52 protein-coding genes (2 of these 52 cut by a window edge) are annotated in these 56,529 nt (G+C 67.3%); 23 read left to right on the forward strand and 29 right to left on the reverse strand.

Features of this window, described 5'->3' with window-relative positions; all coding sequences use genetic code 11:
* The 7 genes from R9J51_RS14080 to R9J51_RS14110 all read left to right on the forward strand — a co-directional run.
* Positions 1–253 carry the final stretch of a CheR family methyltransferase gene (locus R9J51_RS14080; protein WP_248290314.1) on the forward strand. 617 nt of this gene lie to the left of the window's left edge, so 253 of the gene's 870 nt are visible here — the last part of the coding sequence; the start codon falls outside the window, past its left edge; it ends in the stop codon at positions 251–253.
* 4 nt (positions 254–257) lie between these two features.
* Positions 258–1,364, forward strand: a complete 1,107-nt coding sequence (locus tag R9J51_RS14085) for a protein-glutamate methylesterase/protein-glutamine glutaminase (protein WP_179504798.1) — start codon at positions 258–260, stop codon at positions 1,362–1,364.
* Positions 1,365–1,375: 11 nt separating this feature from the next.
* Complete coding sequence (locus R9J51_RS14090) at positions 1,376–3,175, forward strand: hypothetical protein (RefSeq protein WP_179504799.1); 1,800 nt, start codon at positions 1,376–1,378, stop codon at positions 3,173–3,175.
* A 50-nt stretch (positions 3,176–3,225) separates the two neighbouring features.
* Complete coding sequence (locus R9J51_RS14095; RefSeq protein WP_179504800.1) at positions 3,226–3,858, forward strand: TetR/AcrR family transcriptional regulator; 633 nt, start codon at positions 3,226–3,228, stop codon at positions 3,856–3,858.
* Positions 3,859–4,310: 452 nt separating this feature from the next.
* Positions 4,311–4,985 (forward strand): response regulator transcription factor, encoded by a 675-nt coding sequence (locus R9J51_RS14100; protein ID WP_168555018.1) that lies wholly within the window; start codon positions 4,311–4,313, stop codon positions 4,983–4,985.
* Positions 4,975–5,403 (forward strand): BLUF domain-containing protein, encoded by a 429-nt coding sequence (locus R9J51_RS14105; protein WP_168555019.1) that lies wholly within the window; start codon positions 4,975–4,977, stop codon positions 5,401–5,403. Before R9J51_RS14100 ends, R9J51_RS14105 begins: the two co-directional genes overlap by 11 nt.
* 112 nt (positions 5,404–5,515) lie before the next feature.
* Positions 5,516–6,652 carry a diguanylate cyclase domain-containing protein gene (locus R9J51_RS14110; RefSeq protein WP_432787492.1) on the forward strand — a complete coding sequence of 379 codons (1,137 nt, stop codon included), beginning with the start codon at positions 5,516–5,518 and terminating at the stop codon, positions 6,650–6,652.
* Positions 6,653–6,663: 11 nt separating this feature from the next.
* On the opposite strand, the gene R9J51_RS14115 is transcribed toward R9J51_RS14110, so the two are convergent.
* Both R9J51_RS14115 and R9J51_RS14120 read right to left on the reverse strand, forming a co-directional pair.
* A complete protein-coding gene (locus R9J51_RS14115) occupies positions 6,664–9,399 on the reverse strand; it encodes a TonB-dependent receptor (RefSeq protein ID WP_432787493.1) in 2,736 nt (911 codons plus the stop codon).
* 43 nt (positions 9,400–9,442) lie between these two features.
* Complete coding sequence (locus R9J51_RS14120; RefSeq protein ID WP_169474513.1) at positions 9,443–10,249, reverse strand: EF-hand domain-containing protein; 807 nt, start codon at positions 10,247–10,249, stop codon at positions 9,443–9,445.
* 176 nt (positions 10,250–10,425) lie between these two features.
* On the opposite strand from R9J51_RS14120, the gene R9J51_RS14125 reads away from it, so the two are divergent.
* A complete protein-coding gene (locus tag R9J51_RS14125) occupies positions 10,426–11,151 on the forward strand; it encodes a response regulator transcription factor (RefSeq protein ID WP_179504802.1) in 726 nt (241 codons plus the stop codon).
* Complete coding sequence (locus R9J51_RS14130; protein WP_179504803.1) at positions 11,148–12,455, forward strand: sensor histidine kinase; 1,308 nt, start codon at positions 11,148–11,150, stop codon at positions 12,453–12,455. The genes R9J51_RS14125 and R9J51_RS14130 overlap by 4 nt, the downstream gene beginning before the upstream one ends.
* Here the strand turns inward: R9J51_RS14130 and R9J51_RS14135 are convergent, their stop codons facing one another.
* Positions 12,456–13,217, reverse strand: coding sequence for a GntR family transcriptional regulator (locus R9J51_RS14135; protein WP_168555024.1), 762 nt, complete (start codon positions 13,215–13,217; stop codon positions 12,456–12,458).
* Positions 13,218–13,802: 585 nt separating this feature from the next.
* Between R9J51_RS14135 and R9J51_RS14140 the strand changes: the two genes are divergently transcribed.
* Both R9J51_RS14140 and R9J51_RS14145 read left to right on the forward strand, forming a co-directional pair.
* Positions 13,803–14,222, forward strand: a complete 420-nt coding sequence (locus tag R9J51_RS14140) for an HU family DNA-binding protein (protein WP_432787998.1) — start codon at positions 13,803–13,805, stop codon at positions 14,220–14,222.
* Between the two features lie 36 nt (positions 14,223–14,258).
* A complete protein-coding gene (locus R9J51_RS14145) occupies positions 14,259–14,546 on the forward strand; it encodes a hypothetical protein (RefSeq protein WP_179504804.1) in 288 nt (95 codons plus the stop codon).
* Here R9J51_RS14145 and R9J51_RS14150 read toward each other — a convergent pair.
* Together R9J51_RS14150 and R9J51_RS14155 are read right to left on the reverse strand one after the other, a co-directional pair.
* Positions 14,537–15,007, reverse strand: a complete 471-nt coding sequence (locus R9J51_RS14150; protein ID WP_179504805.1) for a GreA/GreB family elongation factor — start codon at positions 15,005–15,007, stop codon at positions 14,537–14,539. The two genes, R9J51_RS14145 and R9J51_RS14150, sit on opposite strands and share 10 nt — an antisense overlap.
* Entirely contained in the window at positions 15,004–16,326 is a 1,323-nt protein-coding gene (locus R9J51_RS14155) for an Hsp70 family protein (RefSeq protein ID WP_179504806.1), read from the reverse strand. The genes R9J51_RS14150 and R9J51_RS14155 overlap by 4 nt, the downstream gene beginning before the upstream one ends.
* 250 nt (positions 16,327–16,576) lie before the next feature.
* Between R9J51_RS14155 and R9J51_RS14160 the strand changes: the two genes are divergently transcribed.
* The 4 genes from R9J51_RS14160 (at position 16,577) to R9J51_RS14175 (ending at position 19,968) form a co-directional block, all read left to right on the forward strand.
* Positions 16,577–17,134: a DUF159 family protein gene (locus R9J51_RS14160; protein WP_179504807.1), complete on the forward strand. Its 558-nt coding sequence runs from the start codon at positions 16,577–16,579 to the stop codon at positions 17,132–17,134.
* A gap of 181 nt (positions 17,135–17,315) precedes the next feature.
* Positions 17,316–18,320 carry a diacylglycerol/lipid kinase family protein gene (locus R9J51_RS14165; RefSeq protein WP_168555030.1) on the forward strand — a complete coding sequence of 335 codons (1,005 nt, stop codon included), beginning with the start codon at positions 17,316–17,318 and terminating at the stop codon, positions 18,318–18,320.
* Positions 18,317–19,210, forward strand: coding sequence for a hypothetical protein (locus tag R9J51_RS14170; RefSeq protein WP_179504808.1), 894 nt, complete (start codon positions 18,317–18,319; stop codon positions 19,208–19,210). Before R9J51_RS14165 ends, R9J51_RS14170 begins: the two co-directional genes overlap by 4 nt.
* Positions 19,207–19,968, forward strand: a complete 762-nt coding sequence (locus R9J51_RS14175; RefSeq protein ID WP_179504809.1) for a nucleotidyltransferase family protein — start codon at positions 19,207–19,209, stop codon at positions 19,966–19,968. Before R9J51_RS14170 ends, R9J51_RS14175 begins: the two co-directional genes overlap by 4 nt.
* 10 nt (positions 19,969–19,978) lie before the next feature.
* Here the strand turns inward: R9J51_RS14175 and R9J51_RS14180 are convergent, their stop codons facing one another.
* On the reverse strand, positions 19,979–21,292 hold the full coding sequence (locus R9J51_RS14180; protein ID WP_179504810.1) for an oligosaccharide flippase family protein: 1,314 nt from the start codon (positions 21,290–21,292) through the stop codon (positions 19,979–19,981).
* Complete coding sequence (locus R9J51_RS14185; RefSeq protein WP_179504811.1) at positions 21,289–22,491, reverse strand: hypothetical protein; 1,203 nt, start codon at positions 22,489–22,491, stop codon at positions 21,289–21,291. Before R9J51_RS14185 ends, R9J51_RS14180 begins: the two co-directional genes overlap by 4 nt.
* A 104-nt stretch (positions 22,492–22,595) precedes the next feature.
* On the opposite strand from R9J51_RS14185, the gene R9J51_RS14190 reads away from it, so the two are divergent.
* Positions 22,596–23,138, forward strand: a complete 543-nt coding sequence (locus R9J51_RS14190; protein ID WP_179504812.1) for a DUF2141 domain-containing protein — start codon at positions 22,596–22,598, stop codon at positions 23,136–23,138.
* Here R9J51_RS14190 and R9J51_RS14195 read toward each other — a convergent pair.
* The 10 genes from R9J51_RS14195 to R9J51_RS14240 form a co-directional block, all read right to left on the reverse strand.
* Complete coding sequence (locus tag R9J51_RS14195) at positions 23,128–23,730, reverse strand: TetR/AcrR family transcriptional regulator (protein ID WP_218847411.1); 603 nt, start codon at positions 23,728–23,730, stop codon at positions 23,128–23,130. The genes R9J51_RS14190 and R9J51_RS14195 overlap by 11 nt on opposite strands.
* A gap of 82 nt (positions 23,731–23,812) precedes the next feature.
* Positions 23,813–25,555 carry a GGDEF domain-containing protein gene (locus tag R9J51_RS14200; protein WP_179504814.1) on the reverse strand — a complete coding sequence of 581 codons (1,743 nt, stop codon included), beginning with the start codon at positions 25,553–25,555 and terminating at the stop codon, positions 23,813–23,815.
* 223 nt (positions 25,556–25,778) lie between these two features.
* Positions 25,779–28,241 (reverse strand): TonB-dependent receptor domain-containing protein, encoded by a 2,463-nt coding sequence (locus R9J51_RS14205; protein WP_179504815.1) that lies wholly within the window; start codon positions 28,239–28,241, stop codon positions 25,779–25,781.
* A 69-nt stretch (positions 28,242–28,310) separates the two neighbouring features.
* Positions 28,311–28,988, reverse strand: a complete 678-nt coding sequence (locus R9J51_RS14210) for a response regulator transcription factor (protein WP_168555039.1) — start codon at positions 28,986–28,988, stop codon at positions 28,311–28,313.
* Positions 28,985–30,280, reverse strand: a complete 1,296-nt coding sequence (locus tag R9J51_RS14215; RefSeq protein WP_179504816.1) for a sensor histidine kinase — start codon at positions 30,278–30,280, stop codon at positions 28,985–28,987. The genes R9J51_RS14210 and R9J51_RS14215 overlap by 4 nt, the downstream gene beginning before the upstream one ends.
* A gap of 57 nt (positions 30,281–30,337) precedes the next feature.
* Complete coding sequence (locus tag R9J51_RS14220) at positions 30,338–31,789, reverse strand: efflux transporter outer membrane subunit (RefSeq protein WP_179504817.1); 1,452 nt, start codon at positions 31,787–31,789, stop codon at positions 30,338–30,340.
* Positions 31,782–32,963 carry an efflux RND transporter periplasmic adaptor subunit gene (locus R9J51_RS14225; protein ID WP_179504818.1) on the reverse strand — a complete coding sequence of 394 codons (1,182 nt, stop codon included), beginning with the start codon at positions 32,961–32,963 and terminating at the stop codon, positions 31,782–31,784. Before R9J51_RS14225 ends, R9J51_RS14220 begins: the two co-directional genes overlap by 8 nt.
* Complete coding sequence (locus tag R9J51_RS14230; RefSeq protein WP_179504819.1) at positions 32,953–36,219, reverse strand: efflux RND transporter permease subunit; 3,267 nt, start codon at positions 36,217–36,219, stop codon at positions 32,953–32,955. Before R9J51_RS14230 ends, R9J51_RS14225 begins: the two co-directional genes overlap by 11 nt.
* A 154-nt stretch (positions 36,220–36,373) precedes the next feature.
* Entirely contained in the window at positions 36,374–37,765 is a 1,392-nt protein-coding gene (locus R9J51_RS14235; RefSeq protein WP_179504820.1) for a sensor histidine kinase, read from the reverse strand.
* The gene (locus R9J51_RS14240) at positions 37,755–38,435 is read right to left on the reverse strand and encodes a response regulator transcription factor (RefSeq protein WP_179504821.1); all 681 of its coding nucleotides are present in this window, start codon (positions 38,433–38,435) and stop codon (positions 37,755–37,757) included. Before R9J51_RS14240 ends, R9J51_RS14235 begins: the two co-directional genes overlap by 11 nt.
* A gap of 66 nt (positions 38,436–38,501) precedes the next feature.
* Between R9J51_RS14240 and R9J51_RS14245 the strand changes: the two genes are divergently transcribed.
* Positions 38,502–38,936, forward strand: coding sequence for a group II truncated hemoglobin (locus R9J51_RS14245; RefSeq protein WP_179504822.1), 435 nt, complete (start codon positions 38,502–38,504; stop codon positions 38,934–38,936).
* Between the two features lie 270 nt (positions 38,937–39,206).
* On the opposite strand, the gene R9J51_RS14250 is transcribed toward R9J51_RS14245, so the two are convergent.
* The gene (locus R9J51_RS14250) at positions 39,207–40,649 is read right to left on the reverse strand and encodes a PLP-dependent aminotransferase family protein (protein WP_179504823.1); all 1,443 of its coding nucleotides are present in this window, start codon (positions 40,647–40,649) and stop codon (positions 39,207–39,209) included.
* Between the two features lie 100 nt (positions 40,650–40,749).
* Between R9J51_RS14250 and R9J51_RS14255 the strand changes: the two genes are divergently transcribed.
* Positions 40,750–41,412 carry a pyridoxamine 5'-phosphate oxidase family protein gene (locus tag R9J51_RS14255; RefSeq protein ID WP_179504824.1) on the forward strand — a complete coding sequence of 221 codons (663 nt, stop codon included), beginning with the start codon at positions 40,750–40,752 and terminating at the stop codon, positions 41,410–41,412.
* Positions 41,413–41,419: 7 nt separating this feature from the next.
* Here R9J51_RS14255 and R9J51_RS14260 read toward each other — a convergent pair whose 3' ends face one another.
* The 9 genes from R9J51_RS14260 to R9J51_RS14300 all read right to left on the reverse strand — a co-directional run bounded on the left by R9J51_RS14260 (position 41,420) and on the right by R9J51_RS14300 (position 51,376).
* Positions 41,420–42,583: a pyridoxal phosphate-dependent aminotransferase gene (locus R9J51_RS14260; protein WP_179504825.1), complete on the reverse strand. Its 1,164-nt coding sequence runs from the start codon at positions 42,581–42,583 to the stop codon at positions 41,420–41,422.
* 56 nt (positions 42,584–42,639) lie between these two features.
* Positions 42,640–43,110: an Lrp/AsnC family transcriptional regulator gene (locus R9J51_RS14265; protein ID WP_179504826.1), complete on the reverse strand. Its 471-nt coding sequence runs from the start codon at positions 43,108–43,110 to the stop codon at positions 42,640–42,642.
* A gap of 63 nt (positions 43,111–43,173) precedes the next feature.
* Positions 43,174–43,863: a response regulator transcription factor gene (locus R9J51_RS14270; RefSeq protein ID WP_179504827.1), complete on the reverse strand. Its 690-nt coding sequence runs from the start codon at positions 43,861–43,863 to the stop codon at positions 43,174–43,176.
* Positions 43,860–46,505, reverse strand: coding sequence for a sensor histidine kinase (locus R9J51_RS14275; RefSeq protein ID WP_179504828.1), 2,646 nt, complete (start codon positions 46,503–46,505; stop codon positions 43,860–43,862). The genes R9J51_RS14270 and R9J51_RS14275 overlap by 4 nt, the downstream gene beginning before the upstream one ends.
* Entirely contained in the window at positions 46,505–47,101 is a 597-nt protein-coding gene (kdpC, locus tag R9J51_RS14280; protein ID WP_179504829.1) for a potassium-transporting ATPase subunit KdpC, read from the reverse strand. Before kdpC ends, R9J51_RS14275 begins: the two co-directional genes overlap by 1 nt.
* 13 nt (positions 47,102–47,114) lie before the next feature.
* The gene (gene kdpB / locus R9J51_RS14285) at positions 47,115–49,112 is read right to left on the reverse strand and encodes a potassium-transporting ATPase subunit KdpB (protein ID WP_179506480.1); all 1,998 of its coding nucleotides are present in this window, start codon (positions 49,110–49,112) and stop codon (positions 47,115–47,117) included.
* Positions 49,113–49,141: 29 nt separating this feature from the next.
* Complete coding sequence (kdpA, locus tag R9J51_RS14290) at positions 49,142–50,857, reverse strand: potassium-transporting ATPase subunit KdpA (protein ID WP_179504830.1); 1,716 nt, start codon at positions 50,855–50,857, stop codon at positions 49,142–49,144.
* Between the two features lie 13 nt (positions 50,858–50,870).
* Complete coding sequence (gene kdpF / locus R9J51_RS14295) at positions 50,871–50,960, reverse strand: K(+)-transporting ATPase subunit F (RefSeq protein ID WP_168555055.1); 90 nt, start codon at positions 50,958–50,960, stop codon at positions 50,871–50,873.
* Between the two features lie 104 nt (positions 50,961–51,064).
* The gene (locus R9J51_RS14300) at positions 51,065–51,376 is read right to left on the reverse strand and encodes a hypothetical protein (RefSeq protein WP_179504831.1); all 312 of its coding nucleotides are present in this window, start codon (positions 51,374–51,376) and stop codon (positions 51,065–51,067) included.
* A gap of 168 nt (positions 51,377–51,544) precedes the next feature.
* Here R9J51_RS14300 and R9J51_RS14305 point away from each other — a divergent pair, with 168 nt between their 5' ends.
* Complete coding sequence (locus R9J51_RS14305) at positions 51,545–52,168, forward strand: DUF1826 domain-containing protein (RefSeq protein WP_179504832.1); 624 nt, start codon at positions 51,545–51,547, stop codon at positions 52,166–52,168.
* On the opposite strand, the gene R9J51_RS14310 is transcribed toward R9J51_RS14305, so the two are convergent.
* The gene (locus R9J51_RS14310) at positions 52,144–53,112 is read right to left on the reverse strand and encodes a bile acid:sodium symporter family protein (RefSeq protein WP_179504833.1); all 969 of its coding nucleotides are present in this window, start codon (positions 53,110–53,112) and stop codon (positions 52,144–52,146) included. The two genes, R9J51_RS14305 and R9J51_RS14310, sit on opposite strands and share 25 nt — an antisense overlap.
* 128 nt (positions 53,113–53,240) lie before the next feature.
* On the opposite strand from R9J51_RS14310, the gene R9J51_RS14315 reads away from it, so the two are divergent.
* Positions 53,241–54,086, forward strand: a complete 846-nt coding sequence (locus R9J51_RS14315) for a LysR substrate-binding domain-containing protein (RefSeq protein WP_168555059.1) — start codon at positions 53,241–53,243, stop codon at positions 54,084–54,086.
* On the opposite strand, the gene R9J51_RS14320 is transcribed toward R9J51_RS14315, so the two are convergent.
* Positions 54,065–54,997, reverse strand: a complete 933-nt coding sequence (locus R9J51_RS14320) for a LysR family transcriptional regulator (RefSeq protein ID WP_179504834.1) — start codon at positions 54,995–54,997, stop codon at positions 54,065–54,067. The two genes, R9J51_RS14315 and R9J51_RS14320, sit on opposite strands and share 22 nt — an antisense overlap.
* 119 nt (positions 54,998–55,116) lie before the next feature.
* Here R9J51_RS14320 and R9J51_RS14325 point away from each other — a divergent pair, with 119 nt between their 5' ends.
* The 3 genes from R9J51_RS14325 to R9J51_RS14335 all read left to right on the forward strand — a co-directional run.
* Complete coding sequence (locus tag R9J51_RS14325; RefSeq protein WP_179504835.1) at positions 55,117–55,815, forward strand: pirin family protein; 699 nt, start codon at positions 55,117–55,119, stop codon at positions 55,813–55,815.
* Positions 55,816–55,892: 77 nt separating this feature from the next.
* Positions 55,893–56,330, forward strand: a complete 438-nt coding sequence (locus tag R9J51_RS14330; protein ID WP_179504836.1) for an OsmC family protein — start codon at positions 55,893–55,895, stop codon at positions 56,328–56,330.
* Positions 56,331–56,365: 35 nt separating this feature from the next.
* A protein-coding gene (locus R9J51_RS14335; protein ID WP_246865920.1) for a hypothetical protein crosses the window boundary here: on the forward strand, positions 56,366–56,529 show its 5' portion. Its footprint extends 157 nt past the window's final position; the window shows 164 of its 321 coding nt (coding positions 1–164); the start codon lies at positions 56,366–56,368; its stop codon lies off the right edge, out of view.

Below are 56,529 nucleotides of genomic sequence, written 5' to 3' on the forward strand. Positions count from 1 at the left end.
GCTGCGGGCCAAGGTCGGTTTCGCCCAGCTCAACCTGATGGAGCAGGCCTATGCCATCGGCCATCCGGTTGACCTGATCTTTTGCCGCAACGTGCTGATCTATTTCGACAAGCCCACGCAGAAGCAAGTGGTGACACGGCTGATCGATTGCCTTGCGCCGGGTGGCTACCTGTTCGTGGGCCATTCGGAATCGATCGCCGGGTTCGATCTGCCGCTGACCTCTGTCGGCAATACGATATTCCAAAGGAGATAGACCGATGCCGGCTCGAAGAATCCGCGTCCTGGTCATCGACGACAGCGCCAGCGTGCGCCAGACCATGAAGGCGATCCTCGAAGAAGATCCCGAACTGGAAGTGGTGGCCACCGCGGCCGATCCCTTTGCCGCGGCGCGCCATATCCAGGAGCAGGTGCCCGACGTGATCACGCTGGACGTGGAAATGCCGCGCATGGATGGCATCACGTTCCTGCGCAAGCTGATGCAGCAATGCCCGGTGCCCGTGGTCATGTGCTCCTCGTTGACCGAGGAAGGCTCGGAAACCTTGCTCGAAGCAATGCATGCCGGCGCGGTGGACGTCATCCTCAAGCCGCGCATGGGCGTGGCCGATCATCTTTCCGAAAGCCGGCTGATGATCCGCGACACGGTCAAGGCTGCGGCGCGCGCCAAGGTGCGGCCGGGCGGGCGTGGCGGTGCAAGGGCAGCGCCGGCGCTGGGCACCCAGCCCAAATTGACGGCAGATGCCGTTCTGCCGCCCCCGCCCAGCCGTGCACCGGGCAGCAAGGCGATGAGCCGCACCACCGAGATGGTCGTATGCGTCGGCGCTTCTACCGGCGGGACCGAGGCCTTGCGCGAAGTGCTGGAAGCCTTGCCGGCCAATGCACCGGGCATCGTCATCGTCCAGCACATGCCCGAGCACTTCACCCGTGCCTTTGCCCGCCGGCTCGATGGGCTGTGCGCGGTGACGGTGAAGGAAGCCGAAGATGGCGACACGGTGATGCGCGGCCACGTGCTGATCGCGCCGGGCGGCAAGCACATGCTGCTTGAACGCCAGGGCGCGCGCTATCTCGTATCGGTGCGCGATGGGCCGTTGGTCAGCCGCCACCGGCCCTCGGTAGACGTGCTGTTCCGCTCTGCCGCGCGTTGCGCCGGATCGAATGCGGTGGGCATCATCATGACCGGGATGGGTGATGACGGCGCACGCGGCCTGCTGGAAATGAAGCAGGCCGGCGCGCGCACGATGGCCCAGGACGAAGCGACGTCGGTGGTGTTCGGGATGCCCAAGGAAGCGATCGCGCGCGACGCGGCCGACAAGATCGTGCCACTGGGGGCCATCGCCCAGGAACTGTTGCAGGCCACGGCCCGGTAAGGAGAGCCGCGATGCAGGCAGAACCCGTGATGCACCCCATGACAGAAAGCCAGCCACCGCCGGCCGATGGCGCGCTGACTGCGCCGCTGCGCCTGCGCCTGGCAGACATCCTCCATGGGCTGGATGATCACTTCACCCGCATCGGCACTACGCTGGAACGCACGGTGGAGGCGATCTCTGCCGTGGTGGGCACGCTGGGGCAGATCAGCGCGGCGCTGGGTGCCAGCGACGGCACCGGGGCGGTCGGCAACCTGACGCGCGCCGCCAAGCGCCTCTATCGCGTGGCAGAGCAGGCCAACCGGCGCGCCGAACAGGTGGGCCATATCCGCGCCGTTTCGGCCCGGCTGACGGCGCAGATCCACGATCTGCAGCGCACGCTCGAAGCGCTCAAGATCTATGGCATGAACGTCAAGATCGCGGCCGGGGGCGCGCGCGATTTCGTCGATTTCGCCGATCTGATGGCGCAAAAGCTGGATATGGGCAAAGCCGATGCCGCTGGTTTCGACGGCCGCCTGGCCGAACTGGAACGGGGCGTTGCCAGCATGCTGCGTTCGGATTCCCGCCTGGTCAGCGAATGCGCGCGCGTGGTGCCGCAAGTCCCCGACCGGTTGATCCGCGATGCCGAGGCGCTGCAGACCCACCAGGACAGCCTGGCCGCCATGGCGCGCACCACTGGCGAGATCGCCGCGACGATCCAGACCAAAGTGGCGGCCGTGCTGGGGGCGATCCAGATCGGCGACATTGCGCGCCAGCGGTTGGAGCACGTGCTGGCCGGATGCGAAATGCTCGACGCACACCTGGGCGGCCGCGCGCCGGCCAATCCGGCAGAGGAAGCGGCCTGTCACCACCTGCTCGCCCTGCTGCATGCGCAGTTGGAAGAGACGGCGATCGATTTCCGCCGCGAAACGCTGGTGCTGGTCGATTCGCTCCACGATCTGGAGCCGGAGGCCAACCGCCTGCTGGCGCTCCAGGCCCCGCACGAGCAACCCGCGCAGGCTGAAGGCGCCGAAGAGGATGGCCGCACCGCACGCGAGGCCGCGTTCCTGCGCGAGTTGGAAGGTGGCATTGCCGAAGCGACCGCGATGATTGGCCAGTTGCAGGAAGCCGATGCCCAGGCCGAACAGACCCTGGAACTGATCATCACCACGGTGGAAGACCTGATGGCCCGCGCCGCCATGATCCGCCACTTGCGCGTGGACGTGCAGTTGATGGCAATCAACATCGGTCTTTCGTGCCGCCGCGTCGAGGCGATCGGCCGGCCGATGACGGTCATCGCCAACGAAATCCGCAGCCATGCCGAAACGCTTGATGGGGCCGTCACGCATATCAACGCGGCTGCGAGCGACCTGAGCAATTGTTCCGCCGCGATGCGCGGCACCGACCGTTCCGGCGAAACCCGCACCGGCGACGAACTGGCGCAGTCGCTGGCGATGATCCGGCAGGGCGCCCAGCGGACCGAACAGGCGATCGCCGTGGCGGGGAAGCAGAGCGACACGATCGCCACGATGCTGCGCAAGACGCGCGACGAACTGGAAGTGAGCCTGGATCTGGCCAAGACGATCGAGGTGATCGCGGTGCGCACGGCCGATCTGGCCGGCACTGGCGGCCGCCAGGACGCCGGCGCGCATGCCGCCATCGCGGGCCTGATGGGCGCGCTTGGGCAGATTTACACCATGGCCAGCGAGCGCGTGGTGCACGATCGCTTCCTGCTGGAAGGCATGGCCCCCTTGACCAGCAGCGAACCCGCGCAAGGCTTTGGTCCATCGGGCGGTGATGATGACGATGCCCTGTTCGACGATGCGTTGTTCTGATTGCCGCGCTCGCTGGACCTGAGGCAAGGCCTGTCTATAGTCCTGCAGTGATGAGCCTGACCGAGACACCCATCCAGCGCGTCGATGCCGGCAATCCAGGCCGGGGCCGGCCGCGCCAGTTCGATCCCGATGCTGCGCTGCTTGCCGCACTGCGTGTGTTCTGGACCCGGGGCTATGACGGCGCCTCGCTTTCGGAACTGACCGAAGCCATGGGCATCACCCGGCCCAGCCTCTATGCCTGTTTCGGCAACAAGGAAGCGTTGTTTCGCAAGGCCTTGGACCTTTACGAGCGGGACAAGCTGGCGTTCGTGAGAGAAGCGCTGGGCGCACCGACCGCGCGCGGCGTGATGGAAGCGCTGCTGGGCGATGCACTGACGATGCTGGCCGGCCGCGATTCCGGCCGCGCCTGTTTCGGCGTGATGAATGCCGTGGCATCGACGACCTATGACGAATCGATGCGGCGCGAAGTCATTGCGCGACGCTCTGCCTACGAACAGGCCATTCTCGATCGCTTCGTTCGCGCCGAGGTCGAGGGCGATTTCCCTGGCTACAGCGCGCCGTCGCTGGCCGCGCATTGCCTTTGCATCTTGAGCGGCATGAGCGTTCAAGCCAGCGCCGGCGCCGATGCCGCGCGGCTGCACGCGATTGCGGAAACGGCCCTGTCGCTCTGGCCGGGACGATGACTGCCCCACATACGTTTGCAATACCGCTCGGTATATAAAGCGGTTGACGGCGCTCCGTGCGCTTTCTATACCAATTGGTATTGAAAGCCTTGGGCCCAGCCGGCACCCCCCCCTTAAGCCGGCCCCCCCCCTCCCCGCGGCCCACCAAGGGCTTTCATGGTGCGACGCGTCCCCTGCGCGTCGGTCAAGGACTGCTGCTGCGTGTCTTGTCCCAAGGCCGCCGGCAGGGCCTGGCCCCGGTTTCGTCGATGCGCGTTCGTGCCCGCCTACGCGCCTCGACGGAACCGGTTCGGCACCACTGCTTCCCAGAACTGTTTGCAATCGTTTTGCATATTGTTGCAAATATCGCGTCCAGCGGTGCCACACCGTAGCCCTACGGTATTGGCCGCCGTGACCCCGAACTAAAGCTGAATTCGGTTATAACAGAGGAGGTTCGGCCATGCCGGACCGGGATGGGCGAAATCATCGTGCCGCAACGCACTGTGCACATCGTGGATAGCGATACCCTGCATCGCCGGGATGTGACCCTGATGGTGCGTAAGCAAGGATTGGACTGCCACCCCTTTTCGCAAACCGCCGATCTGGAAGAAGCGCTCGGCTACATCCAGGCCGGCTGCGTGCTCATGGCCTGGCGCGGGGCATCGCCCGAAGCCGATGCCAGCACGGATGATGATGAAGGCCCTGGCGCCATGGTGCGCAGCGTGCTTGCGTTGCGGCCGGAAATGGCGGTCATCGTCATGGCCCAGGCGCCAACCATCCGCGACGTGGTCGAAGCGTTGCGCGCGGGCGCGGTCGATTTCCTGGAGATCCCGATCCGTGTCGAAACGCTGCGCCCCGTGCTCGACCATGGCTTTTCCATACTGCCCGCACGCGTGGCAAAGCAGCAGCGCGTGGGCCAGGCCACCGCGCTCACCACGCAATTGACGCCTCGCGAACAGGAAGTGCTGCGCGGCGTGGTCGCCGGGCTTACCAACCGCGCCATTGCCGAACGGCTGCACATCGGGGTACGCACGGTGGAAATGCACCGCGGCAATATCATGCAGAAGCTGCAGATGGACAATCTGGCGGCGCTGATCCGCTTCGCCATCCTGACCGGCATCCTGGACCAAGGCCTCGATGCGGCCTGAAGCGACGGTGCCGCTCGGCCATTGGCTTTATGTCAGCCGCTGCATGGTGGCGCCCGCCTGGGCCGCCAACACGGTGGATGCGCTCGTGGCGCAGGCGGTTGCCCGCAATGCGCAGCTGGCGTTGACCGGCGCGCTGCTGTTCACCGGATCACACTTCGTCCAGGCGCTGGAAGGCCCCGAGCCCGCGCTGGCGATGATGCGCGCCACGATCTGCCGCGATCCTCGCCATGCCGGCATCCGGACGCTTGACGAAGGCACGCTCGCGCAGCGGCGGTTTGCGGATTGGTCGCTGGCCTATGCCGGCGGCTCCGCCTACCTTGCCGCCCAGGTGCAGCAGGCAATCAATCTGGCCGATCGGGTGCCCACGCTGGTTCGCCTGCTGCAGGCCTTTGCCTTTCCTGCACCGCGCCCGGCCTGAGCCAATGCGATGAGCAACAAATATTAACTCTGTGACGTGATGTTACGCATAATGAAGGACTGCGTTCGCATTTGGCGGCGCGGTGCGGAGTACGGCCCCAGTGCGCAGGACAATGTTCGAAACGAACGCCGGCACCCATCCCGATACCGCCATCGGTGGGGCCGCCTTGGCCGATCGGGTCTATGCCGAGCTGGTGCGCGGGCTCTATGCTTCGGTGCTGCAGGCCATCTACATGGCCGTGATCTTTGCCACCTATCTGGCGCTGGTTCTGCATGCCACGCTCGACATGCCGATCATGGTGCTGGGCGGCCTGGCCACGCTGGCATGGGCCACGCGGATCACGCTGACCATGCGCTTGCGCCACCACGCGTTGACCGCCCTGCTCGATCGCGCGGCCGCGCGGCGGCTCGAACTGTATTTCGCCCTGCCCTATGGCGTGTTTTCAGCGCTGCTTGGCCTGATCGGAGGCCGGGTGTTCTGGCTGGGCCACGCTGATGCGCGCACCCTGACGATCTGTGTCCTGGTCGGCTTTTGTGCGGGCATCGCCACGGGCGTGGGATCGCGGCCGCGCCTGGCCACGGCGTTCATGGCCCTGGCGATGGCGCCCACGCTGTTCGTGGCACTGCTCGAAGCCCACCCGCTGTCGATCGGCATGGCGTTCATCGCCACCGCCTATGTCACCGGGGGGCGGCAATCGCTAAAGATGCGCCACGACATGGTCATGGCCGAAATCGGTCACCGCCTGGTCTCGCTATCGCTGGCCCGGCGCGACAACCTGACCGCCTTGCCCAATCGCCTGGCCCTGCGCGAGCATTTCGAGGCCAATGCCCAGTTGATGTCCACCCACGGCCTGATCGCGGTGCACTACCTCGATCTCGACGGGTTCAAGCCGGTCAACGATGCCTATGGCCATGCCACCGGCGACCGGCTGCTGGAGCAAGTGGCCAACCGGCTGCGCGGCGCGATCCGCAACGGGGATATCGTGGCGCGTCTGGGCGGTGACGAATTCGCCGTGGTCCAGTTCGGCCTGTCCCGCGCCGAGGAAGCCGCGCTCCTGGCCGAGCGTTTGCGCACCACCATTGCCGATCCGTTCGAACTGGATAGCCACACCATTCGCATTTCCACTTGCGTGGGGACGGTGGTGAGCGACAACCGCGCCGATCCGCTCGACAGCCTGCTTCATGCCGCCGACGCCCGGCTCTACCAGGCCAAGCGCGCACGCGGCGCCCATCCGCGCCGCGTGGCCTGAGCCCAAGCCGATCAGAACACTCGACGCAGGCTGAGCAGCACGGTCCGCCCCAATGGGTCGATGGTGGCCGGCTGATAGGCGGCCGGTGTTGCCCCGCTGGCATCGGTTACGCGCTGGCGCCGGTTGAAAAGATTGTCGACGCTCAACGACACGCGCGTGCCCCTGGCCCAGGCCTGCCGGGGGAAGCGATTGGCCAGATTGGCAAACAGCCGCAGGTCCAACGTGGCCAACGGAGCAAAGCGCAAGTTGCCCGCGCTGGTGCCGCTGTCCATGTGCGCTGCACTTTTCCAGCTGCCTTCCAGCCGCGCGCCCAGGCCATTGTCGGTCACGCCAAGGTTCGCATCCACCGAATGCCGCGCCTCGGCCGATCCGGCGAGCGTGCCCCCTTGGAGCAGATCGACCGCAGCCGTCCCCTGCTGCAGCACCGCGCGGTCGCTGAAAATCCAGCTATGATAGACCGAAAGCTGCAGCCTGGCGCCGTTGTCGCCGCCGCCAAAGCCCCCTGGCCCGCGCGGACCAAACCCGCCGGGGCCGCCAAAGCCGCCGGGCGGCGGCCCCATCCCCGGCGGTGGGCCCATGCCGTCAGGCGGTGGTCCCATGCCATCCGGCGGGGGAGGCATGCCATCGGGCGGCCCGTCAAAACCGCGCGGGGCGCTGGGATCTTGCGGGCGATTGCCATCCACCACGATGGCGCCGTCTTCGCCACTGCCGGGCGGGGGCGGCATGGGCATGTCATTGTCCGCCGCAGCGGGAGATCCATCGCCGGTCGACGGCGCGGCGTCTTGCTTGCCGGCAAGCCCGGCGCGCGAGTCCAGCCAGGGCGGACGCATGCCCGGCGGTGGCATGCCTGGCGGCAGCGGGGGCCGCTTGGCGGCGCGCAGCACCTGGGTGAAATTGAAGCCCCAGCGCAACTTGTGGGTTTCCTGCGAGGCGATGTTGAGCGCGCGGCTGTCGATCGACACCAGCGTGCCTTGCGCATCGCGCACATAGCGATCTGGAAAGGCATCCATCAAGGCCACCGTCGCCCCGCCGGGGCTGACGATGGCGTTACGGTTGCGCACTTCGATATAGTTGGCCGTCAGCGTCAGGTTCAGCTTGCTCCAGGGCTTGACCGTGGCCGCCAGCTTGAACACGTGCCGGTTGTCGGCCGCGAGCGCCGCATTGCCGCCCGTGATCTGCGTCACCAACGCGGTCTGCCCCGTGGCCTGGTCATAGACCCTCACGTTCTGCGTCGATACCAGCGGCCCGCTGCGCTGCGCCAATGTGGGGGCAGATCGGTCTTCGTCCACCGCGGCGATCAGGCTGATCCCGTCGCGCGGCACCCACGTGAGGCCATAGCCCAGCGTGCCCAACGCGCCGTAATCGGATACCTGCGTTACTGATGCGTTGAGATTGGCGGTCACTTTGCCCAGCGCGCCCAGCACGCCCTTGCTCCGGCTGGCGATGGGCAGGTCCAGGCTCAATTGCCCGCTGGTATTGCTGCGGCTGGCGGTCGATTGGCTGGCCCCGCTTTGTGTCATCGCGCGCGAGCGCAGGCTGGAGAGATCGCCCCCGACGCGCAGCGAAATCGCTGCGTCGCCGGCCGGCAGGTGCACCGCCTTGCCATGGACCAGCACGCTCGCGCTGCCGCTGTCGCTGATCGCCGTGCTGCTGTCACGCAGCATGGCGCCCAACTGGCTGGCCGAAAAGGTACCATAGGGATCGACCGTCGCATCGCCTGCTGCCAGCGCGGTCTGCAACGCCGTGGTATCGTATCCACGATCGCTGCCGGTGCGCGTGTCACCATGGCTGTAGCTGCCGATCAGCGAGAGATGCCAGCGCGTGGAAAGATCGGCGTTGAGCGTCATCCCCGCCCCCGCCGTGGCCGTGCGCGTGGTCTGCTTGAGCGGATCGGACGAGAGAATGCGATCGACGCTGGTGGCCGTGCCATCGGCAAAGGGGCTGTTGGCGGGAATGTCGAGCGTGGCCGTGGCCAGGCCATTGCGCGCATTGCTGGCGGTATAGCTGCCCTGGGCATTGATGCTAAGGTTCACCTTGTCGGCAAGTTGCCGCGCCAGGGTGGCGTTGGCCCCCACAGTCTGCGTGGCTGGTTGCAGGGTGCGATTGCCCGCCTGGTTGCCCAGTGTGCCGGTGGGATCGGTCGCACCGCTGGTGTCGGTGGTGACACCACGATCGCTTTCCAGCAGGGAATTCTGCCCGCTGGCACGCAAGGCCACGTTGGTGCGGTCGTTGTCGCGAATGCGGGTCCAGGTCACGTCGGCCGTGCCGTTTTGTCCCTCACCCTGGGTTGCCAGCCCCGCCGATAGGTTCGCCACCCGCGCGCGAAAGCGGCGGCGCAGGATCACGTTGACCACCTTGGCCTGGGCATCATAGCCATATCGCAACGCGACCTCTTCCGGCAGGATATCCACGCGCAGCACGGACTCGGTTGGCAAGTCCTTGACTTCGTTGATGCCCGAAACACGCTTGCCGTTGACCAGCACCACCGGGCCGTCGTTGCTGCGCCCCTGGTCGCTTTGCGTCTGCGCGGCGATCTGGTCGAGCAACTCGCTCACCGTGCCAACGCCATAGGCGGCGATATCGGCGGGGTTGAGCGAGTTTTCCGGCGGGATATCGCCGATCACCGCGCCTGGCACGGCCTTGCCAGACACGACGATGGCGTCGTTGTCGCCGGCTTGGGCTGGGGCTTGCGCTTGCGCCGGCTTGGCCGCTTGGGCCAGTGCGGGCGTTGCTACAAGCCAGGGCAACAGGGCCGCCCCAGCCAGCAATGGACCACGGCCGCGTGCCACGTTACTGCCCATCTTGCGGCGGAGGCCCGTTGCGACCGCCCGGCGGCGGGCCAGCAAACCCACCCGGTCCGCCAGGGCCACCTGGCCCTCCCGGACCGCCGCGGCCCTTGGTCAACTTGCGCATCATTTCCTGCACTTCATCGGCCGAAAGCGTGCCATCGTGATCGAAATCGGCGGCATCGAAACGCTTGCGTTCGAACGTCAGCAGTTCATCCAGCGAAACGCCGGCATCGTAATTGGTGTTGGCGTCCACGATCGTCATGGCGCTGAGCGGCTCGATCAGCAGGGCCAGGACGCGATCCTGCATCTTGGTGCCCAGATCCGGCGCGATGGTTTCGGGCACCGGCCCGCCACGATCGGCCACGGTGCGGTCTTCGCCCGCCGCCACCGAACCCAGGCCCTTCTGCCAGGCCATGAATTCCTCGATGGTGACGTGGCCATCGTGATCGGTATCGATCCGTTCGAACCGCGCGCGGATGATCGCCTCGCGCCTGGCCGCGATCACCGCTTCGAGCTCAGCCAGAGTCACGATGCCATCATGGTTGCCATCGGCCGCGCGGAACATGCGCTCCACCGGCTCATCCAGCGCCTTGCGCTTGATCGGGGCCAGGGGCTTGGGCTGGGCGTCACCGGGCGGAGGACCGCCGCGGCCGCCGCCTGGGCCACCACCGCCCGGCCCGCCCATGCCGCCTCCCATTCCGCCTCCCATGCCACCGCCCATTCCGCCATCCATGCCACCCATCTGGGCCAGGGCAGGCGTTGCCAGCAGCAGGACGGCACAACCAACCAGCGACAATGTCTTGCGCATCAGCCAACCTTTCGATGCGCGGCCAGGGAAAGGAAAAGGAGGGAAGCCGCGCGACAGGCCTGCGATATGGCGCAGGCGCGCAAGGCTGTGGGTCAAGACTTGCGCACCCTTGCGTAAAGTTTTCGAAAAGGCAGGGTGACACAGCGCAACACATCGCCGATGCGCCAAGGTTGCCGATGACTCACCACCTGCCCCGCATTCTGCTTGTCGACGACGATGCCGATCTCAGCGCGCTGTTGCGCGAGTATCTGGAGCGCGAAGGCTTTGCCGTGGAGACCGTGTTCAACGGCGTCGATGGCGTCACCCAAGCGCTGGGTGGCGGATTCGACGCCGTGATCCTCGATGTCATGCTCCCGCGGCTCAACGGTATCGAGGCCCTGCGCCAGATCCGCGCCACCAGCATGGTGCCGGTGCTGATGCTCACAGCCAAGGGCGACCAGGTCGATCGTGTCGTCGGCCTGGAACTGGGCGCCGACGATTATGTGGCCAAGCCCTATTACCCACGCGAGCTGGTGGCCCGGCTGCGCGCCATCCTGCGCCGGCGCGCGCCCGATCCGGCGCTGCCCGTGGCGGCAGAGGCCCGTCGGCTGACGCTTGGACCGCTCGATGTGCAGGTCGCCGCGCGCCGTGCCACCTGGCAAGGAACATCGCTCGATCTCACCCCGTCGGAATTCAATATGCTGGTGGCGCTGTTGCGCGCGGGCGAAGACGTCGCAACCAAGGATGTGCTTTCGCTGCAAGGCCTGGGCCGTCCGCGCCAAAGCTATGACCGCAGTGTCGACGTCCATGTCAGCAACTTGCGGCTCAAGCTTGAGGCGGCCACCGCCGCGATGCTGGGCATCGAAACCGTGCGCGGCGTGGGCTATAGGCTGGCGCTGGCCACGGCCAGGCCCGGGCGATGAAAGCGCGCCTTTTCTGGAAGATCCTGCTTGCGTTCTGGATCACCTTCCTGGCCATTACCCAAGGCGTCTGGCTGCTGTTCGAGGCCAACCGGCTGCGCCACGCCGGGCCCGATGGCCTGGCCCCGGTGGAGGCTGGGCAAACGATCCTGGCCGCCGGGGCCAACCTGGTCCACATCGGCGGCACGGCCGCGTTCGATCGCTATGTTGCCGGGCTTCCGCCACGCCAGCAGGCCCGGCTGCAACACCTGGCACAACCATTGCCGCCCGATCCGGTCTGGCTGGTGCAACGGGCGACCACGCCCGACGGGCACGTGCTGTGGCTGCGCTATCAGGTGGCGCCGCGTGGGCCAAGGCCGGCCCATGGCCTGAACGTGCCGCCCGAAATGCTGTTGCTGGGCCTGCTGGGCGGCCTTGCGTTCAGCGCGGCCCTGGCCTGGTATCTTACCAGCCCGATCAATCGGCTGCGGCAGGGTTTTGGCGCACTGGCCTGTGGTGACTTGGGCACGCGCCTGGTGCCGCGCATGGGCCGGCGGCGCGACGAGATTGCCGATCTGGCGCACGATTTCGATCGCATGGCACAGCGGCTGGAAGAACTGGTCGCCATGCGTGACCGGCTGCTTCATGATGTCAGCCACGAATTGCGGTCTCCCCTGGCGCGGCTCACCCTGGCGATCGGCCTTGCCCGCCTCTCGCCCACGGGGATCGACCACGCGCTGGACCGGATCGAACACGAAGCAGGGCGCCTCGACGGGCTGGTGGGCGAATTGCTGCAACTGGCGCGGCTTGAACACCAGGATGCCCCCGGCGAAGATTATTTCGACCTTGCAGACCTGGTTGCGGGCGTCCTCGCCGAAGCCCGGATCGAGGCGGATGCAGCCGGCGTCGCGCTGGTCTATGCGCCGGATCTGCCGCCGGAAGAAGACCGCCCTGCCCTGCGCGGCCAGGCGATCCTGGTGCACCGCGCGATCGACAACGTCGTCCGCAATGCCTTGCGGTTCACCCCGCGCGGCGGTGCGGTGCGGGCAACGCTTGCACTGGGTGATGGTGCCTATGTACTGGCGGTACAGGATGAAGGCACCGGCGTGGCCGAAGCGATGCTGGCCATGATGTTCGAACCGTTCGTGCGCGGCGAGCCTGTTGGCGACGGCCAGGGCCAGCCTTCGGGCGGGCCGGGCCTGGGCTTGGCCATTGCCCACCGCGCCATCGCGGCCCATGGCGGCACGATCGCGGCGCGCAACCGTCCGCCCCATGGCCTGGAAGTGACGATCACGCTGCCCGTGGGCACGCTGCCCACGGCGGGGTGATCAAACCTCGCTTAGTTCGGCAACCAGATCATAGGCATCGCCGCGATAATAGCTGTGGGTGATTTCGATCACCCGCCCATCGGGCAGGAAGGCGCGGCGCTCGATAAACAGGCATGGATCGCCGGCCGCGATGCCCAGCAACTCGGCAATGTCGGCGGAGAAGCTGATCGCCCGCACCCGCTGCAGCGCGCGCACCGGGCGGTGGCCGGCCTGCTGCAAAGCGGTGTAGAGCGAATTTTCCACCGTGCCGACCGACGGCAGGCCCCAGCCCGGCACCGTGGCACCTTCGAGCGCCATGGTTTCACCATCGGCATAGCGGATGCGCTGGAAGCGATAGACTTTCGACCCCGGCGACAGGCCAAGCGACAGCGCTTCTTCGGGCGTGACCGACCCTTCGGAACGATCGATCCACTTGTTGCCGGGCTTGCGTCCGCGCGCCATCATGTCTTCGGAAAACGACGACAGCGCCGAAAAGCTCTTTTCCACGCGGCCGCCGCTGGATTTCTGCACGTTTTCGGAAACGAACGTGCCAGCGCCCTGGCGCCGCTCCAGCAGGCCCTCTTCCACCAGGCCATCGATAGCCTTGCGGATGGTGACGCGGGACAAGCCATATTCCTCGCACAAGTCGCGCTCGCTCGGCAGCGCCGAACCGGCCGACAGTCGCCGGCTATCGACGGCTTGGCGGATGAGCTTTTGCAGGCGCATGTACCGCGGCCCGGCTTCGTTTTCCCGAAGCGCACCAATATGATCGACGAAGCCCATGGCTCTCCTTTACGCCCAAGCACTACGACGGCTGGCGCTTTTCAACAACAGGGATTTTATCCGTATCATAATGGTTATGAATTGAACGCATCCCGCCCCCTCGCCCCCCGAGAATCGGCACGCCACTTTGCCGGGCGAATCCGCCCCGCATCAAGGGGGGCAGCATGGCCCATGCCTCTCGTTTTTGGGTCCATTTCGGAAAATTCATAGGTCTGGGATGCGCCATCGGCCTGCGCAAAACCGGCCCGCCAAGACCTTTGCCGCAGATGCGCAATATGTGCCCGGCCACCCTCGTTCGAGCAGGACAGCACCACTTCGCCGGGCGTTTTGGTTAACGCCTGATCCACGCTATCTTGCGGAAGATCGCAGGACGCCGCCGGGACTTTTGCACATCCTTGTTTTCAGGCTGTTTCACCTGCAACGATGCCATGATCCGGCGCAGATCGTGCCTGCCAGCGGCGCGGCATCGTCGCTTCGCCCAAGGCGTCCACCCGCCCCGCAAACTGGCCATTCAGGCCGGTATTTCCTGTGCGTCACCCATGGCCAACATCCCTGCTGCACTGCGTCAACAAGCGCTTCATTGCCGTGCCGAGCCGGCCGAAAGCCCGGTTTTCCGCAAGCCCCGCGCCATGCGAACGGACGCAAACCCACGGTTCTTCATCTCTCCGCCGATTTACAGCACGCAAATCAGGCGTTAGGCCCCACGCAGCATTTTGGAGAAACGCTACCATGAACACTACTGAACTTGTCGATGCCGTTGCCGCCAGCCAGGGCATTGCCAAGGCCGAGGTCCGCAAGACGGTTGACGCCGTGTTCGCCGCCATCGCCGAAGCCGCTGCAAAGGGTGAGGAAATCTCGCTGAACGCGTTCGGCAAGTTCAAGGTCAAGGACGTGCCGGCCCGCGAAGGCCGTAACCCCTCGACCGGCGAACCGATCCAGATCGCTGCTTCGCGCAAGCTGAGCTTCGCTCCGGCCAAGGCGCTCAAGGACAAGCTGAACGGCTGATAGCCGCCGCTGGCTTTTTCTTCGGAAAGGCGTTTCGTGGATTTCGACGACCAGATGCGCCGCTATTTCGGCGTGACCGATCCCGGATCGGCCACGCCAGCAGTCCTCGCCGCCGGCATGGAACGCCTTTCCGTTGATTTCGGCCTGGAACGTGATCCCGGCCGGCGCTTTGCGATGTGGGCGCTGATGTACATCCTGGGCAATGCGCCCGATCTCGACGTGGCCTTCCCCGATCCTGCCGCACAGGACGCCGCGCGCAATTTCATGGACATGCTGGACCAGATCCAGCGAGAGGCAGACCTGCAGGCCGGCGATCAGGCCTGATCGCGGCTGCCGATTTCCAGCACTTCCACGGCATCGGCCTTGCCGCCGAAATCCACGCTTTCTCCCGCCTCGGCGCCCATGATGGCCCGCGCCAGGGGCGCGGAAAATGACAGCAGGCCCGCCGCCGGATCGGCCTCGTCATCGCCCACCAGGGTGATCGTGCGCAGTTTGCCGTTGTGCCGCAGGGTAACCGTGGCGCCAAACTCGACGACTGTCCCCGATGGCAGCGGCATGACCTGCGCCGTGGCAAGGCGCGTGCTCCAATAGCGCAAGTCGCGCCGCGCCGCCTTGAGGGCATCTTCATCGGCAAGCGCAGCCACTTGCGCTTCCACCTCCGCCACCTTCGCAGCAATCTGCTCCAGTCCCCTTGGCGTCACCAGGTTGGGTCCGGTCGGGATCGGCCGCTCGAACTTGGGTTCGAGATGTTCGTCATCGCTTTCGCGGCGAAAAGCCACACTCATGCCGGGTCCTCGTCCTGCGCCGTCCAAGCTTCCATGTCGGCCTCTTCACCGATCAGGGCAAGGCCATGGGCGATAGAGGTCAATTCTTCGCCGCTTTCGATCCGCCCCGCGCCGAACCGATCGACGAACAATTGCCGCACCGCCGGGATCAACGAGGAGCCTCCGGTGAGGAACACATGGTCGATCGCGTCGCGCGCCAGACCGGCGGTAGCCAGCGCCGCATCGACGGTTTCGCCGATCCGGGCAAGGTCGGGCGCGATCCACGATTCGAATTCGGCCCGGCGCACGGACACATCGAGCGCCAGATGCGGGCTTTCGAACGTGAAGCGGGCTTCGTCCTGGCTCGACAGCGCGCGCTTGAGTTGGCCCACCGCGTCGTAGAGCGGATAGCCCAGTTCGTTTTCCACCACCGCGATCATCCGCGCGATCGCCTGGGGATCGCTGGCGGCACGGCGCAGGCGAGCGAGTTCTTCCAGCGTGCGCCGATTGCGCATCAAGGCCAGGCGCGACCAATCGCCGAAGTCGGTGAAATGGCCATCGGGGATTTCCAGCACCTTGTCGAACGAGCGATAGGTGCCCCCCTTCCCCAGCATCGGCAGGATCAGGCGGTCCATGATGCGATAATCGAACCGGTCGCCGGCCAGGCCAATGCCGGCCGAGCCGAGCGGCAGACAACGGCGCGCCGCCCCCGGTGCATCGACCCTGACCAGCGAAAAGTCGCTGGTGCCACCGCCGAAATCGGCCACCAGCAGCGTGGCGGGTCGCTGCAACCGCCGGGCAAAGCTGAACGCCGCGCCCAATGGTTCATAGACATAATGGACCGGTCTGCCCAGCACGCCGAACATCGCGTCATACCGCTGCCTGGCAAGGGCGGGGTCTGGGCGCGAGCCGACATAGCGCACCGGCCGGCCAACCACGACGCGGTCGGGCAAATCGGCCAGCACAGCGCCGCCACGGGCCACCAGGTGGCGCAGGAACACCTGACCCAGTTCTTCGAACCGCAGGCGCTTTTCGAACAGATTGGCGTGATCGAACGTGGGATTGGCCGCGACAGACTTGAACGATTGAATGAAGCGGCTGCCGCCGGGAAAGTCGAGGAATTCGGCGATCGCCCAGGGCCCGGCTTCATGGGCCAGGGCGCCACGCGGGCCATCATCCTGCCAAAAGCACAGCGCGGTGCGAAACACGCTGGCGCTGCCATCGGGCGTGGCGAAGGGCACCAATTGCGCGTCGCCCGCCCCGGAAGAGCAGGCGATCACCGAATTGGTCGTGCCGAAATCGATTCCGACCGCGCGCGGGGCCGGCGTGGTGGCGGCCATGCACGCCGTCCTTTCAAATGCCATCGGGGCGCGCGGCTATGGCAGGGTGTCTTCCCGGGCGCAACTGCGGCCTGGCGGGAAAAGACCGGTGGGCGATCGCCTAAGCGGATCGCCCACCGGCAGCAGGGTGAAACATGATCTGACGCTAGCCTGCGCCAGTCCGCACGGCAAGGCCAGCCCTGCCATGGCCACATTTCCCGGTGTGAAACGCTTGGCACCACGGCCGCCTTGCCGCACAAGCGCCGCTGTCATGACGCTCGCCTACACCCTCGACGCCACCGCAGATGCCGTTGCCCAGGCGCTGGGTGCCGATCGCAATGGCGATGTGTGGGCTGGTGGCGCTGTCCGCGCCGGTGGCTATGCCCCCGTGGTGGTGCGGGGGCGCGACGGGCGCCGACGGATCGTGCCGCGCCAATGGGGCGTGCCGCCACCGCCGCGCGGCCAGCATATCGTCACAACTGTGCGCAACGTGGAAAGTCCGTTCTGGATCGGCACCTTGCGCCATCCCGAAATGCGCTGCGTGGTTCCCGCCACGCATTTCCGCGCCGGCGGCCCGCGCCGCTGGTGGCGATCGCCCGATGCGCCGATCATGGGATTTGCCGGCATCTGGCGCGATTCCGAAGTGCCCAGTTTTGCCGTGCTGACCGTCGCCGTCGACACGCTGTCCGGCCCCGCCGGCATGCCCACTTCAGTGCCATTGCTGTTGAATGCGGCGGAGCAGATGCAGTGGTTGGCGCAAGGCTGGAAGGATGTCGAAAGCCTGGTCCGCCCTGTCCATCCCGATCGGATCGCCGAACTGGGTGCGTGATTCCAAAGACTTGCCGCGGGCGGTGCCAAACGCGGGGTGATCTGTGCAGTTTTCCTCCGATTATACGTTTTTTTTGGAAACCTATCTTGGAATCCGGCGTTGCGGTCACCATTGGAGCTTTTCAGGGACCGTCACGTCGAAGCGCTGCGCCTATGGCCGGCGCGATCCAGATCGAGTGGAAATGAGACAGGAATTCAACAACCACGGTGGCGGCGTCGCCATCATTCGCGCCAGGGATTTCGCACCCCAGGAAATCACCCGGCCCGTGCCCCGCGTGGGCGTGATCGCCAATCCGCGCAGCCACCGCAACCATGGCGGCTCGCGTCCTGCGGCGCTGCCCGAAGCGGTCGTGTTCAAGCGAGAGCCGGCGTCGCGCAACGAACTGGTCAGCATTCTCACCCAATTCGCCAATGAGGGCGTCGAACTCATTGTAATCGATGGCGGTGATGGGACGGTGCGCGATGTCTTGAGCGTGGCGCACATGGTCTATCGCGGCGCCTTGCCGCGCGTGGCGGTGATCCCATCGGGCAAGACCAACGCCTTGGCGCTCGATCTTGGCCTGCCCGCGCATTGGGATCTGGGCGATGCCATCCGCGCCCATGCCGAAAACCGCGTGGCGGATCGTGAACCGGTGCATATTCACTGGAACAACAACGCACTGCCAGATCAGCTGGGCTTCATTTTCGGGCTGGGCGTGTTCAGCCGCGCCACGCTGCTGGCGCAGCGCGTTCACCGCAAGGGCATGTTCAACAACATTGCCGTGGCTTTGACCGTGGCGATGGCCTTGCTCAAGAGCCTGCTGGGCGGCCCGCGTAACAATTGGCGCCGGGGTGACATGGCCCGGGTTTCGCGCAACGGCGTGGACGTCTTTGCCGAGCGGGTCTACCTGATGCTCGCCTCCACGCTGCGGCGCATGCCGGTGGGCCTGCGTCCATTCGGCCGGGCGCGTGACGGGCTCAAGTTCCTGACGGTGAAAGCGCCGCCTCGCGCGCTCTATCGCAATTTCCTGTCGGTGATGAAGGGCAAGGAATCGCCCCAACTGGAGGCGGATGGCTATCTGCGGCGCGACGTGGACAAGGTCTATCTGTCGCTCGATCGCGGGTTCATCCTGGATGGTGAACAGTTCCCCGGCGGCAACCTGATCATCAGCCGCGGCCGGCCGATCCAGTTCGTGGTGGCGGGATGAGCCTGAGGCCCGCCGTCGCGGCTATGCTGGCCCAACCGGTGAAAGCAGAGATCGTGGCCGCCGCGCGGCAGGTCTGCGCGCGCCTGGGCGGTGACGCCGTGCTGTTCTATGGCTCCAACCTTCGGCGCAACGATCTGGAAGGCGTGGTGGATTTCTACGTCATCCACCGCCGCGCGGCGCGGGGCGCGGGCGCCGTGCTGTGGCCCGATGTGGGGTATCATGAGGTAAACCTGGGCCAAGTGACAGTGCGCGCGAAAGTGGCGGTGCTCTCGCTCGACCAGTTCCGTCGTGCCGCGGCCGGCCGGGGCTTCGACACCACCGTGTGGGCCCGTTTCAGCCAGCCCGCGCGCTTGCTGGTCCATGCCGACGCCGCCATGGCCGAGGCGGTATGCGACGCGGTTGCCACGGCGATCGAGACCGCCGCGCGCTTTGCCTTGGCGCTGGGCCCCGATCATGGCCCGGCAGACGCCTGGTGGCTGGCGCTGTTTCGCCAGACGTATCGCGCCGAATTGCGGGTGGAGCCGCCGGCACGGAGCGACACGATCCTGGCAGGTGATCCCACCCATTTCCGCACGATGCTGCCGCTGGCCTGGGCCAGCCAAGGCATCTTGCTGGGCGGGACGGCGCAGGATTGGCATCCCGATGTGCCCCCGGCCTGGCGCCTGCGCTGGCGACGCGCCTGGGCCGTGCGCCGCACGCTGGGCAAGCCGCTCAATGCACTGCGGCTGATCAAGGCCGCTTTCACCTTTGACGGCGCCGCACGCTATGCCCTGTGGAAGATCGAGCGCCATTCCGGCCTTCGCCTTGCCTTGACGCCATGGCGCGAACGCCATCCGATCCTCGCGGCGCCGGGCGTGCTGCTGCGCCTTTGGCAGGCGCGCCGGGCATGAACGGCTTTTCGGCGCTTGTGCTGGCCGGATCGCGCGGGCCAGACGATCCGGTTGCAGCGAGCGAGGGCCTGGCGGCCAAGGCCCTGGTCACCGTCGGCGGCGTGCCCATGCTGGTGCGGGTGGTGCGTGCCTTGCGCGCGGCTGGCGCCATCCGCGTGGCGGTGGCCGCATCCGATCCGCAAGTGGTGGCACTGGCACGCGAACTCGGTTGCAGCCTGGTTCCGGCTGCCAGTGGTCCAAGCGAAAGCGCTGCGCGTGGTTTTGCCGAACTGGGCGCGCCCATGCTGTTGACCACGGCCGATCATGCGCTGTTGCAGCCGCAGTGGATTGACGATTTCCGCCGTGCCGTGGCGCCAGGGGCCGATGTATCGGTATTGCTGGCGCGGCGTGATGTGGTGGAAGCGGCCGTTCCGCACACCCGCCGCACCTGGCTGCGTTTTGCCGATGGGCAATGGTCGGGCTGCAATCTCTTCCACTTTGCCACGCCGCGCGCGGCCGAAGCCTTTGCCCTTTGGCAATCGGTGGAGCGTGATCGCAAGCGTCCTTGGCGGATCGTCTGGCGCCTGGGGCCCTGGCTGTTGCTGCGCTATGCCGTCGGGCGGCTTCCGCTGCGCCAGGCGATGGCACAATTGGGCCGCCGTGCCGGGCTGGCGGTGGAAGCCGTGGCGAGCCCCCACGGGCTTGCCGCCGTCGACGTCGACAAGCCGGAAGACCTGGCTTTGGCGCGCCAGATCGTGGACGGCCCGCCGGCCGCCTGAAACAGCGCGCTTACGTGGCCGCCTCTTCCAAACCATGGCGCATGGCATAATGCCACAGCACCGCGCCCAACAGGACGCTGGCCGCGACCGAGCCGGCAAAGACGCTGATACTGGCGCCCAGCGCGCCGATGCGGGGCAGCAGTACGAGCATCAAGGCGATCTGCAGGGCAACCGCCACAGCGCGGGCGACGGTGGCGGAAAGCGCGCGATGGACCGAGAGCAGGATCGGTTCGAACGCGGCGGCGGCGAGTTCGATCGCGCCAGCCCCGGCCAGCCACAGCAGATAGATATAGCCCGCGCCGAAATCGTGCCCACCCACCAAGACCAGCAGGTCGTGCCCGGACACGGCCACCAGCGCCATGACCGCGCCTGCCGCGCCCAGGCATGCCAGCCCAAGCCGCAGCACGCCGGACCGAAAACGCGCACGCGAAGCGCTGCGGATCGACCGGACGATTTCGGGAAAGGCGGCACGCGTCAACAGGATGGACAGCTTGGACAGCGCATTGGCAAGCTGGGCGGCCAGGCGGAAGGCGCCGGCTGCCTCTGCCCCGGCAAAGCCGCCTACCAGGAGCAGGGGTGCTTGGCGCGCGGCCAGGCCCAACGTGGATCGGCCGTTGGTGCTGATCAGCACGCGCGCAATTCCGGGGTTTTCCGCACGGACGGCGCGCCAATCGAACGTGGCGGCCAACAGCGAACGGACGTCGCCGGTTTGCGCCGCGAGCGCCCAGGTTGCCGCCAAAGTCAAAAGCTCTGCCACCGCCCAGGCCAGCAGGAATCCCGCCAGGTCGGGCCAGAACCACTGGGCCAGGCTGGCCCCGATCAACCGGCCGATCGGCTGCACGCTATCGGCCATGGCTGCCAGGCGAAAGCGATCGCGCATGCGCAGGATGCCGGTGGGGGTGGAGCGCAGCGTGACCAACTGCACCACCGCATAGCCGATGGCAAATGGCACCACCGCGCTATCCATGCCAAATGGCGTGGGCCACAGCAGGAACAGCGCGATGACCAGGCCGATGCCCACGCCGGCACTGCACACCTCGATCAGCGCGGCCGCCTGTTCCAGCCGCCAGGTTGCGCGCGGGTTTCCGGCACCCTCGTGCGCGAGCCCGTATTGCACCACCACTTTCCACGTTTCGAAGCTGACCAGCATGGCCAGCGTCTGCGCCGTCCCGGTGATCAGCGCAAAGCGGCCGAAATCAGCCAGCCCCAGCGTGCGCGTGGCCATGCCGATATAGACCAGCGACAGCACCGCCATCAGTGCATTGCTGGCCAGCAGCCAGCCCAGATTGGCAAGTACCCCGCGCCACCGCGATCGCGCGGTCACGCGTGGGCTCCATCCGCGGCGCGTCTCGCAGGCCCGGCCTGGGCCAACGCCAACAGCGCATCGGCCGCGCGCTGCACCGCGGGGTGTCCGGGCTGATGCGAAACCGTATCGTCGAAAATCGCCTCTTGCACCGCGCGATAGGTGGCGTGGCGCGCCCAGGCGCCAGGGATCAAGGCGGCCAGGCCCGCAGCATCGCGCGCCACATCGCCGGCGCGCCAGGCCGGATAGGCCCCTTCGCGCGAACGCGGATCATGCGAAAACGCGTCGACAAACAGCAGCGGGCGTGGCCTGACCAGGAATTCATAGACCTGGCTCGACACGTCGCCGATATAGGCCTGCGCCGCGAGGGTGTAGGTCATGTCGACCAGCGCCGTGCTGCCGGTGTCGATCAGGATATTGGGCGCCGCCCGCCAGCGTGGATCGATGCCGGGGCGCAGGCGCGCCGTGCGATATTCGAGCGAAACATGCAGTTTCTTGGCAAACAGCATGATGTGCGGGGCAAAGATCAGATTGTAGCCCTGCCCTTCGCCTTGCGTGAACCAATCGAGCAGCGCGGGACCGTGGTCGTACCAGCTCGACAGCAGCGGGTCGAAGTGCGGGTTGTAGACCAGCACTGGATTATCGTTCGAAAACAGCTTTTTCGACTGCGAAAGGTCGATCGTGTCGAACTTGGGATAGCCGATCACCCGCAGCCGTTCGGCCGGGGCCACGCCACGCGCCACCATTTCGCGCGCGGTCTTGTGGCCACTCACCATGATAAGGTCGAACCCACCCTTTTCGGGATGATAAGACACCATGCGGTCGCCCGCCCCATGCGGAACATAGGCAAAGCGCGCGCGGCCATCGGGCGCGCGGACCGAAAGGCACGTGCGCTCTGCGCTGACCACCACGCGGGCCGCGTTGATGCGCACGGCGTGATGGCGCAACCGCATCAGCCGGCGCACCGGCGCGACCTTGTTGGGCAGGGCAAGCGTCGCTTCCAGCCAGGCCGGCAGGGCCATGTCGAACCAGCCGACCCGTGCCGCCGCATCAGGGCCCAGGATCGTTTCCACCCGCGCGCGGATAGCCGGCGTTGCCGTGGCACACGTGATGGGTTGGCCCGGCGCGCCCGTTTCGATCAGCGCCCGCGCGATGCCGGCAATATGCGCAACCTGGTGCGGGGCATCGTGATTGAACAGGAACAGAATGTCGTCCGCCATGCGCCGGCGCTCTCTCAATTCATCGAGAATTGCAACCTTTTACCGCTTGGCATGGGCGCGTGCATACCTACATCGCGCGCTGCATGCCGGCCACAGGAGATGCCATGAATAATCACGCCACGATGACCCGCGCCCGCCGGATGGACGCGCGCCTGATCAGCGCCCTGGCGGCTTGCGGCCTGGCGCTTTCCCTGGGTGGCGAAGCCGTCGCGCAAGCACAAGTGCGCACGCCCGACCAAGGCTGCCTGCCCGGCCAGCCGGCGTTGACAGTGGAAGTGAGCGGCTTCGTCAACGATACCGGCACGGTCCGCGCGCAACTCTACGGCCCGGGCGGCGCCCGCTTCCTGGACAAAGGGCAGTGGGTCATGCGCATCGAACAGGTTCGCCGCGCGCCGGGGCCGATGCACTTCTGCTTTCCGATCAACCAGCCCGGCGACTATGCGGTGGCGGTGCGCCACGATGCCAACGGCAACGGCAAGTCCGACTGGAACGATGGTGGTGGCTTCACCCGCAACCCGCACCTCTCGCTGATGCGTCTCAAGCCGTCGTTCACGCAAAGCGCGGTGCCGGTGAACGGCCGCTCGGTCAACGTGGCGGTGGTGATGCAATACCGGCGCGGGCTTTCGATCGGCCCGATTACGCGATGACCGGCTGCTGCTCTGCCAGGCCAAGCTGGGCTGGCAGCACCAGGCGCACCAGATCGCCGGCATCGGGCGTGGAAAGGAACGTGAGCGCGGGCGCGTAAGCGATCTCGAACAGCAGCGCGCCCAGCACTTCGCCCGTTGCGGCGCCGTTGGGAAAGCGGGTGCGCAGATAGCCGCCCAATCCGCGCCAGCCCTCGCGCACGATGTCTTCCAGCCGCGCCAGGCAGGGTGAGCCCGGCGGCAACGTGCGCGCCAGTTCCAGCACCGAGAGCGACCATCCGCCATGCCGCGAGCGTTCCTGCGCCCACTGCGCCAGGATCTCGATCACCGCATCGGCATCGGCGGCGGCGGCCAGGCGTTCCAGCAATTGTCCGCGATTGCTGACGGCGTCGGCCTCCAACACTTCCAGATAGATCGCTTCCTTGCATTCGAAATTGGAATAGACCGCGCCCTTGGTGTAGCCGGCAACCTCCGCGATCCGTTCGAGCGAGGTAATCGCATAGCCATCGCGCCGAAACAGGTCTGCCGCGGCCTGCAGCAGCCGCTCGCGCGTTTGGGCCTGGCTTTCGCTACGCTTCCTTCGGACCAAATCCACGGCCTCCCTCGATCGCTGCATGGCAGTCTGCATGCCGCCGTTGCCCCAGGATTAGGCGGCGCCGGCGCACTGGGCAAGAGGCCTAGGAACCCGACCCGGCAAAGGCGGCCCGCTGGCTTACCGTGCCGTCGGAACACAGCACATCGGGCGCGATCACCACGCGGTTGCGGCCCTGATGCTTGGCGGCGTACAGCGCCGCGTCGGCCGTGCGATAGAGCGTGCCAAAGTCATCGCCGGGGCGCGCCATGGCCACGCCCACGCTGACGGTGACCTGGCCCGGACCAAGAATGGGCGAATGGTCGCAACCGCTCAGCCCCGATCGCACGCTTTCGGCAAGCTGCAGCGCGGCAAAGCGGCCCATGCCCTTGACGAGCAGCGCGAACTCTTCGCCGCCCAGCCTGGCCGGCACGCACGTCGGCGCTTCCCAGCGCGCCAGGCGCTTGGCCAAGGTGATCAGCACGCTGTCGCCAGCATCATGGCCGTGGGTGTCGTTGATGGCCTTGAAGCGATCCACGTCGAGCAGCAAGAGGGCAAGTGCATCGCCATCGTCCAGCGCTGCGCCGGGCGCCTCGACGACGCGATCGAACAGCGGGGCGATCGCGGCCATAAAGCCGCGCCGGTTGCGCAGCCCGGTCAGCGGATCGCGGCGGGCCTGCTCGTGCGCCGCAGCTTCGGCCACAAGCGCGCGATCCCGCTCGATCCGCATTCCCATGAAGCGGCGGGTTGCCGCCACGGCCAGCCACACCGTCTGCCAGGCGGATGCGGCGAGCACCATCATCTGCGACCCTCCACCCCAGAAGGCATGGTTGGTGTCGATCACGCCCGAAAGGCCCATCACCAGCATGGGCACCGCCCAAGCACCGACGAATGCCCGCGCCGCCGCGCTGCCCCGCCGCCATGCGACAACCAGGCAGGCGCCCGCCAGCGCCAGCAGCAGCAGCACAAGCAGGCCCAGCACTTGCGCCCACAGCTCCATCGGCCCGCTGCGCATCAGGCTGAGCGGCACGCCCAGGCCACCACAGACCAGCGCCACCAGCAGCGTGGTGCGCGCCAGCCATGGGGGCAGATGCTGCCGGTCTATCGCCGTGATCAGGCTGAGCGTGCCGAGCAGCGTGGCAAGACACGAAAGCGCGATGCACGCCTGGGCGGATACCGCACCTGCCATGGCGGGCACGAAAAACAGGTGGAACTGCGACCATAGGGCGCCCCAGGCCACCATGCAGGTGGCCCACGCGCCCTGCCAGGCCGGAAACTGGCGGCGCACGGCCAGGGCGAGGCCGAAATTGTACAGCGCGCCTACGGTCAACAGCATCAAGGCCGCACCGATCATGCAAGCCATGGCGGTGGCCTGCAACTGTGCCGCGCCGTTATCGACCAGACGCATGCGCAGCATCGGCGCAGACGCCAGGCGATCGAACCGCAAGACGATCTGGGTGAGCGGCGCATCGCGCAAGGGTGGATCGAACGCGATCTGCCCGCCCAGCCGCCAGCGGGCGCCATAGTTGCCATGCGCCACGCCCTGCCATTCGGCACTGCCATCGGCGTAGAAGAAGCCCACTCGCAGCGCGTCAAAGCGCGACGAGTGCACCATGACCACCGGCTGTGCGCCGGCACGCGCCAGGGTGGTGGCACCAACCTGCAGCCAGAGGCTGCCGTGCTGGTACCCCTGGGGTTCGCCCTGGCAGACAAACTGCCCTGGAAGCGGCAAGTCGCGGCCGGGCGCGGGGGTTGCGCTGTTGGCGTGGCAGGTGTTGGAAAGGGTGATCCACTGGTCTGGCGCGGCTGCCCAGGCCGACGCGGCCGGAGCGGCAAACAGTAGCAGCAAGAGCAGTGCGCAGAGCAGGCGGCGCCCCGTGCTTTGGCGCCTATGCCATTGTCTGCCAACGCTTGCTTGCGAACCCGTCATGGTTTGCGTCTTGCCACAAACCCCTGTGCAAATGATTACCGCCGGTCAAAATCCGGCCCGGCGCTGGGGGGAGCGCCGGGCCGGCGGGGGATGGCAGCTGGTCGGAATGGGGGGCGACCGGCCGCCGGGGGGATGGAACTGTTCAGAACCGCAGGCGTGCCCCCACCTGCAGCGAGCGGGGCGCACCGGGGGCCAGGAAGGTGGAATTGACCAGGGGGCGCTCCCCATCGATCACCGGGCCAGCGAAGGGGCGCGACACCACCCGGCCCTGCCCGTCGAACGCTGTCGCACCCAGCTGGGCGGCGGTGGCGTAATCCTTGTCGAACAGGTTGCGCACCGTGGCGAAAACGGTCAGCCGCGCATGCGGCCGCGCTTCGACCCCGAGGTTGAACACGGCATAGGGATCGGTCTTGCCTGGGCCCAGGTAATAGACCCCGTCGGCCTGATGCGCGTTGTTTTCGTTGCCTCGGGCATAGACACCCGAAACCGCCACCATATCGAGGTTGAGCGTCAACCAGTTGGCCGCCTCCCACCCGATCGCGGCCTTGGCCGTGTGGCGTGCGAGCAGGGGGATGCGGTCACCGCGACGGATCGTGATGGTCCCCTCAAAGCCGGGCGCTTCGGCATCGCTGCTGCTGTTGCCCGATCCGTTGACCACTTCACGAGACTGGTAGGTGGCGTCGAGCAGGGTATAGCTGGCGGAGAACGTGAAGCGGTGCAGCCGCGCGTCGGCCGACAGTTCGACACCCTGCCGCCGGGTCTTGCCGAAGTTGCGGAAATAGCCGTAGCCCGAGGCATCGTTGGCCACGAACAGGATATCGTCGCTGCTTTGCGTGCGGAACAGGCTGGCGTGAACATGGCCCCAGCGGTTGCCGGCATCCAGGCGCAGTTCCAGCGTGCGGGCCACGACCTGGCGCAGCGGCGGATCGCCGGCCAGCGCATTGGGCAGGCGGCAGGGGCTTTCGGGATCGGAACAACCCAGTTCCACGGCAGAGGGCGCCCGGCTGGCCTGGCTCCACGCCACGGACAGCGTGGTGCCGTCGCTGGCCTTGCCGGTAAGCGTGACCGCCGGGTTCACCCGCTGGTAGACCGGGCTGCTGTCGAGCGAGCCGGTGCCGCCGCCCGGCGTGATCGCATCGCGGTTGCGGATCGCCACGCGGTCATAGCGGGCCGCCAGATCGAGCGACAGTGCTTGACCGAGCGCCACGTGATCGAGCGCATAGGCCGAGAGCACTGTGGAGCGCGCCCGCAGATCGACCCGCGCATCATAGGCGTTTTCGGAATCCTGCGTGCCATCGGCAAAGGCGCCCGGCCCCGCGACCGCCACCACGGTGCGATCGGGCAAGAGATAGCCGAACTGGGTGCTTTGGGTGAAATGGGCAGTGCTGCCCACATAGGACCCGCCAAGCGTCAGGTCGTGCCGCAGCGGGCCGCTGGTCAGCGTGGCCGACGCTTCCAGCGTGGCGCCCCATTCGCTTTGCCTGGTTTGCGAGCGGTTGACCAGTCCGTCGCACTTCTCGTTGGGCTCGCTGTTGAGCAGGACATTGGCGATGCAGCGCCATTTGGGAAAGGGCGTGTTGGCCTGGGTTTCGCCCGAGGTGGGAAAACCGGTATAGCCCGCAGCCGTCAGCGCGGCCTGTTCGGCGGCGTTGGGCTGATAGAGGTTTTCGCCCAGCGCGTCGTCGTTCACATCGCCGTTGTAGGTGGTGGTGCGGATGTGCCGCCAAAAGGCATTGCCGCGCAGGTGCAGCCCACCCGCAAGGCTCGTTTCGCCATTGAGCACCACCATGCCCATGCGATTGCGGGTGTTGTCGGGCGCGGTGTAGATGCTGTGGCGGTCTGCGGCCAGCAGGCGCATTTCCTGCAAGCCGTTGCCGTTGAGGTTGGTATCGGCAAAATGGCCGGTGAGTGACAGGGCAGAGGCCGCGTCGCTCCACCCCAGCTTGGCGAGCGCCCGCGTCGCGCGCGATGGCGAAAGATCGCGCCAGCCATCTTCGCGGAAATGATCGGCGGTCACGAACCAGTCCACGCCGCTGCCGGTCACGCCACCGGCGGCCACGCTGCCGGTCACCCGGCCGAACGAACCGGCAGAGGCCTCGACCGAAACGCCGGGATCGGTCTTGCCGCTCTTGCTGCGCAAGACCAATGCCCCGCCCAGTGCGTTGCGGCCGAACTGCGGCGCGGCGCCGGAAACGAGATCGACATCGGCAAGCGCGCCGGTGGGGATCAGATCCCAGCTGACCACATCGCCGAACGGTTGGTTGACGCGCACCCCGTCGAGATAGACCGAAAGACCCTGCGCCGTGCCCAGCAACGGTGAGGCGGTCAGCCCGCGATAGTTCACGTCGGGTTGCAGCGGGTTGCCCTGGATCTCGTTGATGGTGACGCCGGGAGCGGTGCGGGCGAGATGCTCAGCCACGCTTACCGCGTGCGTGGTTTCAAGCGCCTTGGCGTTGCCCACTTCGTCGGCCTCGCCCGAAAGCGGCGTTGCCCGCACGATAATGTCCGGGTTGACCGGTTCATCGGCCAGAGCAGGCGCCACGCCAGCGGGTGAAAGGCACGCCGCCAGCGAAACCCCGGCCAGCAGCCACATCCCCTTTGCCATTCCCTGCCCCCTCGTGTCGTTGTGGGCAGTGCCGTAACAGGCCGAAACGCAAAGAACCTGAGCGACCGCTCAGGCTGACCCAAAGTATGACAGGCGAAATCCCTGGCCACGCACCGCCGAAATGCCCAGGCCACAGGGCGACAACCGCTTGCGCAGCGCGCTGACGGCCACATCCACAGCGTTGTCGGTGATCACGGCTTCGGCGCCCCACACGCGATCGACCAGCGTGGCCCGCGCGACCACGTCCCCACGCGCCAGGGCCAGTTCGGCCAGCAGGGCCAGGCTGCGGGGTTCGAGCGCGAGCGGCGCCCCTTGCCAGGCGGCGGTTCCCGCCGTGCGATCGATCACCAGGTCGCGCCAGGCGATCGGCGGGGGCACCAATTGTGCCGCGCGGCGCACCAGCACGTCTACACGCGCCGCCAGTTCGGCAAAGGCAAAGGGCTTGGGCAGGTAATCGTCTGCCCCGGCGGCAAAGCCTTCCAGGCGATCGTCCAGCGTGGTTCGCGCGGTCAGCATCAGGATGGGCATGCCATGCCCGGCGGCGCGAATATCGCGGCACAGGCCCAGGCCATCGGCATCGGGCAGGCCAAGGTCGAGCACCACCGTGGCGATCGGCTCGCGCGCCAGGGCCGCGAGCACGCCCGCCCCCTGGCGCAGCCACCGCACGGCCAGGCCACGTCCGCCCAGCCCATGCACCACGGCGCGGCCGATCCCGGCGTCGTCTTCTACCAGCAAGACCGCGCTCATGCGCGATGCCCTTGCAAGGGCAGGCAAAAGCGGATCAGGCAGCCGCCCGCCGGCTGATTTTCCGCGACGACGGTGCCGCCGTGTTGTTCCACCACCCAGCGCGCCAGCGCCAGGCCCAGCCCGCTGCCGCCGCGCTGGCGGCCTTCCTGCGCCTGATAATAGGCATCGAAAATGCGCGGCAGGTCGCTTTCCATCACACCGGGCCCCCGATCGCTCACCGTAATCTGCGCCGTGCCTTTGCCGGGCGTGAGACAAACGGCAAGGGCCGAATCCATCGGCGCGAATTTCAATCCGTTCTCGATCACCGCCAGCAGCGCCTGGCGCAGCCATCGCGCATCGCCCTGCATGGGCAATGCGGCGCCCGGTGCCGCCAGCTCGATCGTCACGTCCACGCTGGCGGCATAGCTGCGCGCAGCGGCCACCGCCTGCGCCACCACCGCGCCCAGATCGAATGGCGCATCATCCAGCGCCAGGCGGCCATCGTCGGCGCTGGCCAGGCCCAGCAGTTCCTCGATCCGGTGGGTGAGAAAGCCGGCCTGCGCCACCACATGACCCAGGGTTTCACGCAGGAACGCCGGGTCAGCATCCCCTTGGTCCAGCACCACTTCGGCGGCGCTGCGCAAGGCAGCCACCGGGGTGCGCAACTCGTGACTGGCCTTGGCAAAGAACAACCGGCGCGAGGCGTCCACCGCCTCGATCCGGGCGGTGCGCGCCCGCACCATGGCTGCCAGGGCGCGGTTGCTGCGCCATAGCAGCCATGCACCACAGCCGGCGCAGGCGAGTGCCACGGCGGCCAGCAGGCCGGCCAGGATCATGCTTTGCTGACCCGCGCGCGCCAGCGCGGCGCGGCCTGCCTGCAATTCGCCACGCTCCTGCGCGTCGATTGCATGGGCCAGGGCCTGCAACCGGGCGTTGGCATCAGGGTGCTGCGCCAGGTTGGCCAGCGCCTCGGCGCGGGCCAGTTCGCGGCGCTGGTGATCGTCTGTCTCGCCGCCGGCCTCACGCGTTTCCGCATCGATCAAGGCGCGGTAATCGATCAAGGCCCGGTCCAGCGCGGGGCCAGGTCCGGCCGGCGCCAAGGCCACGATCCGCGCGACCGCCGCGGCCTGCCGTTCCGACAGGCTGGCCAGCAGGAACTGCCGGTTGGCCCCCCGCGCGCTGATGGCAAAGGCCACGACCAGCCCGGCAAGCGCGGCCACCAGCACGGCAAACAGCGCTGCAGCCAGGCTTGCGCCCCAGGCCAGGCGGCGATTCGGCGGGGCCGAAGGGAGGATGACGGCGGCTTGTTCCACGATGCGCCATCATCGCGGGGGGGCCGGCAAAAGCCAAGCCCCCCCGCCCGTGGTGCGTCAACCCGCCTTGGGTGCCCCGGCGGACGCGATGCCGTCTTGCCATCCGCCGCCGGTCGCGCGCAGCAGCCGCACCGCCGCCTGCAGGCGCTGGGTATCCACCTCGATCGCCTTTTGCCGGGTGCGCAGCGCGGTGGTTTGCGCGGTGACGACGTCGAGATAGCTGACCGCCCCGCGTTCATAGCGGCGCATGGCCAGCGTTTCCACATTCCCGGCCTGTTCTGCGGCATGGCTTTCCGCCGCTGCTTCGTCGCCCAGGTGATGCAGGCGGGACAGGCCGTCTTCCACGTCCTGCACGGCACTCAGCACGCAGCCGCGATAATCGGCCGTCGCGGCATCCCATTCGGCGCGGGCCTGCATCACGCGGGCATGGCGGCGCCCGCCGTCGAACAGCGTCAGCACGGCGCTGGGTCCGATGGACCAGAACGTGTTGGGCGCGGCAATCAGATCGGACAGGGCCGTGTCCTGCAGGCCGACTTGCCCACCCAGCAGCAGCGAGGGGAAGAACGCCGCACGCGCCACGCCGATGCGGCGGTTGGCGGCGTACATCCGCCGTTCGGCCGCTGCGATATCCGGCCGGCGCTGCAACAAGGTGGACGGCACCCCCACCGGCACTTGCGGCAGTGCCAGCGTGCGATCCGCCGGGGCGATGGTAAACCCGGTGGCTGGTGCGCCAACCAGCGTCGCCAGCGCATGCTCTGCCAGGGCACGGGCGTTGCGCGCATCAGCCAGGGCAGCCTGCGCTTCGGCGAGCTGGGTGGCGGACTGGCCGGTTTCCATGGCATTGGCGATGCCCCCGGCAAAGCGGCGCCCGGTCATGTGATCGGCCTGGGCATAGGCCTGGACCGTTGCATCGAGCAGGGCGATGATCCGGTCCTGCCCGCGCAGCACGGCATAGCCTTCGGCCAGTTCGGCCTGGAGCTGCAACCGCGTATCGGCCACATCGTCGGCCGCCGCCTGGGCATCGGCGCGCCCGGCCGCGACATTGGCGCGCACGCGGCCCCAAAGGTCGGCTTCGTAGCTGCCGTTGAGGCCAACGGTCTGCGAACCGTAATAGTCCGGCTGTGTCGCGCCACGCAGGGGACGATCATTGGACTGGCGGTTTTGCGTGAGATTGGCGCTGGTGCCGAGTTGCGGGAACAGATCGGCCCGCGCCTGGCGCAACAGCGCGGCCGCCTTGTCGTGCCGGGCCACGGCGGCCGCGAGCGATGGATTGCCGGTATTGAGCTGCTGTTCCAACCCGTCGAGCACGGGATCGCCGAACACCGTCCACCAATCGGTGGGCGTCGCTGCGGCGCTGCCATCGGCCGGCACCCACGGACCGGTGCCGGCAAAATTGGCTGGCAGGCTCACCTGTGGAGGATGATAGTCCGGGGCACTGGCGCAACCGGCCAAGGCCAGCACCAGCCCTGCAACCAGGCCGTGGCGATGACGGCCCAAAGACTTAGCCATGGTGCCCCCCGTCCACGTGCACGGGATCGCCATCGGCGATGGAATCGGGCGGATTGTCGATCACCTTGGCCCCGGCCGAAAGGCCCGAAACCACTTCCACCGCCTTGCCCAGATCGCGACCCAGCGTGATCTTCACCAGGCGCACGCGGGCATCACCGCCCACCGTCGCCACTTGCGTGCCGGCGGCGCGGAACAGCAGCGCGCTCGACGGGATCGTGACGGCGCCGGCACCGCCCGGCACCTTGAACGCCACCTGGGCATAGCCGCCCGCACGCAGCGCATGGGCGGTGTTGTCGGCCAGCAATTGCACTTGCAGCGCCCCGGTCTGCGGGTTGATCGCGTCAGACGTACCGACCACCTTGGCGGCAAACGTCTGGCCCGGCTGATCGGGCACGGTCAGCGTCGCTTCCACACCCGGTTTCATCGCCGCGGCATAGGTCTGCGGCACGCCCACGTAGATGCGGATGCGGCCAACATCGGCCACCGTGAACATCGGCTGCTGGTTGGTGGCGCCCGGCCCCACCAGATCGCCGATATCGGCGTTGCGCTGCGTCACCACCCCGGCAAAGGGCGCACGCACCGTGGCATAGGCCTTCATGGCCAACAGCCGCGCAAGGTCTGCCTCCGCCCCGCGCACGGTCGCCACCTGGACCGCCAGGTTTCCGTTGCGCTCGTCCGCCTCCTGCTGCGAAACCGAATGGTCGGTCAGCAGGTCGTTCCACCGCGCCGCCGTGCTGCGCGCCAAGGATGCCCCGGCGCGCGCCTTGGCCAGAGCTGCGCGGGCGGCTACGATCTGCTGGTCCAACTCGGGCGTCTCGATCTGCGCCAGGGGCGTGCCCTGCCCCACGCTGGCGCCGATATCGCGGCTCCACGCCTGCATATAGCCAGGCACGCGGGCAAAGATGTGGGCTGTGTTCCATGCGGCCATGGTGCCCGGCAGCGTCAGATCGCCGCTGGCAGCCGCGGGCGTCACATCGACAAGGTGGACGGTGGGAATTGCCTGCGCCTCGCTCCACGCGTGGGTGTCAGCCGCTTCGCCATGGCGGGTGTAAAGCCCCGCGCCCACGATCACCGCGGCGATGACGCCGGCCACGATGCCGGCCGTCTTCAGGCCGCGTGGCGGGTTGGCTGGGGCGTCTTCCTGGCCCACGATCAGGCTGGTTTCATTCTGCATGGACAAGGTCTCCCTTGAATAAGATGGGGTCATCGGACGGCGCGGGGGTATGCGGGGTAGCAGTGCCGCCCGGCCGGTGCTTGCGATGGACGATGGAAAAGACCACGGGCACGAACACCAGCGTGGCAATGGTGGCGCAGATCAGGCCGCCGATCACGGCACGGCCGAGCGGAGCGTTCTGTTCGCCCCCCTCGCCCAGGCCCAGGGCCATCGGCGCCATGCCGATGATCATGGCCAGGGCTGTCATCAGCACGGGACGGAACCGGGTGGAGCCGGCCTCGATCGCGGCCAAGGTGGCATTGCCCAGCACGGCCAGCCGCTCTCGGGCAAAGCTGATGACCAGCACCGAATTGGCCGTGGCCACGCCCATGCACATGATCGCACCCGTCAGCGCCGGCACCGACAGCGGCGTGTGCGTGGCAAACAGCGTCCAGGCAATGCCCGCCAGCGCCGCTGGCAGGGCCGAGACGATCACCGCCGGGTCGATCCAGCTCTGGAAGTTGACCACGATCAGCAGGTAGATGAGCACGACCGCGCCGATTAGCCCCAGCACCAGCCCGGTGAAGGCCGAGTTCATCGTTTCCACCTGGCCACGGATCGTCACCGTGGCGCCCTTGGGCAGGCTGCTGGCGGTGTCGTGCAGGATCTTCTGCACGTCGCCCGCCACGGCGCCCAGGTCACGCCCTTGCGTGGTGGCATAGACATCATAGGCGGGCTGCACCGAATAGTGGGAAATCAGCGCTGGCGAAGGCTCCCGCGTCATCGTGCCCAGCGCGCCCAGCAGTTGCACCGCGCCGGGGCGCGAGGAACTGACGGGGATGTTCTGCAAGGCGTTGATGCTGTCGGTGCGATACTCCGGCGTCTGCACCACGATGGGATACGACACGCCGTTCTTGGGATTGAGCCAGAACGTGGGCGCCACTTGCGAGCTGCCGGCAAGGTTGACCGACAGGCTCTTGGTCACGTCGTTCTCCGTCACGCCAAGCCGGTCGGCCTGGGCGCGATCGATGTCGAAGCGCAACTCGGGATGGTTGGTGGCCTGTTGCATGCGCACGTCGGCAATCCCTGCGACATGGCCGATGCGGCCCGCCAGCATCCGCGCATAGGCGGCGTTGCCCTTGGTATCGGGCCCGGTGATCATCACGTCGATCGGGGCCGGCGCGCCAAAGTTCAGGATCTGGCTGATGATATCGGCCGGAAGGAACGAGAACGTGGTGCCCGGAAACACGCGCGGCAATCGCTCGCGCAGCGTGCGCACATAGCCCTCGGTGGGATGATGCCCTTCGCCCAGCGTGACCAGAATATCACCATCCTGCGATCCGATCCCGCCGCTATTGGCATAGGCAACGTTGATCCCGGACGAGGACATGCCGATGTTGTCGACCATCGAGACCAGCTCTCCGGGCGGCACCGCGCGGCGGATCTCGTTCTCGACCTTGTCGAACAGGGCAGCGGTTTCTTCCAGCCGGGTTCCGACCGGCGCGCGCACATGCAGGCTGATCTGGCCGGAATCGACGCTGGGAAAGAAATTGCGGCCCAGGAACGGCACCAGCGCCATCGACGCCAGCACCACGATCATGAAGCCCGGAACGAACCGGCGCCGGCTGTGCAGCGCGGCACGCAGGACGGCCACATACCAGGCGCGGATCGCCTCGAACCGCGTTTCAAAGCCGTGCTGGAACCGGCGCAGCGCCTGCACGAGCCGGTTCTGGCCCGGCTCCTGCGCCGACAACGCATCATGGCTGACCATCACGTCCACCGCATGGGGCGATCCATGGGCGCGCAGCAGGAAATTGCTCATCGTGGGCACCAGCGTGCGCGACAGCACGAAGCTGGCGATCATCGCAAAGACCACCGCCTTGGCCATCGGCGCGAACAGGAACCCGGCCACGCCCGGCAGGAAGAACATCGGCAGGAACGCGATGCAGATGCACAGCAGCGAAACGAACGCCGGGCGCACGATCTGCTCGGCCCCGTCCATGATCGCCTGGGCCACGCCCTTGCCCTGTTCCAGGTGCCAGTTGATGTTCTCGATGGTGACGGTGGCATCGTCCACCAGGATGCCCACCGCCAGCGCCAGGCCCCCCAGCGTCATGATGTTCAGCGTTTCGCCGGTCACCGCCAGCCCCGCCACCGCGGCCAGAATGGCCAGCGGGATCGAGGTGGCGATGATCACGGTCGAGCGCCATGAGCCGAGGAACAGCAGGATCATCACGCTGGTGAGCGCGGCGGCCAGCACCCCTTCGCGCACCACGCCCGAAACCGCCGCTTTCACGAACAGCGACTGGTCCGACAGCAACTGCACCTTGAGGCTGTCGGGCAGAGTCTCTTTCAGCTTGGGCAACAGCGCCTTGATGTTGTTGACGATATCGACGGTGGAGGCAGAGCCGGACTTGAGGATCGTCATCAGCACGGCACGCCCGCCATCGACGCGTACTTCGTTCACCTGTGGGGGCGAACCATCGTGCACGTGGGCCACGTCACCGATGGTCACCGTGGTGCCGTCAACCGTGCGGATCGGCAGCGCGTTGAGCTGGTCGATCACCTGCGGGCTGTTGTTGAGGCTGATGGTATATTCGAATTCGCCGATCTTGCTGGTGCCGGCCGGCACGATCTGGTTCTGCGCCGCCAGGGCCGCGCCCACGTCAGCCGCCGAAAGATGGCGTTGCAGCAAGGCCGCGGGATCGAGGTCGATCTGGATCTGCCGCTCGCGCCCGCCATAGGGCGATGGCACGGCAGCGCCCTGCACCGTGGCAAGCTGCGGGCGGATGCCGTTCTGCCCGAGGTCATAGATCGCCTGTTCGGAAAGTTGGCCCGAAGACAGCGCCATCTGCAGGATCGGCACCGTGGCGGCGCTGTAGTTGAGGATCAGCGGCGGGGTCATCCCCGGCGGCATCTGCTTGAGCACGGTTTGCGACACCGAGGTGACTTGCGCGGTGGCGGTGCGCACGTCGACGCCGGGGCGGAAGAAGATCTTGACCACCCCCACCCCGTTCATCGACTGGCTTTCGATATGGTCGATATCGTTGACCGTCGCGGTGAGCGAGCGCTCGTAGTAATAAACCACCCGGCCTGCCATGTCCTGCGGGGGCAGGCCGCGATATTGCCACACGGCCGCGATTACCGGGATGCGGATATCAGGGAAAATGTCGGTGGGGGTGCGCAGCCAGGCGATCGAGCCGGAAAGCACGATCAGAATGGCCAGGACGACGAAGGTATAAGGCTTGCTGAGCGCGAGCTTGACCAGTTGCAGCATGGCGTTCCCAAAGGGTTTGGCCTGGCTGCCAACACTTCGCACGTGCGAATGCGGGACCCACCAGGCACCATAAACGTGGGATGGCGCCTGTGGTGCAGCGCCAACCGCCGGCTCCATTGAACCTGCGGATGGCGCCTTGCGAATGAAATGAATTTCACATGGGATTTTTGGTGCTTGCGCGAATCTGGGCGCGCAAGCCGGGGCGCGCCGGATCGGTGCGGGCGGGCCGCAGTTCCAGGGCAAACTGGTGCAGGTGCGCGATCGCGGCCACCACGCTCAGGCCCAGGCCAGATCCCGGCACGGCGGGCGAGGCTGCGCCCCGATCGAACCGACGGACGACGGCGGCAACCTGCTCGGGCGGAATGCCCGGCCCCTCGTCGGCAACGGTAATCACCGTCTCATCGTTGGCTTGCGCGATAGTGACCATCACCGTGCCGCCGATCGGACTGAACTTGATGGCATTGTCCACCAGGTTGCTCAGCGCCTCGACCATCAATTGCCCATCGCAAAGCAGCGTCGCGGCGGGCAGATCGCCCGCAGCCAGAGTCACCTCTCGCTCCTCGGCCAGCGGCGCATAGAGATCGATCACCACCGCGACCAGTTCATCGATCCGCGTGGGGGCAAAGCCGCTGCGACGATGACCCGCTTCCAGGTCCGAGATGCGCAACAGGGCCGCAAAGCGGGCAAGCACGGTATCGAGGTCTTCGATCGCCGCCTCGATCCGCCGTGCCTCTGCAGGTGGCAATTGCGGCGCGCGGGCGGCGCGATAGAGCTGGTTGCGCACGCGCGTGAGCGGGGTGCGCAGATCGTGCGCGATGGCATCGGTGACCGAGCGGACCTGCGCCATCGAGCGTTCCACCTCGCCCACCATCTGGTTGACGGTGTCGGCGAGCAGGTCCAGTTCGTCGCCGCGCCCGTCCACCGGCATCCGCGCATCGAGACGGCCGGCCGCGATCTTGCCCGCCACGCGCTGCAAGCGATCCACCCGCCGCAGCGGCCCCAGGCTCAACGCCAGCCCCGCGCCAAGCAGCAACGGCACCACCACCAGACCGCTCGCCAGCAGGATCGCCAGCGCGTTGTTGCGCAGTTCGGTGATCACGGTGGAATCCCGGCCGACCATCAGGATGGCGCCGTTCGGGGTGCGCTGCGCCAGAATATGCAGCGGCCCGCGCACGTCGGGCCCATCTTCGCGCGCATACGTGCGGCCCAGGCGCAACGGCGGGCTGGCGCCGAGGTCACCTGCCACCCAGCGCCCGCCGGGGGAGATCAGCCCGAAATGGCCCAGTGGATTGGCCCCGGCACGGGCAGACGCCTCGACTGCGGCGGGCAGGTCGCTTTCCGGCAAGGCCTGCAGGCGCGCCATTTCGGCACGCAGTATCAGGTCCACCCGCGTGTCGAGGTTGCTGGCGGTCAGGCTATAGACCATGGCCAGCACCAGCAGCACGGCCAAGACCGCCGCCCCGCCGAACATCACCGCCAGGCGAAACGTGCTCGTCTTGCGAATGGCTGAAAAGCGCGGCCAGTTGCGCTGCGCCTCAGCCAGCATCGAAGCGGTAGCCTTCGCCTTTGACGGTCTCGATCAGCGAGGGACAGCCCGGCAGGTCGATCTTCTTGCGCAGGCGGGCGATGTGCACGGCGATCAGGTTCGCGCCGGGATCGAAGTAATAGCCCCACACCCGCTCGAAGATGATCTGCCGCGCCACGGTTTCACCCGCGTTGCGCATCAGGAATTCCAGCAGGCGGAATTCCATGTGCAGCAGGCGCACCGGTTCGCCGCCCACGCGCACTTCGCGACGGATCAGGTCCATCTCCACCGGTCCGGCCACCAGCATGGCGGTGGATGCGGCCATCTGGCGCTGGCGGCGCAGCAGCACTTCCACGCGCATCGCCATTTCATCGGGCGCGAAAGGCTTGATCAGGTAATCGTCGCCGCCTGCGCGCAGGCCGGCAATGCGTTCGTCCACGTCGCCCAGCGCACTGATCATCAGCACCGGCAGCGTAAGCCCCGCCGCGCGCAACCGCGCCACCACCGAAAGCCCGTCGAGTTCGGGCAGCATGCGATCGAGCGTGATGGCATCGAACGGCTCGCGCAGCGCCAGTTCCACGCCCGCGCCGCCATCGCCCACCGCGCGCACGTCGTGTCCGTGGCCGGCCAGTTCCGCCACGATTTCGGCGGCGGTGTCGGGATCGTCCTCGATGACCAGTATGCGTGCCATGGCGGCGGCTTGTAATCACCCCGCGCGGCGCTGGCCAGCGCGCTGACGAATGGCTATGCGCCGGCCATGACGCAGACTGTGCCAACCGGGCCGGAAACGCCCGCCCCATCGCCATACGAACTGCTGGGTGGAGACGCCATGGTGCGCGCCTTTGTCGCGCGGTTCTATCAATTGATGGACGAACTGCCCGGCGCCGCCGCCTGTCGCGCGGTGCACCCGCCATCGCTGGAACGGGCGCAGCTGCGGTTGTTTGAATATCTTACCGGCTGGCTCGGCGGGCCGCCGCTCTACACCAGCCAATATGGCCATCCACGCCTGCGCATGCGCCATATGGTGGCGCCGATCGGCCGCGCCGAAATCGAAGGCTGGCTGCTGTGTTTTCACCAGGCCTGGTCGGAAATCGTGCCGCCATCGGCGATGTCGGCTGCCATTGTCGAGCGCGTGGAGGCGCTGGCGTGGCACATGGGCAACCAGACTGGTGATAATGCAAAGCAAATGTAAATTTCCTCGCCAAGCCATGTGTGCAGTGCAATAATATCAAACGCATCCAGACCGGACGGATTCGCCAAAGGGTTCGCATTCTTCCTATCTTATGGCGAACAGGAGTGTCATTATGGACCTATCTCCCAAACTGTGGGGCGTGCTGCTTTGCAGCATAGGCCGCCACGATCCGAACCGCGGCAAACGCTATTACGACGCCGGTACCGAGTATGCCCCGTGCCGGAATTGCGGCCGCCCCTTGCGCCACTGGGGCCATCGCGACTGGCGGCCCTAAACTCCATCATTCCCATCACGGCAATCTGACGGCAAGACCAGCGCATCGAGTGCGGCGGCAAGACGATCGATCACCGGTGATTGCGCAGTGGCCACACCGATCAAGAGGCCTGGTTGCGCCGGCCCCACGAACAGGCCTGACAACGGCAGAACGCCCAGCCCCCGATCCTGCAGCTGCCGGGCCAGCGCGGTATCGTCATGATGCCTCGACGCCAGCCACAGCGCCAGTTGCAGCCCGCCATCGACCGGCCCGACCCGCCAGCGCCCCGCGGCAACAGCGTCGAGCCTCTCGGCGGTTTCGACCATCCGGGCATGATAGACCTTGCGCATGCGCCGGACGTGGGCGTTGAGATGCCCTTCCTCCAGAAAATCCGCCATTGCCGCCTGCAGATGGATCGGCACCGTTCCGCCTGAAAGCCGCACGGCCGCCTGCATCGGCGCCACCAGGCACGGCGGCACGATGGCATAGGCAATCCGCAATCCCGGAGCCAGAACCTTGGAAAAGGTGCCGAGATAGGCAACGCAGCCGCGCTCATCCAGGCCCTGGAGGCTCGCCAGCGGCCGCCCGGCGTAGTGGAATTCGCTGTCGTAATCGTCTTCCAGCACAAGCGCGCCACAGGCTGCCGCATGGTCGAGCAGGCGCAGCCGCCGCGCCAGGCTCATCGCCGCGCCAGTGGGATACTGGTGCGAGGGCGTCACGTGAATGAGGCGTGGGGGCGGCCCGGCGGGAGCTTGGCCAAGGTCGATCCCTTCCGCATCGACCGGCACCGCCGCGATCCGCGCGCCGGCCCGCTGCAACAGCGCCCGGGCCGTGGGATAGCCGGGATCTTCAACCCAGGCCGCATCGCCCGGCGCCAATACCAGCCCGGCCAGCAGGGCCACAGCCGCAGCGGTGGATGGCACGATCACCACTTGCGCCGGATCGGCCACCACCGCACGCGTGCGGCGCACGTGATCCAGCACCGCCGCACGCAGGACTGGCAGCCCCTGCTCGTCGCCATAGCCCAGGTCATGGACCCGCAGGGCGCGCGCCCGTGCCGCCAGGCAACGTGCCCAGGTGGCGTCGGGAAATGCCTCGAGATCGGGCAGACCGGGGCGCAGCGGCAGGAAGCGGGCTAGATCGGGTGAGCCTGGCGGCGGCACAGGCGCTAACGATCGACCATCCGCGGCGCCTTGCGGCGGCGGGGGCAACGGCGCCACCCGCGTGGCCGATCCTCGCGCCGCGTTGGCATAGCCTTCGGCTGCAAGCCGATCATAGCCGGCCACCACGGTGCTGCGTGCCAGGCCCAGTGCGGCGGCGAGCGCGCGGGTGGAAGGCAGCGGCGCGCCGGCCTGCAAGGCGCCGCCCAGGATGCGGGCGCGAAACGCGCGATAGATCTGGCCTTCCAGGTCGCCCACGGCGCGGTCGAGCACCAGCCAGGTTGTCGGTTCGATAGCCATGCCCCATCAAACTGGACTGGTCAGATTTTGGCAACTGGTTCTTATCGGCAATCCACTTCTGCGGCATTGGACTTGTGCCCCGTGGAAAGAGAGCCAAGCGATGACCCAGGAATTCCCCGTAACCGAACGCAGCCGCGTGCGGCGCATGCACGATCGTGCCAGCCATGCCTGGGGTGATGTCCATGCCGTGCTCGATGCCGCGCCGCTGTGCCATGTCGGCTATGTGATCGATGGCGAACCCTATGTGACGCCCACGATCCATTGGCGTGAGGGCAACCGCGTGTTCTGGCACGGATCATCGGCGAGCCGCTTCCTGCGCAAGATCGACGGCCAGCGCGTGTGCCTGACCGTCAGCCTGATGGATGGCTATGTCCTGGCGCGGTCGGCCTACAACCATTCGGTCAACTATCGCAGTGCCATGGTGTTCGGCCGGGCGCAGCGCATCACCGATCCACAGGAAAGTGCCGCGGCCCTGCGCGCCATGGTCGACACCCTGTTCCCCGGCCGGTGGGACAGCCTGCGGCCGATGACGGCACAAGAGGCCAAGGCATCGACCGTGGTGTGGATGGATATCGAAGAAGCGAGCGTGAAGGATCGCGCCGGCCCGCCCGGTGATCCCGAGGAAGCCGACTATCCGGTCTGGGCCGGGGTGCTGCCCATGCGCACCACGCTGGGCCCGGCCGAACCGGCGCCCGACAGCCCGGCCACGCTGCCGCTGCCGGCAGACCTGGCGGCCCTGGTGGCATCGGGCCGGCTGCGCTAGGCTTGGTTCACGCTTGCGCCAGCACGCGCTCGACGCTGGCGCAAAAGCGTTCCATCTCCTGGGGGGAGCCGATGGTAATGCGCGACCGGGTCGGCCAGATCGGCCAGGACCGGCCGATGGCGATCCCTTTTGCTTCCATCGCCGCCTTGATCGGCGCGGCCGGCTTGCCCCAATCGACCATCAGCATGTTGGCCGCGCTGGGCAGCACGGCCAGGCCACGCTGGGTAAGGAAGGCCGCCGTCTTTTCGCGCGTCTGCGTGGTCTGTTCGCGCCGGTTGGTGATCTGGTCCATGCGCCGCAGGCTCGCACTGGCACAGGCCAAGGCGGGCACCGGCAGTTGCAGGGTCTGGATCACGCCATCGTATTGCATCAGCCTGGCCTGCAGATCGGGCCGCGCGATCGACAGGCCCATGCGCATGCCCGCCATGCCGAAGATTTTCGAGAACGTGCGCAGGATCACCACGTCACGCCCGTTGCGCACCAGGTCCATGCCCGATGCGGCGTGGGAAAAATGCAGGTAGGCTTCGTCCAGCAGGACCACCGCATCCTTGGGCTTGTTTTCCACCAGCCAGGCGATGTCTTCCATCGGTGTCAACGAGCCGGTGGGATTGTTGGGATTGCAGACATAGTAAAGCCCGGCACGCGGATTGGCGGCCAGCATCGCGCGCACATCGTGCGCCTGGTCCGGGCTGCGCAGCGGCACCTTGGCCACCGGCGCGCCGACATAGGCCGCCACCATCCACGCCACTTCGAACGTCGGATCAGCGGTAACCAGCCCACGTTCCGGCCCGCAAAAGCCAACCACGGCGCGCGCCAGCGGGCTGCCCGATCCGGCCCAGGGCACCACATGATCGGCGCCCACGCGCTCCATCGTCGAAACCGTCTCGATCAGCGCGTCACGCTCGCCGGCCGGATCGTAATAGTTGCTCCGGGCAACGGCAGCACGGGCGGCATCCAGCCCATCGTCCACCGGCCCTTCCCAATATTCGTTGCCATTGAGGCGGATCGTGCCCGGCGGCACTTTCAGGCTGGGCGCCGCCGACGCGGCCGGCATGGGGCTGCCTTGCGCGGCGAATGCGCGTTCGCCCAGGGCAAGGCCACCGCCCAAAACGGCGGCCAACTGGAACATGCGCCGCCGATCGAGCGGGAGGCCAGCGGAAGGTTCGATCATGGCGCCTGGTGTCCTTGGCTATGAGGGGGCCAGCGTGTCGTGGCGCGTGCGCCTGGTCAAGCCCGCGGCGCCTGATGCAACGGCAGGCTTTCGGCAGACTTGACCGTTTCCATCACGATGGAGGCGCAGACCACGTTCATCTCGATCCGCGCCACCAGCGCCTTGTAGACGCGGTCATAGTCGTCCACGCTGGGCAGCACAATGCGCAGCAGGTAGTCGATGCTTCCGGTGAGGCGATAGACTTCCATCACTTCGGGAATGTGGGCCACGGCCTGGCGGAACTGCTCGGTCCAAGCCGCGCTATGCGTGCGTGCGCTGACCGTGACGAACACCGTGGTCGGCAGGCCGACCTTGGCACGATCGATCACCGCCACGTTGCGCTTGATATAGCCGGCCTCGCGCAGGTGGGCGATGCGCCGCGAGCAGGCCGAGGGCGAAAGGTGCACGCGCGTGCCGACTTCGGCCAACGGCGTATCACTGTCGCGTTGCAGCATATCGAGAATGGCAAGATCGCGAGAATTGAGCATCGGGCGGTTCTCCTGCACGCTGGATGCGCGATCTATCTTACCAGTGCAAGACGACAGCGCCGATCAGCCCGTGACGAGCCGGTAGCCAACACCGGGTTCGTTGCGGATCATGCTGCTTTCAACGTCGCCCTCTTCCAGCTTGCGCCGCACCCCGCGCACCGCCACGCGCAAGTATTCCACATCGTGTTCATGCCCCGCGCCCCACACCGCGCGCAGCAGCGCTGCGTGCGAGACAACGCGCCCCGGATGGCGGCAAAGCTGCGCGAGAAAGCCGTATTCCTTGGGCGTGAGGTGCACTTCTGCGCCATCGCGCAGCACGCGCCGGGCCGCAAGGTCCACCGTGATCGGCCCCACCTGCACCACCGGTTCCTCAGCCACGCGGCTGAGCCGGCTGCGCAGCGCCACGCGGATGCGGGCATGGACTTCCTCGGTGTCGAACGGCTTGGTCACATAATCGTCCGCGCCCAGATCGAGCGCGGCAACTTTCTCATCGGTCGCGTCGCGCGCCGAAACGACCAGCAAGGCCGCCCCCGCCGCCTTGACCAACGGGATCAGCTCCAGCCCGTCGCGATCGGGCAGGCCAAGGTCGAGCAGCACGAGGTCGGGCTTGTCGATCGCCAGGGCGGCCAGCGCCGCGCGGGCGTCTCCTGCCTCGATAACCTCGTGCCCGGCGCGGGCCAGGCTGCCGCGCAGCAGGCGGCGGATGGCGGGTTCATCGTCCACCACCAGGACGCGGGTGGCAAAGCTGGTCATTCGGGACTGATCTTTCGCAAGTGATGTTCGCTGAAATGCACCGTGAAGCAGGCGCCGGCGCGATCGCCGCGATTGGCGGCGCTGACATCCAGGCCCATCGCCCGCGCAAACCCCTTGACGATGGCGAGGCCAAGGCCCGTTCCACCCTTGCGATCCGAGCCTTCCACCCTTGTGAAAAGTTCGAATATGCGAACTGCCATGCCGGGCGGCAGGCCCGGCCCTTCGTCCAGCACGCGCAGATCGAGGCCGTCGGCGCGGCGCTGGGCCGCAAGGGTGATCGCGCCTTCTTCGCCACCATGGCGCGCCGCGTTTTCGATCAGATTGATCAGGCAGTGGTGGAACAAGCGCGGATCGACCATCACCAGCGGCAGATCGGGCGCAATGTCCATGGTCACCGCGCGGGTGCCCAGGGTGCGGCGCAGATCGTGGACGGCGCTGGCCACCGCCTCGGCCAGGTCCACCGCTTCGGTTCGCAGGGCGATCGCGCCAGCCTCGATCCGCACCATGTCGAGCAGGTTGGCGATGAAGCGTTGCAGGCGGTCGGCCTCGGCCCGCGCGGTGGCCAGGATCGGCACCTGGTCTTCATTGGCGGGCACCAGTTCGCGCAGCGTGCCGACCACGGCCGTCAACGGCGTGCGCAGATCGTGGCTGATCGAAGACAGCAGCGCGGCGCGCAGCCGGTCGCGCTCTTCCAACTGGCGCACGCCGGCCATGTCGTGCTCCAGGCGAATGCGTTCGAGCGCGAGGCCGACCTGGTCGACCAGGCTGCCCAGCAGCGGCAAGCGGTCGCTGCGCACCGGGGCGGCGGCATCACCGCGCGCCAGGCCGAGCACCGCGAGCGGCGCACCGCCAGCGGCGAGCGGGGTGAACAGCCATTCCGACGCGGTGAGCGTGCCCGATCCGCGGCCCGCCGGCTGCGCACGATCGAACGCCCATTGCGCGGCGGCCATGTCCAGCACTTCGAGCCGGTCTTGCGGGGGAAAGGCGGCGGCGACGACCAGCTTGCCGTCCGTCGGCAGCAGCAGCACGGCGTGGGCATCGAGCAGGCGCGCGGCCTCGGCGCAGAGCACGCGGCCCAGTTCCTCGGCCGTGGTCACGCCCGTGAGCAGCCGGGCAAAGCCGGCAAGCGCCGCGCTGGTGCGCGCGCTGGCGCCGGCTAGCAGCGCTTGCTGGCGCAGGCGCGCCGCCAACTGGCTGCTGACCGCCGCAACGGCCACCAGGACCAGCACGGTGATGATGTTCTGCGGATCTTCGATCGTGAACGTGCCGGTAGGCGGGATGAAAAAGAAATTGTAGGCGAGCGAGGCGGCAAGGCCCGTCAGCACCCCGGTGGCCAGGCCATAGCGCGTGGCCGCCAGCATGACCGGCAGGAAATAGAGCAGCGCCACGTTGGTGATCGGCGCCGCGGCAAACAGCAGGCGGCCCAGCGCGGTAACGAGCGCCGTGGCGCCCAGCGCGGGCACCAGTCCCACCGCCAACCGCCGCCAGTCCGGCACGGGGGCGGGCAAACGGGCCGGGACCGCGCGATGCACCACCGGCACTTGTTGCAAGGCCAGATCGGGCAAGCGCCGGGCCAGGGTGTCGACCGTCAGCCGGCGCTGCCAGGCAAAGCGGCGCGGGCGTGGCGCGCCCACCACCAGCAGCGTGGCACGCGTGTCGGCTGCCGCCTGGGCCAGGCCATCGACCACGCCGGAAGCCGGCATGGCCAGCACTTGCCCACCAAGCTGGGTGGCAAGATGCATGGCTTCGGCCAGGCGCGCGTTGGCCTGGGCGCCACGTTCGCCTGGCGTTTCGATATGCACGGCCGTCCACGGCGCGCGCAGGGCATCGGCCAGGCGGCGGCCGGCACGCACCACGTCGCTGGCGGCATCGTGGCTGCCCACAGCCACCAGCACGCGATCGGCCGTAGCCCAGGTGCCGGCCAGCGCCTGCGCCCGCACGGCATCGAGCATCTGCGCATCGACCGCCTGCGCCGCGCGGCGTAGCACCAGTTCGCGCAAGGCCGAAAGGTTGGAGCGCGAGAAGAAGTGGTGCAGCGCGCGCGCCGCTTCCTGCGGCACATAGACTTTACCGGCGCGCAGGCGCTCGATCAGTTCATCGGGCGGGGTATCGACGACCTCGATCTCGGCCCGGTCGAGCAGCCGGTCGGGCACGGTTTCGCGCACGCGCACATGGGTGAACGAGGCAACGACATCGTTGAGGCTTTCGAGATGCTGGATATTGAGCGTGGACCACACGTCGATCCCGGCGGCGAGGATCTCCTCCACGTCCTGCCAGCGCTTGTCATGCCGGCTGCCGGGTGCATTGGCGTGGGCGAGTTCGTCCACCAGCACCAGCGCAGGCCGCCGCTCCAGAATGGCATCGATATCCATTTCCAGCAGGGTGTGGCCGCGATGGGCCACTTCCTTGCGCGGCAGCACCGGCAAGGGGCGCAAGCGAGCCTCGGTTTCGACGCGGCCGTGGGTTTCGACCACGCCCACCACCACGTCCACCCCGGCGCGCGCCTGGCCCAGCGCATCGTCGAGCATTTCGCAGGTCTTGCCAACGCCCGGAGCCGCCCCAAGGAAAACCTTGAGGCGGCCGGACCGCTCCTGTTCCGCCAGGCGTAACAGGGCATCGGGATCGGGGCGAGCAGGCGTCATCAATGCCCTTGTGCGCGCGCCACCGTGGCTTCGTCCAGTGCCCGATTGAGCCGCAGCACATTGACGCGCGGCTCACCTAGCAGGCCCAGCAGCGGCTGTTCCACGTGCGCTGCGACCAGAGCCCTTACAGTCTCGGGCGAAAGCCCGCGCGCGCTGGCCACGCGGCTCACCTGGAAAAAGGCCGCCTCGGGGCTAATATGGGGATCGAGCCCCGAGGCGGAGGTGGTCACCAGGTCAGGCGGAACGGGAGAGCCTGGTGAAGTGGCGGCAAGATCCTTTGTCGCGGCCGCCACGCGATCGTGCAGAGCTTGAGACGAGGGCGCGAGGTTGGAGCCGGCCGAGGCAGAGGCATCGTAACTACTGCCAGCCGCCGACGGGCGCCCGTGGAAATAGCGCGGCCTGGCAAAGGCCTGGCCGATCAGGTCGGAACCGATGACCTGGCCGTGATCGGTCACCAGGCTGCCATTGGCGGCCCAGGGAAAGGCGACCTGGGCGACGCCGGTGATCGCAGCGGGATAGGCCAGGCCCAGCAGGCCGGCGAACAGCCCCGTCATCACCAGCGACGGGCGCAAAGCAGCAACAAGATCCCTATTCATGACGGAAATTCCTTCAGGCCAGATGCAGCGCGGCGACGAGCAGATCGATCGCCTTGATCCCGGCGAACGGGGCGATCAGGCCGCCGACGCCGAAGATCGCCAGGTTGCGCGCGAGCAATGCCCCTGCCCCCACCGGGCGATAGCGGACACCCTTGAGCGCCAGTGGCACGAGCGCGGGAATGATCAGGGCGTTGAACATGATCGCCGAGAGGATCGCGCTTTGCGGGGTGGCCAGGTGCATCACGTTGAGCACCGAAAGTTGCGGATAGAGCACCAGGAACATCGCCGGGATAATCGCGAAGTACTTGGCCACGTCGTTCGCCACCGAGAACGTGGTGAGCGCGCCGCGCGTCATCAGCAACTGCTTGCCCAGGCCCACGATCTCGATCAGCTTGGTCGGGTCGCTGTCCAGGTCCACCATGTTGCCGGCCTCGCGCGCGGCCTGGGTGCCGGTGTTCATCGCCACGCCAACGTCGGCCTGGGCCAGCGCAGGCGCATCGTTGGTGCCATCGCCGCACATGGCCACCAGGCGGCCGCCCTGCTGCTCGCGGCGGATCAGTGCGAGCTTGTCCTCAGGCGTCGCTTCGGCCAGGAAATCGTCCACCCCGGATTCGGCGGCAATCGCGGCGGCGGTCAGCGGATTGTCCCCCGTGATCATCACGGTGCGGATGCCCATCTGGCGCAGTTCGGCAAAGCGTTCGCGGATGCCGGCCTTGATCACGTCCTTGAGCGCAACGATGCCCAGCAGCGTGCCGTTTTCAGCGACGGCCAGCGGGGTTTGCCCCTGGCGTGCGACGTCTTCGGCAATGCGGCGCAGCTGCGCGGCGCCCTCGCCAGGGGCCGCATCGGGCACGCTGCGCAGGATGGCATCGACCGCGCCCTTGGTCACCACGTGCCCGGCATTATCGAGGCCCGAGATGCGGGTCTGCGCGGTGAACGGGATGACTTGCGCGCCCTGGGGCACTTCGGGGGCTTCAAGGCCATGGGCTTCATGCGCCAGGCGGACGATGGAGCGGCCTTCGGGCGTTTCGTCGGCCAGGCTGGCGGTGAGCGCGGCGCGGGCCAGGGTGGCCGGGGCAATGCCCGTCAGCGGCAGGAACTGGCTGGCCTGGCGATCGCCCACGGTGATCGTGCCGGTCTTGTCGAGCAGCAGCACGTCGATGTCGCCCCCCGCTTCCACCGCGCGGCCGGATTTGGCCAGCACGTTGAACTGGACCAGGCGGTCCATCCCGGCAATGCCGATAGCCGAAAGCAGCGCGGCAATGGTGGTCGGGATCAGCGTGATCAGCAGCGCCGCCAGCACGGCCACGGGGATCTGCCCCCCGGCATAGCGGGCAAAGGCAGGGATGGTGGATACCGCGATCAGGAAGATGATCGTCAGGCCTACGAGCAGGATGGTCAGCGCGATCTCATTGGGCGTCTTCTGGCGCTGCGCGCCTTCGACCAGCGCGATCATGCGATCGAGAAAGCCCTGCCCCGGTTCCTGGGTCACCCGCACGGTGATCTCGTCAGAGAGCACGCGGGTGCCGGCGGTGACGGCGCTGCGGTCGCCGCCCGCCTCGCGGATCACCGGCGCGCTTTCGCCGGTGATGGCCGCTTCGTTGACCGAGGCAACGCCCGCGATCACTTCGCCATCGGCCGGGATCAGTTCACCCGCCGCGACCATGACCAGCGCGCCTTTCTGCAGCGTGGCGGCCGAAACCTGGCGACCATCGGGCAGGCGGGCGACAAGGTCAGACCGGGTGGCGCGCAGCGAGGCGGCCTGGGCGCGGCCGCGCCCTTCGGCCAGGCTTTCGGCAAAGGTGCCGAACAGCACGGTGAGCCACAGCCACACGATGAGCTGAAGCTGGAAGCCCAGCGACAGACCGGTGTTGCCCACGAAGAGCAGCACGGTGAGCAGCAGCGCGACCACCGCCGTGGTGAACAGCACAGGGTTGCGGACGAGCTGGGCGGGATGCAGCTTGCGCAGCGCGCCGCCCAGCGCAGGAACGACCAGTTGGGCCGAAAACATCGAGGTTGGTTGGGACACGTCAGGTATCCTCAGTAAAGCAGGCCGGCAGCGCCGGTGAGATGATCGGCCACCGGGCCAAGCGCGAGCGAAGGCAGGAACGTAAGGCCGCCCACGATCAGGATCGTGGCGATCAGCAGGCCGATCCACAGCCCACCCGTGGTGGGGAAGGAACCGGGGCCAGCGGGCGTGTGCTTGCGCGCCGCCAGGCTGCCGGCAATGGCCAGCACCGGCACGATGACCAGGAACCGGCCCAGCCACATCGCCACGCCCAGCAACCCGTTGTAGAACGGCGTGCCGGCGGTGAGCCCGGCAAAGGCGGAACCGTTGTTGGCCGTGGCCGAGGTGAAGGCATAGAGGATTTCGGAAAAGCCATGCGGCCCCTTGGCCAGCGGCCCGGCAAGGCCGGCCGGCAGGACCACGGCCACGGCCGTCAGCCCCAGGATGCACAGCGGCAGGATGACGATGGCCAGCACCGCCAGCTTGACTTCGCGTGCCTCGATCTTCTTGCCGACATATTCCGGAGTGCGGCCCACCATCAGGCCGGCGAGGAACACGGCCAGCACGGCAAAGAGCAGGAAGCCATAGATGCCCGAGCCGACACCGCCGATGACGATTTCGCCAAGCTGCATGTTGAACAGCGGGATCATGCCGCCCAGCGCGGTGAAGCTGTCATGCATGGCATTGACCGCCCCGCACGATGCGGCGGTGGTCACGGCGGCGAACAGCGCGCTGGCTGCCGCGCCAAACCGCACTTCCTTGCCTTCCATGTTGGGACCCATCACGCCGAGCTGGTGCAGCATCGGGTTGCCGGCGGCTTCACGCCACCAGACAATGGAAGCGCCCGCCACGAACAGCGCGAGCATGGCCCACAGGATCGCCCAGCCCTGGCGCGTGTTGCCCACGGCCTTGCCGAACGTGTAGGTCAGCCCGGCGCCCAGCGCGAAGATCGACAGCATTTGCACGAAATCGACCAGCGCCGTCGGGTTTTCGAACGGATGGGCGGAGTTGGCATTGTAGAACCCGCCACCGTTGGTGCCGAGCATCTTGATCGCTTCCTGCGAAGCGACAGGGCCGACCACGATGGCCTGGTGCGCGCCTTCCAGCGTGTGCGCGTCCACCAGACTGGCAAAAGTCTGCGGCACGCCGCTCGCCACCAGGAACAGGGCATAGACCACGCAGGCCGGCAACAGCACATAGAGCGTGACGCGGGTGAGATCGGCCCAGAAATTGCCCAAGTTGCGCGTTTGCGCGCGGGCAAAGCCGCGGAACAGCGCGAAGGCGACAGCAATGCCGGTGGCGGCCGACAGGAAGTTGTGAATGGTGAGGCCGACCATCTGCGACAGGTTCGACAGCACCACTTCGCCGGCATACCACTGCCAGTTGGTGTTGGTGACGAAGGCAATCGCGGTGTTCATCGCGCCATCGGGCGAAAGGCCGGCGAGCCCACGCGGGTTCATCGGCAGCACGCCCTGCAGGCGCAGGACCGCATAAGTGAAGATCACCGTAACGACCTGGAACAGCATCAGGTGCAGCGCATACTGGCGCCAGTCCTGCTCCTGTTCGGGATTGATGCCGGAAAGGCGATAAAAGCTGCGCTCTACCGGGCCGAGCACCACATGCAGCGGCGTGCGACGGCCTTCGTAAACGGCGAAAAGCCACAAGCCGAACGGCTTGGCGATGAGCGCGACCAGTGCGGTAAAAACCAGGATCAGGCCCCAGCCCGACAAAAGGGTGGCAGATGTCATGGCATGGCCCCCGTCAAAAACGCTCGGGCCGCAAGAGCACGGCCACGAGATAGACAAGCAGGCCCGCCGCGACCAGCGCGGCGAGCGTTTCGGAAATGGTCATCGGATGGTTCCTCGGGCCGGTGGCTCAGGCCTTGGCGCAAAGCGCGATGGCGGCCAGCGTGATGCCAAACAGGCCGGCGAGCACCGCCAGCCAGACAAGATCGGTCATTGTGCTGAATCCTTGCGCGACATGGCCTTGCGCGACACCGGCAGCCAGGCGCGCGGCGGCAGCGGCTGCAGGCGGAACAGCCCTGCCCCACCCAGGCCCAGGCCAAAGCCGGCCCACAGCGCCAGCACCATCAGCAGCGCCACCAGCAAGGCCAGCGGGCCGGGGTGGCCATGTTCGGCCAGTTCCACGTGGCGCAGGCCCTGTGCCAGCAAGGGCACGGTGGCAAGCGCGGCAAGACCGGCCAGGCGCAGGCCCCAATCGCGCCCGCGACCGCCCTTTGATCGCCGCTGCAAACCTCGAATCTCCATGATCAGCTCCTTGGCTGTGTGATGGTGCCGATGTGGGGGATGCGGCCGTTAAGGTTCCACGGCGGGGTGGGGCCATGGCATAAGGATTGCGTAAAGTTCCCCGTGGACTTGACCTGGCGCGTGCGATCGAGAATGATATGGTATCTCATAACATTATCGCGAGCAGCCATGCCACTACCCCATCACCCAGCAATCGCTTGCGCACCGTGCGAAGCCGTGCTGGCGCAAATTCACCATAGCGCGGTACAACTCGCCCTGTGGCAACGCGCCAGGCCGATGGCCTTGAACTGGCTAGACGAAGTCGATCTGGCGGCGCTTGACGATATCGATTGCTGGATCGATGCCCCTTTCCGTGCGCAGGATCTGGGCGAACGCTTGCGCGAAGCGGGTTTTGCTGCGCTGCCGGGGACTGTGGCCCTTGCGGTGGAAATCGCCCGCCAGATGCGCCGGTTTGCGGCCCTGACGGACAGCCCGCGCTTGCGCCTGCGGCTTGACGTAGTGGAAACCGACGCCTGCCGCCGCTTCCACATGGACTATGTCAGCGTGCGCCTGCTAATGCCCTTGGTCGGTCCCGGTACGCAGTGGATCATGGCCAACGAGGGCCCCGAAGGCCCGGTGCGGGAAATGCAGCCGGGCCAGGTCGGCCTGTTCAAGGGGCGGCTGGCGGTGGCGGAACCGGCCGTATTCCACCGCTCGCCTCCGATCGCCGGGACCGGGCAGCGACGGCTGCTGCTGGTGCTCGATCCCTGGGCGGATGCCGCGGGCGATCAGTCCTGCGGCCGGGCGGCATAACGCCGCGCCAGCGTGGCGCAGACGAAAAGCTGGGCCTGGTGAAACAGCATCAGTGGCAGCACGATCAGGCTGACGGCGTGGCCAGCGAACAGGATCGTGGCCATGGGAATGCCGCTGGCCATGCTCTTTTTCGATCCGCAGAACACGATGGTGATTTCATCGGCGGTGGAAAAGCCCAGCTTGCGGCTGGCCAGCGTGGTCACCACGATCACCAGCGCCAGGATCAGCAGGTTGAGCAGCAAGACGATCAGCAGGTCTGCCGGGGCAAGGCGCGTCCAAACCCCTGCCACCATGCCGGCGCTGAATGCGGCGTAGACGACCAGCAGGATCGAACCGCGATCGACATAGCCGACGATCTTCTTGTAGCGGCCGAGCCAATCACCGATGAACGGCCGCGCGATCTGGCCCGCCACGAACGGCAGCAGGATCTGCATGCCGATCGCTTCGAGCGAATGGGCCGAAAAGCCGCCGCTGGCCGACGTGGGCAGCAAGAGCGCGGTGAGGATCGGGGTGAGCGCCACGCCCACGAGATTGGACAGCGAGGCACTGCACAGTGCCGCGGGGACATTGCCCCGCGCGATCGAGGTGAACGCGATCGAGGATTGCACGGTCGAGGGCAGGACGCACAGGAACAGCAGGCCGACCGCGATATCGGGCGCCACCAACCCACCGATGAGGTGGACGACGCCCAGCCCGATCAGCGGAAACAGCACGAACGTGCTGGCAAAGACCAGCGCCTGCAAGCGCCAGTGCGACAGGCCCTGCCACACCGCCTGCGGCGCCAGGCGCGCGCCGTAAAGGAAGAACAGCAGCGCCACGGCCGCCGTGACCGCCACATCGGCAACCGCCACGCCGCGCCCATGCGCCGGGAACAAGGCGGCAATCCCGATCGTGCCGATCAGCAGCAGCAGATAGGGATCGATCAGCGTGCGCAGCTTGCCCATGGCGTGGTCCTTGCGAAAAACAGATGTTGCCGCAGGTAAGCGGCAAAGCATCCATGCACAATCATGATCATGGCGATAACAGTCATTCACACTCTTGATGGCAGACGCGACTGTGGCATGATCGCGCGATGATCGGCCCCGACCTTTTGCGCGCATTCGTTACCGTGGCCGAATGCGGCAGTTTCACCGGCGCGGCGCGGGTGCTCGGCACCCGGCAATCGACTGTCAGCCAGCAAATCCGCCGGCTGGAAGACCTGGCCGGGCGGCGCCTGCTGGCGCGCGACACGCACCGGGTGGCGCTGTCGGCCGAAGGCGAAGCGTTTCTTGACCATGCACGTCGCGTGCTCGATGCCCATGGCCGGATGGATGCCCACCTTTCCGGGCTGCGGCTTCGCGGGCAACTGCGTTTTGGCGCGTGCGAGGATTTCGTGCTGTCGGCCCTGCCGGACGTTCTGGCGCAATTCGCGCGGCGCCATCCCGATGTCGACCTGGCCCTGACCGTGGCGCTGAGTGAAACGCTCTACGAGCAGTTCGACGCGGGTGGGCTGGATATCATCTTTGTCAAGAAACGCCCCGGCGAGCGGCGCGGTGTGACGGCCTGGCGCGAAACCGTGGGCTGGGTTGCGGCGCCGGAGTTCCGCCACGACCCGGTCGAGGCGGTGCCGCTGCTGCTCTATCCCCCGCCCAGCGTGACGCGGGCCCTGGCGCTCGATACGTTGGACCGTGCGCGCGTGCCATGGCGCGTGGCTTTCACCAGCGGGGGCCTGAGTGGATTGACGGCAGCGGCCCGCGCCGGGCTGGGCGTGATGCCGCATTCGCTGCGCCTGGTGCCGCAGGGCCTGGCGCCGTTGCGGCCGCATGGCGCACTGCCCGAATTGCCGGCCATCGAATTTGCCGTGATCGGACCGGGCGGGCACAACCTGGCGGCCGAAGCGCTGACCGCCGCCATTCTTCATTGGGCCGCACCGACCTGACCAGCAAGCGACCATGGCGGGCGTGACAAGTGCCTGGCGAGGAAATCGATCAGCACCCGCACCCGTGCCGGCCGCTGCGCACCGGGCGGCGTGACCAGATGCAGCGCGATATCGGGCACGCGCCACTCTGACATCACTTCCACCAGGCGGCCAGCGGCAAGATCTTCCCACACCATGAAGTCGGGTTGCAACGCGACGCCCTGCCCGGCCAGTAGCGCCGGGGCCAGCGCGTCGGCATTGTTGGCGCCCAGGCGCCCCTTCACGGTGACGACGTAATCGCCTTCCACCGCGTGGTGAAAGCGCCAGGCTTCGGGGGAATCGAGATTGGTATAGAGCAGCCCGGCATGGTGCGAGAGATCGCGCGGATGCGAGGGCGTACCATGCGTTGCAAGATAGGCTGGCGCGGCCACCAATGGCCGGCGCACCGCGCAAAGCCGGCGCGCACGCAGCGAGCTATCATCCAGCCCGGCAATGCGCAGCACCACATCGTGCCCGCCGCCCACCACATCGACCCGCGCATCCGACAGATCGAGATCGAGCCCGACATGGGGATAAGCAGCAAGGAATTCGGGCAGCAGCGGGGCAACGTGGCGCAAGCCGAAGCCCATCGGCACGGCGAGGCGCACCAGGCCGCGCGGCACGTCGCCTTCCGCACCGGCCTGCGCCTCTGCCGCCTCGCCATCCGAAAGGATGCGCCGCGCCCGGTCGAGCACGCCACGCCCGCTTTCCGTGAGCGCCAGGCGGCGGCTGGTGCGATGCAGCAGGGGCACGCCCAACCGCGCCTCCAACCGGGTCACCGCCTTGGACACGGTGGGCTTCGACAGGCCGAGAGCGTCGGCCGCGGCAGCGAACGAGCCGGTATCCACGACTTTGGCGAAAATAGCCCAGGCTTCCAGATCCGGCAGAGACATTATGCAAATTCCTTCACCGATGGTTTTCCATCATTGCCATTTCTTTGCAAGCGGGAATGCCTAGATTGGCCCCAACAGCTGAACGGCCCTGATCGCCGCCAGCCAGACGGAGATACGCCATGATCGAACTTCGCCCCTTTTCCGGCATTGGCCGCGCCAACCACGGTTGGCTGGACGCCGCCCACCACTTCTCGTTCGCCGACTATTACAACCCGGCGCGGATGGCGTGGGGCAACCTGCGCGTGTGGAACGACGATACCATCGCGGCCAAGAGCGGCTTCCCGCCCCACCCCCACCGCGACATGGAAATCATCACGTATGTGCGTGAAGGGGCCATCACCCACCGCGACAACCTGGGCAACCAGGGCCGCACCGCCGCTGGTGACGTCCAGGTGATGAGCGCGGGCACCGGGATCACCCACGCCGAATACAATCTGGAAGATGAAACCACGCGCATCTTCCAGATCTGGATCATGCCCACCCGCCAGGGTGAACAGCCCAGCTGGGGCGCCCGCCAGTTCCCCAAGGCGGAACGCGCCGGTGAACTGGTCGTGCTCGCCAGCGGCTATGCTGAAGACAAGGACGCCCTGCCGATCCGCACCGACGCGCGCCTGGTGGCTGCCACGCTCCATGCCGGGCAAAGCGTCGATTATGTCCTTGGTGCAGAACGCAAGGGCTATCTGGTGCCCGCCACCGGCAAGGTTGCCGTGAATGGCGTGGAAGCCAACGCCCGCGACGGCCTGGCCATCGCGGATGTCGACACGGTCACGATCACCGCGCTTGAAGACAGCGAAATCGTGCTGGTCGACACGCTCTGACCCAATGCGTTCCGGGGGCGGCTGCATGGCGCAGCGGTCGCCCCACCCCTGCCTGCCGCGCCACAAGGTTTCCGGCCATGACCCAAGACGTCGCCTCGCATCTTCCCCACGCCACCGCCACCAGCACCGGCGCGGGCACGTTTCAATCCCGCCTGGCGATTGGCGGGCGCGAGGGACAGGACGACATCCTGGCCGATGAGCCCCTGGCGCAAGGCGGCCTGGGCACGGGCCCGACGCCCTATGACCTGCTGTGCGCCGCGCTGGCGACCTGCACCACGATGACCTTGCGCTTTTATGCCGGGCGCAAGGGTTGGGACGTGGGCACGGTGGAAACGCATGTGACCCACGCCCGCGTGGCTGGCCAGGCGCCGGCCGACCAGTTCACCCGCACGATCACGCTCGATCCTGCTCTCGACCAAGCGGTGCGTGCCGAACTGCTTGGGATCGCCAACCGCTGCCCGGTGCACAAGACGCTGACCCAGGGTTCGGCGGTTACCACCACGCTTGCCGCCTGAGTGCCGTTCACGCCTATTTCGCCAAGGGGATTGCCATGCTGACCGCAACCGTTTCACCCGCCCTCTCCCGCCAGGACTGGCTTGCCGCCCATGTTGGCGCCCATGATGCCGACAGCATCGGCTGCCGCGCCCCGGCCGTGCCCAGCCACGAGAAAACCCGCCTGAAGCGCTGGATGACGCGCCTGTTCGGTGACAACGC

Origin of the sequence: Novosphingobium rhizosphaerae (genome assembly GCF_050920675.1) — a bacterium.
Classification (GTDB): domain Bacteria; phylum Pseudomonadota; class Alphaproteobacteria; order Sphingomonadales; family Sphingomonadaceae; genus Novosphingobium; species Novosphingobium rhizosphaerae.

What these genes read in the sequence shown, in the direction of transcription:
- R9J51_RS14315 (WP_168555059.1), top strand. Translation starts at nt 53,241, where the DNA reads ATGATCGGCCCCGACCTTTTGCGCGCATTCGTTACCGTGGCCGAATGC.
- R9J51_RS14150 (WP_179504805.1), bottom strand. Translation starts at nt 15,007, where the DNA reads ATGAGTGTGGCTTTTCGCCGCGAAAGCGATGACGAACATCTCGAACCC.
- R9J51_RS14265 (WP_179504826.1), bottom strand. Translation starts at nt 43,110, where the DNA reads ATGCTCAATTCTCGCGATCTTGCCATTCTCGATATGCTGCAACGCGAC.
- R9J51_RS14255 (WP_179504824.1), top strand. Translation starts at nt 40,750, where the DNA reads ATGACCCAGGAATTCCCCGTAACCGAACGCAGCCGCGTGCGGCGCATG.
- R9J51_RS14325 (WP_179504835.1), top strand. Translation starts at nt 55,117, where the DNA reads ATGATCGAACTTCGCCCCTTTTCCGGCATTGGCCGCGCCAACCACGGT.
- R9J51_RS14160 (WP_179504807.1), top strand. Translation starts at nt 16,577, where the DNA reads ATGACGCTCGCCTACACCCTCGACGCCACCGCAGATGCCGTTGCCCAG.
- R9J51_RS14155 (WP_179504806.1), bottom strand. Translation starts at nt 16,326, where the DNA reads ATGGCCGCCACCACGCCGGCCCCGCGCGCGGTCGGAATCGATTTCGGC.
- kdpA (WP_179504830.1), bottom strand. Translation starts at nt 50,857, where the DNA reads ATGACATCTGCCACCCTTTTGTCGGGCTGGGGCCTGATCCTGGTTTTT.
- R9J51_RS14330 (WP_179504836.1), top strand. Translation starts at nt 55,893, where the DNA reads ATGACCCAAGACGTCGCCTCGCATCTTCCCCACGCCACCGCCACCAGC.
- kdpF (WP_168555055.1), bottom strand. Translation starts at nt 50,960, where the DNA reads ATGACCATTTCCGAAACGCTCGCCGCGCTGGTCGCGGCGGGCCTGCTT.
- R9J51_RS14230 (WP_179504819.1), bottom strand. Translation starts at nt 36,219, where the DNA reads ATGCTGCAACTGGTCAAGCTCGCGCTCAGCAAGCCTTATACCTTCGTC.
- R9J51_RS14190 (WP_179504812.1), top strand. Translation starts at nt 22,596, where the DNA reads ATGAATAATCACGCCACGATGACCCGCGCCCGCCGGATGGACGCGCGC.
- R9J51_RS14185 (WP_179504811.1), bottom strand. Translation starts at nt 22,491, where the DNA reads ATGGCGGACGACATTCTGTTCCTGTTCAATCACGATGCCCCGCACCAG.
- R9J51_RS14320 (WP_179504834.1), bottom strand. Translation starts at nt 54,997, where the DNA reads ATGTCTCTGCCGGATCTGGAAGCCTGGGCTATTTTCGCCAAAGTCGTG.
- R9J51_RS14110 (WP_432787492.1), top strand. Translation starts at nt 5,516, where the DNA reads ATGTTCGAAACGAACGCCGGCACCCATCCCGATACCGCCATCGGTGGG.
- R9J51_RS14250 (WP_179504823.1), bottom strand. Translation starts at nt 40,649, where the DNA reads ATGGCTATCGAACCGACAACCTGGCTGGTGCTCGACCGCGCCGTGGGC.
- R9J51_RS14305 (WP_179504832.1), top strand. Translation starts at nt 51,545, where the DNA reads ATGCCACTACCCCATCACCCAGCAATCGCTTGCGCACCGTGCGAAGCC.
- R9J51_RS14105 (WP_168555019.1), top strand. Translation starts at nt 4,975, where the DNA reads ATGCGGCCTGAAGCGACGGTGCCGCTCGGCCATTGGCTTTATGTCAGC.
- R9J51_RS14100 (WP_168555018.1), top strand. Translation starts at nt 4,311, where the DNA reads ATGGGCGAAATCATCGTGCCGCAACGCACTGTGCACATCGTGGATAGC.
- R9J51_RS14095 (WP_179504800.1), top strand. Translation starts at nt 3,226, where the DNA reads ATGAGCCTGACCGAGACACCCATCCAGCGCGTCGATGCCGGCAATCCA.
- R9J51_RS14275 (WP_179504828.1), bottom strand. Translation starts at nt 46,505, where the DNA reads ATGACGCCTGCTCGCCCCGATCCCGATGCCCTGTTACGCCTGGCGGAA.
- R9J51_RS14205 (WP_179504815.1), bottom strand. Translation starts at nt 28,241, where the DNA reads ATGGCAAAGGGGATGTGGCTGCTGGCCGGGGTTTCGCTGGCGGCGTGC.
- R9J51_RS14120 (WP_169474513.1), bottom strand. Translation starts at nt 10,249, where the DNA reads ATGCGCAAGACATTGTCGCTGGTTGGTTGTGCCGTCCTGCTGCTGGCA.
- R9J51_RS14210 (WP_168555039.1), bottom strand. Translation starts at nt 28,988, where the DNA reads ATGAGCGCGGTCTTGCTGGTAGAAGACGACGCCGGGATCGGCCGCGCC.
- kdpB (WP_179506480.1), bottom strand. Translation starts at nt 49,112, where the DNA reads ATGTTTTCGGCCCAACTGGTCGTTCCTGCGCTGGGCGGCGCGCTGCGC.
- kdpC (WP_179504829.1), bottom strand. Translation starts at nt 47,101, where the DNA reads ATGAATAGGGATCTTGTTGCTGCTTTGCGCCCGTCGCTGGTGATGACG.
- R9J51_RS14270 (WP_179504827.1), bottom strand. Translation starts at nt 43,863, where the DNA reads ATGACCAGCTTTGCCACCCGCGTCCTGGTGGTGGACGATGAACCCGCC.
- R9J51_RS14130 (WP_179504803.1), top strand. Translation starts at nt 11,148, where the DNA reads ATGAAAGCGCGCCTTTTCTGGAAGATCCTGCTTGCGTTCTGGATCACC.
- R9J51_RS14135 (WP_168555024.1), bottom strand. Translation starts at nt 13,217, where the DNA reads ATGGGCTTCGTCGATCATATTGGTGCGCTTCGGGAAAACGAAGCCGGG.
- R9J51_RS14090 (WP_179504799.1), top strand. Translation starts at nt 1,376, where the DNA reads ATGCAGGCAGAACCCGTGATGCACCCCATGACAGAAAGCCAGCCACCG.
- R9J51_RS14225 (WP_179504818.1), bottom strand. Translation starts at nt 32,963, where the DNA reads ATGCAGAATGAAACCAGCCTGATCGTGGGCCAGGAAGACGCCCCAGCC.
- R9J51_RS14300 (WP_179504831.1), bottom strand. Translation starts at nt 51,376, where the DNA reads ATGGAGATTCGAGGTTTGCAGCGGCGATCAAAGGGCGGTCGCGGGCGC.
- R9J51_RS14310 (WP_179504833.1), bottom strand. Translation starts at nt 53,112, where the DNA reads ATGGGCAAGCTGCGCACGCTGATCGATCCCTATCTGCTGCTGCTGATC.
- R9J51_RS14175 (WP_179504809.1), top strand. Translation starts at nt 19,207, where the DNA reads ATGAACGGCTTTTCGGCGCTTGTGCTGGCCGGATCGCGCGGGCCAGAC.
- R9J51_RS14245 (WP_179504822.1), top strand. Translation starts at nt 38,502, where the DNA reads ATGACGCAGACTGTGCCAACCGGGCCGGAAACGCCCGCCCCATCGCCA.
- R9J51_RS14125 (WP_179504802.1), top strand. Translation starts at nt 10,426, where the DNA reads ATGACTCACCACCTGCCCCGCATTCTGCTTGTCGACGACGATGCCGAT.
- R9J51_RS14235 (WP_179504820.1), bottom strand. Translation starts at nt 37,765, where the DNA reads ATGCTGGCTGAGGCGCAGCGCAACTGGCCGCGCTTTTCAGCCATTCGC.
- R9J51_RS14220 (WP_179504817.1), bottom strand. Translation starts at nt 31,789, where the DNA reads ATGGCTAAGTCTTTGGGCCGTCATCGCCACGGCCTGGTTGCAGGGCTG.
- R9J51_RS14260 (WP_179504825.1), bottom strand. Translation starts at nt 42,583, where the DNA reads ATGATCGAACCTTCCGCTGGCCTCCCGCTCGATCGGCGGCGCATGTTC.
- R9J51_RS14165 (WP_168555030.1), top strand. Translation starts at nt 17,316, where the DNA reads ATGAGACAGGAATTCAACAACCACGGTGGCGGCGTCGCCATCATTCGC.
- R9J51_RS14170 (WP_179504808.1), top strand. Translation starts at nt 18,317, where the DNA reads ATGAGCCTGAGGCCCGCCGTCGCGGCTATGCTGGCCCAACCGGTGAAA.
- R9J51_RS14085 (WP_179504798.1), top strand. Translation starts at nt 258, where the DNA reads ATGCCGGCTCGAAGAATCCGCGTCCTGGTCATCGACGACAGCGCCAGC.
- R9J51_RS14240 (WP_179504821.1), bottom strand. Translation starts at nt 38,435, where the DNA reads ATGGCACGCATACTGGTCATCGAGGACGATCCCGACACCGCCGCCGAA.